61 protein-coding genes and 2 pseudogenes (1 of these 63 running past the window's edge) are annotated in these 56,942 nt (G+C 41.0%); 37 read left to right on the forward strand and 26 right to left on the reverse strand.

Features of this window, described 5'->3' with window-relative positions:
- Positions 1–41: 41 nt before the first annotated feature.
- From ICL16_RS23635 to ICL16_RS23645, 3 genes are all read right to left on the reverse strand, one after another.
- On the reverse strand, positions 42–1,505 hold the full coding sequence (locus tag ICL16_RS23635) for a tetratricopeptide repeat protein (RefSeq protein WP_190832752.1): 1,464 nt from the start codon (positions 1,503–1,505) through the stop codon (positions 42–44).
- A gap of 159 nt (positions 1,506–1,664) precedes the next feature.
- The gene (glgA, locus tag ICL16_RS23640; protein WP_190832754.1) at positions 1,665–3,137 is read right to left on the reverse strand and encodes a glycogen synthase GlgA; all 1,473 of its coding nucleotides are present in this window, start codon (positions 3,135–3,137) and stop codon (positions 1,665–1,667) included.
- A gap of 65 nt (positions 3,138–3,202) precedes the next feature.
- Complete coding sequence (locus tag ICL16_RS23645) at positions 3,203–3,340, reverse strand: hypothetical protein (protein ID WP_190832757.1); 138 nt, start codon at positions 3,338–3,340, stop codon at positions 3,203–3,205.
- Between the two features lie 77 nt (positions 3,341–3,417).
- On the opposite strand from ICL16_RS23645, the gene ICL16_RS23650 reads away from it, so the two are divergent.
- The 5 genes from ICL16_RS23650 (at position 3,418) to ICL16_RS23670 (ending at position 6,162) form a co-directional block, all read left to right on the forward strand.
- Positions 3,418–3,978, forward strand: a complete 561-nt coding sequence (locus ICL16_RS23650; protein WP_190832759.1) for a Uma2 family endonuclease — start codon at positions 3,418–3,420, stop codon at positions 3,976–3,978.
- Between the two features lie 80 nt (positions 3,979–4,058).
- Entirely contained in the window at positions 4,059–5,294 is a 1,236-nt protein-coding gene (locus ICL16_RS23655) for an LL-diaminopimelate aminotransferase (RefSeq protein ID WP_190832761.1), read from the forward strand.
- A gap of 129 nt (positions 5,295–5,423) precedes the next feature.
- The gene (locus ICL16_RS23660) at positions 5,424–5,600 is read left to right on the forward strand and encodes a DUF6888 family protein (RefSeq protein WP_190832764.1); all 177 of its coding nucleotides are present in this window, start codon (positions 5,424–5,426) and stop codon (positions 5,598–5,600) included.
- Complete coding sequence (locus tag ICL16_RS23665; RefSeq protein WP_190832766.1) at positions 5,601–5,798, forward strand: DUF6887 family protein; 198 nt, start codon at positions 5,601–5,603, stop codon at positions 5,796–5,798.
- Positions 5,799–5,907: 109 nt separating this feature from the next.
- Entirely contained in the window at positions 5,908–6,162 is a 255-nt protein-coding gene (locus ICL16_RS23670; protein ID WP_190832768.1) for a CopG family antitoxin, read from the forward strand.
- Between the two features lie 54 nt (positions 6,163–6,216).
- Here the strand turns inward: ICL16_RS23670 and ICL16_RS23675 are convergent.
- The 3 genes and pseudogenes from ICL16_RS23675 to ICL16_RS23685 all read right to left on the reverse strand — a co-directional run.
- A pseudogene (locus ICL16_RS23675) lies at positions 6,217–6,393 on the reverse strand (Uma2 family endonuclease); the annotation flags it as partial.
- Positions 6,394–6,461: 68 nt separating this feature from the next.
- A complete protein-coding gene (locus ICL16_RS23680; protein WP_420485297.1) occupies positions 6,462–6,734 on the reverse strand; it encodes a XisI protein in 273 nt (90 codons plus the stop codon).
- A 56-nt stretch (positions 6,735–6,790) separates the two neighbouring features.
- On the reverse strand, positions 6,791–7,201 hold the full coding sequence (locus ICL16_RS23685; protein ID WP_190832772.1) for a XisH family protein: 411 nt from the start codon (positions 7,199–7,201) through the stop codon (positions 6,791–6,793).
- 516 nt (positions 7,202–7,717) lie between these two features.
- Here ICL16_RS23685 and ICL16_RS23690 point away from each other — a divergent pair.
- The 4 genes from ICL16_RS23690 (at position 7,718) to ICL16_RS23700 (ending at position 12,819) form a co-directional block, all read left to right on the forward strand.
- Complete coding sequence (locus tag ICL16_RS23690) at positions 7,718–8,401, forward strand: sigma-70 family RNA polymerase sigma factor (protein ID WP_190832775.1); 684 nt, start codon at positions 7,718–7,720, stop codon at positions 8,399–8,401.
- Positions 8,402–8,447: 46 nt separating this feature from the next.
- Complete coding sequence (locus tag ICL16_RS23695) at positions 8,448–9,380, forward strand: DUF1822 family protein (protein ID WP_190832777.1); 933 nt, start codon at positions 8,448–8,450, stop codon at positions 9,378–9,380.
- 90 nt (positions 9,381–9,470) lie between these two features.
- The gene (locus ICL16_RS45900; RefSeq protein WP_238360925.1) at positions 9,471–10,466 is read left to right on the forward strand and encodes a CHAT domain-containing protein; all 996 of its coding nucleotides are present in this window, start codon (positions 9,471–9,473) and stop codon (positions 10,464–10,466) included.
- 64 nt (positions 10,467–10,530) lie between these two features.
- A complete protein-coding gene (locus ICL16_RS23700; protein ID WP_238360926.1) occupies positions 10,531–12,819 on the forward strand; it encodes an NACHT and WD repeat domain-containing protein in 2,289 nt (762 codons plus the stop codon).
- Here ICL16_RS23700 and ICL16_RS23705 read toward each other — a convergent pair.
- Genes ICL16_RS23705 through ICL16_RS23715 form a run of 3 tightly spaced genes read right to left on the reverse strand, consistent with a single transcriptional unit; the run spans position 12,809 to position 13,521 of the window.
- Entirely contained in the window at positions 12,809–13,015 is a 207-nt protein-coding gene (locus ICL16_RS23705; RefSeq protein WP_190832779.1) for a PIN domain-containing protein, read from the reverse strand. The genes ICL16_RS23700 and ICL16_RS23705 overlap by 11 nt on opposite strands.
- Positions 13,012–13,215: a UPF0175 family protein gene (locus ICL16_RS23710; protein WP_190832781.1), complete on the reverse strand. Its 204-nt coding sequence runs from the start codon at positions 13,213–13,215 to the stop codon at positions 13,012–13,014. The genes ICL16_RS23705 and ICL16_RS23710 overlap by 4 nt, the downstream gene beginning before the upstream one ends.
- 39 nt (positions 13,216–13,254) lie before the next feature.
- Positions 13,255–13,521 carry a hypothetical protein gene (locus ICL16_RS23715; protein ID WP_190832783.1) on the reverse strand — a complete coding sequence of 89 codons (267 nt, stop codon included), beginning with the start codon at positions 13,519–13,521 and terminating at the stop codon, positions 13,255–13,257.
- A gap of 120 nt (positions 13,522–13,641) precedes the next feature.
- Between ICL16_RS23715 and ICL16_RS23720 the strand changes: the two genes are divergently transcribed.
- The 7 genes from ICL16_RS23720 to ICL16_RS46890 all read left to right on the forward strand — a co-directional run bounded on the left by ICL16_RS23720 (position 13,642) and on the right by ICL16_RS46890 (position 17,998).
- On the forward strand, positions 13,642–13,926 hold the full coding sequence (locus tag ICL16_RS23720; RefSeq protein ID WP_190832785.1) for a DUF433 domain-containing protein: 285 nt from the start codon (positions 13,642–13,644) through the stop codon (positions 13,924–13,926).
- Between the two features lie 3 nt (positions 13,927–13,929).
- Positions 13,930–14,223, forward strand: coding sequence for a nucleotidyltransferase family protein (locus ICL16_RS23725; protein WP_190832787.1), 294 nt, complete (start codon positions 13,930–13,932; stop codon positions 14,221–14,223).
- Complete coding sequence (locus ICL16_RS23730) at positions 14,220–14,561, forward strand: HepT-like ribonuclease domain-containing protein (protein WP_190832789.1); 342 nt, start codon at positions 14,220–14,222, stop codon at positions 14,559–14,561. Before ICL16_RS23725 ends, ICL16_RS23730 begins: the two co-directional genes overlap by 4 nt.
- A 403-nt stretch (positions 14,562–14,964) precedes the next feature.
- Positions 14,965–15,837, forward strand: coding sequence for a GNAT family N-acetyltransferase (locus ICL16_RS23740; protein WP_190832792.1), 873 nt, complete (start codon positions 14,965–14,967; stop codon positions 15,835–15,837).
- Positions 15,838–16,067: 230 nt separating this feature from the next.
- Positions 16,068–16,871, forward strand: coding sequence for a M48 family metallopeptidase (locus ICL16_RS23745; RefSeq protein WP_190832795.1), 804 nt, complete (start codon positions 16,068–16,070; stop codon positions 16,869–16,871).
- A gap of 64 nt (positions 16,872–16,935) precedes the next feature.
- Positions 16,936–17,736, forward strand: a complete 801-nt coding sequence (locus ICL16_RS46885) for an IS630 family transposase (protein WP_202895693.1) — start codon at positions 16,936–16,938, stop codon at positions 17,734–17,736.
- Positions 17,708–17,998 (forward strand): transposase, encoded by a 291-nt coding sequence (locus ICL16_RS46890; RefSeq protein WP_202895694.1) that lies wholly within the window; start codon positions 17,708–17,710, stop codon positions 17,996–17,998. Before ICL16_RS46885 ends, ICL16_RS46890 begins: the two co-directional genes overlap by 29 nt.
- A gap of 259 nt (positions 17,999–18,257) precedes the next feature.
- Here the strand turns inward: ICL16_RS46890 and ICL16_RS23755 are convergent, their stop codons facing one another.
- Positions 18,258–18,458 (reverse strand): hypothetical protein, encoded by a 201-nt coding sequence (locus ICL16_RS23755; protein WP_190832799.1) that lies wholly within the window; start codon positions 18,456–18,458, stop codon positions 18,258–18,260.
- A gap of 429 nt (positions 18,459–18,887) precedes the next feature.
- Positions 18,888–19,412 (reverse strand): hypothetical protein, encoded by a 525-nt coding sequence (locus ICL16_RS23760; RefSeq protein ID WP_190832802.1) that lies wholly within the window; start codon positions 19,410–19,412, stop codon positions 18,888–18,890.
- A 187-nt stretch (positions 19,413–19,599) separates the two neighbouring features.
- On the opposite strand from ICL16_RS23760, the gene ICL16_RS23765 reads away from it, so the two are divergent.
- Both ICL16_RS23765 and ICL16_RS23770 read left to right on the forward strand, forming a co-directional pair.
- On the forward strand, positions 19,600–21,081 hold the full coding sequence (locus ICL16_RS23765; RefSeq protein WP_190832804.1) for a glycosyl hydrolase family 57: 1,482 nt from the start codon (positions 19,600–19,602) through the stop codon (positions 21,079–21,081).
- A gap of 34 nt (positions 21,082–21,115) precedes the next feature.
- Positions 21,116–21,763 carry a Uma2 family endonuclease gene (locus ICL16_RS23770; RefSeq protein ID WP_190832806.1) on the forward strand — a complete coding sequence of 216 codons (648 nt, stop codon included), beginning with the start codon at positions 21,116–21,118 and terminating at the stop codon, positions 21,761–21,763.
- Positions 21,764–21,880: 117 nt separating this feature from the next.
- Here ICL16_RS23770 and ICL16_RS23775 read toward each other — a convergent pair whose 3' ends face one another.
- The 5 genes from ICL16_RS23775 to ICL16_RS23795 form a co-directional block, all read right to left on the reverse strand.
- Positions 21,881–23,413: a SagB/ThcOx family dehydrogenase gene (locus ICL16_RS23775; protein ID WP_190832808.1), complete on the reverse strand. Its 1,533-nt coding sequence runs from the start codon at positions 23,411–23,413 to the stop codon at positions 21,881–21,883.
- A gap of 74 nt (positions 23,414–23,487) precedes the next feature.
- Complete coding sequence (locus ICL16_RS23780) at positions 23,488–24,294, reverse strand: DUF4349 domain-containing protein (RefSeq protein WP_420485296.1); 807 nt, start codon at positions 24,292–24,294, stop codon at positions 23,488–23,490.
- A gap of 61 nt (positions 24,295–24,355) precedes the next feature.
- Complete coding sequence (locus ICL16_RS23785; protein WP_190832986.1) at positions 24,356–24,544, reverse strand: hypothetical protein; 189 nt, start codon at positions 24,542–24,544, stop codon at positions 24,356–24,358.
- Between the two features lie 36 nt (positions 24,545–24,580).
- Complete coding sequence (locus tag ICL16_RS23790) at positions 24,581–26,002, reverse strand: helix-turn-helix domain-containing protein (protein WP_190832813.1); 1,422 nt, start codon at positions 26,000–26,002, stop codon at positions 24,581–24,583.
- A 100-nt stretch (positions 26,003–26,102) separates the two neighbouring features.
- Positions 26,103–27,440, reverse strand: a complete 1,338-nt coding sequence (locus ICL16_RS23795; RefSeq protein ID WP_190832815.1) for a hypothetical protein — start codon at positions 27,438–27,440, stop codon at positions 26,103–26,105.
- A 946-nt stretch (positions 27,441–28,386) separates the two neighbouring features.
- Between ICL16_RS23795 and ICL16_RS23800 the strand changes: the two genes are divergently transcribed.
- From ICL16_RS23800 to ICL16_RS23810, 3 genes are all read left to right on the forward strand, one after another.
- A complete protein-coding gene (locus ICL16_RS23800; protein ID WP_190832818.1) occupies positions 28,387–29,415 on the forward strand; it encodes a TrbL/VirB6 family protein in 1,029 nt (342 codons plus the stop codon).
- Positions 29,416–29,523: 108 nt separating this feature from the next.
- A complete protein-coding gene (locus tag ICL16_RS23805; RefSeq protein WP_190832820.1) occupies positions 29,524–30,129 on the forward strand; it encodes a hypothetical protein in 606 nt (201 codons plus the stop codon).
- 265 nt (positions 30,130–30,394) lie between these two features.
- Positions 30,395–30,556, forward strand: coding sequence for a hypothetical protein (locus tag ICL16_RS23810; RefSeq protein WP_190832823.1), 162 nt, complete (start codon positions 30,395–30,397; stop codon positions 30,554–30,556).
- Between the two features lie 445 nt (positions 30,557–31,001).
- On the opposite strand, the gene ICL16_RS23815 is transcribed toward ICL16_RS23810, so the two are convergent.
- Complete coding sequence (locus tag ICL16_RS23815) at positions 31,002–31,151, reverse strand: hypothetical protein (RefSeq protein ID WP_190832825.1); 150 nt, start codon at positions 31,149–31,151, stop codon at positions 31,002–31,004.
- A gap of 367 nt (positions 31,152–31,518) precedes the next feature.
- Between ICL16_RS23815 and ICL16_RS23820 the strand changes: the two genes are divergently transcribed.
- From ICL16_RS23820 to ICL16_RS23835, 4 genes are all read left to right on the forward strand, one after another.
- Positions 31,519–32,412, forward strand: a complete 894-nt coding sequence (locus tag ICL16_RS23820; RefSeq protein WP_190832829.1) for a DUF2382 domain-containing protein — start codon at positions 31,519–31,521, stop codon at positions 32,410–32,412.
- Between the two features lie 35 nt (positions 32,413–32,447).
- A complete protein-coding gene (locus ICL16_RS23825; protein ID WP_190832832.1) occupies positions 32,448–32,888 on the forward strand; it encodes a hypothetical protein in 441 nt (146 codons plus the stop codon).
- A 49-nt stretch (positions 32,889–32,937) separates the two neighbouring features.
- Positions 32,938–33,459, forward strand: coding sequence for a hypothetical protein (locus ICL16_RS23830; RefSeq protein WP_190832834.1), 522 nt, complete (start codon positions 32,938–32,940; stop codon positions 33,457–33,459).
- Between the two features lie 135 nt (positions 33,460–33,594).
- Positions 33,595–36,735, forward strand: a complete 3,141-nt coding sequence (locus ICL16_RS23835) for an MFS transporter (protein WP_190832837.1) — start codon at positions 33,595–33,597, stop codon at positions 36,733–36,735.
- A 219-nt stretch (positions 36,736–36,954) separates the two neighbouring features.
- On the opposite strand, the gene ICL16_RS23840 is transcribed toward ICL16_RS23835, so the two are convergent.
- On the reverse strand, positions 36,955–39,450 hold the full coding sequence (locus ICL16_RS23840) for an NB-ARC domain-containing protein (protein ID WP_190832840.1): 2,496 nt from the start codon (positions 39,448–39,450) through the stop codon (positions 36,955–36,957).
- Between the two features lie 9 nt (positions 39,451–39,459).
- Positions 39,460–40,170, reverse strand: a complete 711-nt coding sequence (locus tag ICL16_RS23845) for a CHAT domain-containing protein (protein WP_190832842.1) — start codon at positions 40,168–40,170, stop codon at positions 39,460–39,462.
- 181 nt (positions 40,171–40,351) lie between these two features.
- On the opposite strand from ICL16_RS23845, the gene ICL16_RS23850 reads away from it, so the two are divergent.
- Together ICL16_RS23850 and ilvC are read left to right on the forward strand one after the other, a co-directional pair.
- On the forward strand, positions 40,352–41,227 hold the full coding sequence (locus ICL16_RS23850; protein ID WP_190832845.1) for an aldo/keto reductase: 876 nt from the start codon (positions 40,352–40,354) through the stop codon (positions 41,225–41,227).
- A gap of 126 nt (positions 41,228–41,353) precedes the next feature.
- On the forward strand, positions 41,354–42,349 hold the full coding sequence (gene ilvC, locus ICL16_RS23855) for a ketol-acid reductoisomerase (protein ID WP_190832847.1): 996 nt from the start codon (positions 41,354–41,356) through the stop codon (positions 42,347–42,349).
- Here ilvC and ICL16_RS23860 read toward each other — a convergent pair.
- Positions 42,314–42,568 carry a hypothetical protein gene (locus ICL16_RS23860; RefSeq protein WP_190832850.1) on the reverse strand — a complete coding sequence of 85 codons (255 nt, stop codon included), beginning with the start codon at positions 42,566–42,568 and terminating at the stop codon, positions 42,314–42,316. The two genes, ilvC and ICL16_RS23860, sit on opposite strands and share 36 nt — an antisense overlap.
- Here ICL16_RS23860 and ICL16_RS23865 point away from each other — a divergent pair.
- Complete coding sequence (locus tag ICL16_RS23865; protein ID WP_190832853.1) at positions 42,550–43,377, forward strand: EndoU domain-containing protein; 828 nt, start codon at positions 42,550–42,552, stop codon at positions 43,375–43,377. The genes ICL16_RS23860 and ICL16_RS23865 overlap by 19 nt on opposite strands.
- A gap of 81 nt (positions 43,378–43,458) precedes the next feature.
- On the opposite strand, the gene ICL16_RS23870 is transcribed toward ICL16_RS23865, so the two are convergent.
- Together ICL16_RS23870 and ICL16_RS23875 are read right to left on the reverse strand one after the other, a co-directional pair.
- Entirely contained in the window at positions 43,459–43,902 is a 444-nt protein-coding gene (locus ICL16_RS23870) for a type II toxin-antitoxin system VapC family toxin (RefSeq protein ID WP_190832855.1), read from the reverse strand.
- 3 nt (positions 43,903–43,905) lie between these two features.
- The gene (locus ICL16_RS23875) at positions 43,906–44,259 is read right to left on the reverse strand and encodes a hypothetical protein (RefSeq protein ID WP_190832857.1); all 354 of its coding nucleotides are present in this window, start codon (positions 44,257–44,259) and stop codon (positions 43,906–43,908) included.
- Between the two features lie 399 nt (positions 44,260–44,658).
- Here ICL16_RS23875 and acs point away from each other — a divergent pair, with 399 nt between their 5' ends.
- The 3 genes from acs to ICL16_RS23890 all read left to right on the forward strand — a co-directional run bounded on the left by acs (position 44,659) and on the right by ICL16_RS23890 (position 48,170).
- Positions 44,659–46,629, forward strand: coding sequence for an acetate--CoA ligase (gene acs, locus ICL16_RS23880; RefSeq protein WP_190832860.1), 1,971 nt, complete (start codon positions 44,659–44,661; stop codon positions 46,627–46,629).
- 246 nt (positions 46,630–46,875) lie between these two features.
- Positions 46,876–47,475 (forward strand): tetratricopeptide repeat protein, encoded by a 600-nt coding sequence (locus ICL16_RS23885; RefSeq protein ID WP_238360927.1) that lies wholly within the window; start codon positions 46,876–46,878, stop codon positions 47,473–47,475.
- Positions 47,472–48,170, forward strand: a complete 699-nt coding sequence (locus tag ICL16_RS23890; protein WP_190832869.1) for a tetratricopeptide repeat protein — start codon at positions 47,472–47,474, stop codon at positions 48,168–48,170. The genes ICL16_RS23885 and ICL16_RS23890 overlap by 4 nt, the downstream gene beginning before the upstream one ends.
- Before the next feature lie 49 nt (positions 48,171–48,219).
- On the opposite strand, the gene ICL16_RS23895 is transcribed toward ICL16_RS23890, so the two are convergent.
- On the reverse strand, positions 48,220–49,803 hold the full coding sequence (locus tag ICL16_RS23895; protein WP_190832872.1) for a DHA2 family efflux MFS transporter permease subunit: 1,584 nt from the start codon (positions 49,801–49,803) through the stop codon (positions 48,220–48,222).
- A gap of 81 nt (positions 49,804–49,884) precedes the next feature.
- Here ICL16_RS23895 and ICL16_RS46895 point away from each other — a divergent pair, with 81 nt between their 5' ends.
- Both ICL16_RS46895 and ICL16_RS23900 read left to right on the forward strand, forming a co-directional pair.
- A complete protein-coding gene (locus ICL16_RS46895) occupies positions 49,885–50,019 on the forward strand; it encodes a hypothetical protein (RefSeq protein WP_273039353.1) in 135 nt (44 codons plus the stop codon).
- Between the two features lie 36 nt (positions 50,020–50,055).
- Positions 50,056–50,857: pseudogene (locus ICL16_RS23900) on the forward strand (Uma2 family endonuclease).
- Positions 50,858–51,045: 188 nt separating this feature from the next.
- Here the strand turns inward: ICL16_RS23900 and ICL16_RS23905 are convergent.
- The 3 genes from ICL16_RS23905 to ICL16_RS23915 all read right to left on the reverse strand — a co-directional run bounded on the left by ICL16_RS23905 (position 51,046) and on the right by ICL16_RS23915 (position 54,526).
- Entirely contained in the window at positions 51,046–52,323 is a 1,278-nt protein-coding gene (locus ICL16_RS23905; protein WP_190832873.1) for an MFS transporter, read from the reverse strand.
- Positions 52,324–52,412: 89 nt separating this feature from the next.
- Entirely contained in the window at positions 52,413–53,897 is a 1,485-nt protein-coding gene (locus ICL16_RS23910; RefSeq protein WP_190832874.1) for an HlyD family secretion protein, read from the reverse strand.
- 161 nt (positions 53,898–54,058) lie between these two features.
- Positions 54,059–54,526: a MarR family winged helix-turn-helix transcriptional regulator gene (locus tag ICL16_RS23915; RefSeq protein ID WP_190832875.1), complete on the reverse strand. Its 468-nt coding sequence runs from the start codon at positions 54,524–54,526 to the stop codon at positions 54,059–54,061.
- Positions 54,527–54,706: 180 nt separating this feature from the next.
- Here ICL16_RS23915 and ICL16_RS23920 point away from each other — a divergent pair, with 180 nt between their 5' ends.
- From ICL16_RS23920 to ICL16_RS23935, 4 genes are all read left to right on the forward strand, one after another.
- Positions 54,707–54,961 (forward strand): type II toxin-antitoxin system RelN family antitoxin, encoded by a 255-nt coding sequence (locus ICL16_RS23920; RefSeq protein ID WP_190832973.1) that lies wholly within the window; start codon positions 54,707–54,709, stop codon positions 54,959–54,961.
- A 145-nt stretch (positions 54,962–55,106) separates the two neighbouring features.
- On the forward strand, positions 55,107–55,760 hold the full coding sequence (locus ICL16_RS23925) for a class I SAM-dependent methyltransferase (RefSeq protein WP_190832876.1): 654 nt from the start codon (positions 55,107–55,109) through the stop codon (positions 55,758–55,760).
- Between the two features lie 114 nt (positions 55,761–55,874).
- Complete coding sequence (locus ICL16_RS23930) at positions 55,875–56,399, forward strand: hypothetical protein (protein WP_190832877.1); 525 nt, start codon at positions 55,875–55,877, stop codon at positions 56,397–56,399.
- 93 nt (positions 56,400–56,492) lie between these two features.
- On the forward strand, positions 56,493–56,942 hold the 5' portion of the coding sequence (locus ICL16_RS23935; protein WP_190832878.1) for a hypothetical protein. It continues 438 nt past the right edge of the window; the window shows 450 of its 888 coding nt (coding positions 1–450); it begins with the start codon at positions 56,493–56,495; its stop codon lies beyond the right edge, outside the window.

The raw sequence follows: 56,942 nt of genomic DNA on the forward strand, positions 1-56,942 counted from the left end.
GTACTGACACGTAATTTCTGCCTTTACACTTTTGCTCCCTTTTATCTAACTCCTGAAAAAATGGGCGAACCGGGAGTAATTAAGTGTATCTGTTGCCATTCACCTTGAAGCCACAGGCGAACATCTTCTCGTGGGAGTAATCCGGCTTCGCAGGCTGTGAGTGCGGCTTGGTTACGCATTTGATCCGAACCACTTTGACTCAGAGCAAAATCTCGCAGGGAAGCCAACATTTCTGGAGTCTTGGCAAAGCTAGCGAGATTAAATGCGAACTCTCGTGCTTGGTGATCGCCTCGATCTAATAGTATGGGAATAAGTTGGGCAACATGAGGATGCTCTGCTAAATAACGCTCTGTTGCTTTTGCAATCAGCTGCTCATCTTTAGTGGTATTTGATTTTAGCGCATTTGCCAACTCTTCTATGGTTTGCTTATTCATCCAGTTGCCCATATTGAAGGGCCAAGCCCCTTGACGTTGACCAATCGGAAGTTTAAGATCATCTAAATTCTCTCGCGCTAATTCAAATCCGGGCGACTGCTTCAGTGCTTGCTGCCATTGCGCCCTTGCTTGCGGAATTTGACCTAGACGAGCCATTGCTACTGCCACAAGATGATGGAAAACGGCACTTTCTCTTCCAGATTTGAGTTCTCCTGAAGCTTTTGCTTGCTCAAAAATCTCTAGAATAGAATTATAATCTCCTAGATAACTGAAAGCCTCGACTTTTTTAGTCCAAGCATCCCAAGCTTCTGCTTGACTTGCCTTGAGACGTTCTGCAAAAGGTTTTGCTTGCTCAACTTCACCCTTGAGGCAATAGAAGCGGGTAAGATTTGATAAGGCATGGATGTTATCTGGTTGGATGTCTAGTACTCTTTGAGCTGTGGCGATCGCTTCATCCAAATTTCCTTCAACAAAACTGATTAAACTGAGATTATTGTGAGCAGAAATCAGATCTGGTTTCTGTTTAATTAACTCAAGTTCAACCTGTCTTGCCTTTTTATATTCTCCCTGTTCTAAATACGCTTGCCCTCGCTCATACAAAATAGCGAGTTCCAAATTCTCCTCACCTGCCAAGTTGATTTCAGCCAATATATGCTCGATGTTGGCTTCCAATTCTACCACAAGTTTACGAGTTTCCGCCGCTTTCTCATGATTAGGCCAACGATTCAGGGCGTGACGAAAGGTTTGCAAAGCAAGCAGAGGGTGGTAAGTAGCGACGTAACCACCTGCCAATGCAAAGTGAGCATGTGAATTATTCGGATCTGCTTTAACAAGGCGTTCACAAGCTTGAATATAACTGGGAAAATCTTTAAGTTCGTAACAGACGTTTACTAAGTGAGAGAGGATTTCTACCTGTTGAGGATAACTTTGACTTAAATCTTGGAGAACCTCTCGTGCCTCAACCCATTTTTTCCGCACTATCAGTGCTTCTGCTTTGCTGATTTCTGTTGTTAGGTTTTTGACACCAAATCCTTGTGTCTTACGGTTTGTTGGCTTATTTTTGCTTGCCATGACTCCTAACTTCTTTATTAATAGGGGGCAACGATTAGGTTGGGGCTGTGAATCTAGCACCAAAATAGCACAAACAGCAGAACCCCCCAACCCCCCTTGGATAAGTGGGGCATCAAACCCCCCTTTTGAAGGGGGGCTTGGGGGGTTATCTTATCTGCCTTATCTATCTCTAATCAACTCGTAAATCTCCAGATATTCCTTTCCTGGGTAATTCCAAGAGTAGTCATACTCCATACCCTGAATAGTTAGTTGGCGATAGTCTTCTGATTGATTATACCACAAATCAATCGCCCTATCCATCGCTGACTCAAGGGCAAGATAGTCTGTGTCATAAAATACATAGCCATTGCGTTCTTCCGGTGGCTTCTCGTCGTAGTCTCTGTCAAACACCGTATTCACCAATCCACCTACTCCCCGGACAATTGGCACAGTACCATACTTTAACCCGATCATTTGGGTTAGTCCACAAGGTTCATAATTGCTAGGAACAACAATCATATCCGCCCCTGCATAGATAAGGTGAGATAATTCCTCGTTAAAACCCAGTTCTAAATGTACATCAGGGTTATCATTCAAGAAGTTTTTCTCATGACGGAAATGGGCATTGATTGCTGGTTCTGTTGCTGAACCTAGCAGCACAAATTGCCCTCCTTTTTGTAATGTGTGGTAAATGGCATGATGAACAAGATGAACACCTTTTTGCTGATCTAACCTGCCAATATAAGCAATAATTGGTTTATCAGCATGGTTGAGCAGCAGCCGTTCTCGTAAAGCTTTTTTGTTGAAAGCTTTTTCCTTCAAGTCATCCTTATTATAGTGATAGGGGATGTAACGATCTACTTCAGGGTTCCAAAAATCAAAATCAATTCCGTTCAAGACTCCCCTAAACTTATCTTGGTGCAGGTGTAGGGTATGACTTAAACCGCAACCAACGTCTGTATAGTGAGCTTCCCAAGCGTGGTGCGGTGACACCGTAGTGACAGCATTGGAGTAAACAATGCCGCCTTTCATGAAGTTAATGGCAAAAGGATTGAAGTTGTCACGCAGCTTATCGTATTGGAAGTAGTAAGGTGGTTGGTTTAAACCAGTAGCGCGGAGAACATCGACACCGCCCATGCCTTGGTGTTTAAAGTTGTGGATAGTGTAGCAAACCCGTTGGTTTGCCATGCCATGATATTTGTAAATCTCGTAAAGCATGACTGGAACCAAGCCTGTCTGCCAGTCATGACAATGAATGATATCAGGTCGTTTGTTACTTTTGAGCAGAAATTCTAAAGCGGCTTTGTTGAAGAAAGCAAACCGCATGTTGTCGTCATCGCCGCCGTAATAGTAACCGCGATTAAAGAAATTATCTTCAGAGTGAGGTTCGATAAAGAAACATAGCCGCCCATGTACCCAGCCGCAGTAAACAGAACAGTGAATTGCCGCATCATACCAGGGTACCCACAAGTTCATGTAGGCATCATGAAGTCCCCAAATATGGTCATAGCGCATACAATCGTACTTGGGCAGAATTAGTTCGACGCAATTCCCCCGAATTTCCAACTCCCGACTAAGTCCGTAAACGACATCGCCTAAACCTCCAGCTTTAATCACAGGAGCGCATTCTGAGGCTATCTGTACGATGTACATTCTCTACCCCTCGCTTGATAAAAATTTACTTTTATTATGTTCTCATTGAATACAAGAATATGTACTCATCCGCAAGTAGAGATAATGGCGATCGCTTCTCTACCTGCCTCGCCTGCCTCGCCTACCTCGTTCCCATGCAGAGCATGGGAATGCGACTTAGAGGGCTGCTGCCTCTCTCCTGTGGATACTGATGGGGATCGCAAGGAAAACAACCCCGACTTAATACAACTTCTAAAATAGAGAATAAAGCAACGCCCTAGCTTCTCTGGAGGCAACTTCTATGGTACAGACACCATCTCAACCACTAAGATTAGAAGAGTTTCTTAAGTTACCAGAAACGGAACCTGCAAGTGAGTATATTGACGGTCAAATTATTCAAAAGCCAATGCCACAAGGAAAGCACAGCATAATTCAAACGGAATTTTCGACAAATATTAACGTAGTACTGAAGCCCAAGCGTATAGCTCGTGCTTTTTCTGAACTGCGGTGTACCTTTGCAGGACGGTCAATAGTGCCAGATGAGTCAGTATTTACTTGGGATAGAATTCCCCGTGATGACAATGGCGAAATTGCCAACGTTTTCCTAGCAGCTCCTGATTGGATAATTGAGGTACTATCGCCCGATCAAAGTCAGACAAAAGTCACTAAAAAAATTCTGCGTTGCCTAAAATACGAGACGCAAATGGGTTGGCTAATCGATCCTGACGAGCAAACAGTGTTTGTTTACCAACCATTGCAGCTACCGGAAGTGTTTGATGAATCCGAGCAGCAGCTTCCTGTACCGTCTTTTGCCAGTGAGATTCGGCTCACGGTTGGTGACTTGTTCGGTTGGTTATATTGAGGAAAGCTGTTAGGTGAGTTATGGATAAGATAGACTGCTATGCACGGTAAACTGTCTAACAATGTTTATAGCAATCTATCATGGCAACGATTAACGACAATTATCTCAAGCTGAAGGCGGGGTATCTTTTTCCAGAAATTGCCCGTCGGGTAAATGCTTTTGCACAAGCAAACCCCGATGCTAAGATTATAAGACTGGGGATTGGTGATGTGACAGAACCATTGCCACAAGCTTGCCGCACTGCAATGATTCAAGCAACGGAAGAAATGGGCGAGCGCACTACGTTTAAGGGGTACGGTCCCGAACAAGGGTATCTTTGGCTACGTGAAAAGATTGCGGCACATGATTTCCACGCCCGTGGTTGTGAGGTAGATGCTGAGGAAATATTCATTTCTGATGGTTCTAAATGTGACACAGGTAATATTTTAGAGATTTTCGGTAAGAACAATACTATCGCTGTGACAGATCCAGTATATCCAGTATATGTGGATACTAATGTGATGGCTGGAAATACAGGTGAAGCAAATGAAGCGGGTGAGTTTGCAGGTTTAGTGTATCTACCGATTACTGCGGAAAATAACTTCACAGCACAGATTCCATCGCAGAAGGTAGATTTGATTTACCTGTGTTTCCCCAATAACCCCACAGGTGCGGTAGCAACTAAAGAACATTTGAAAGCATGGGTAGATTACGCACTTGCACATGGCTCAATTATCTTCTTTGATGCAGCTTACGAGGCGTTTATTTCCGATGCAGAGATTCCCCACTCGATTTATGAAATTGAAGGGGCGCGAGATTGTGCGATCGAGTTTCGTTCTTTCTCTAAGAATGCAGGCTTTACTGGCACTCGTTGTGCATTGACGGTAGTACCTAAGACATTGACAGCTAAAGCATCTGATGGTTCAGATGTAGAGTTGTGGAAACTTTGGAACCGTCGCCAATCTACCAAGTTTAATGGAGTTTCCTACATTGTGCAGCGCGGTGCGGAAGCTGTTTATTCTCCACAAGGGCAAGTGCAAACCAAGCAGTTGGTAAGTTTCTACATGGAAAATGCCAAAATCATTCGGGAAAAACTGACGGCTGCTGGTTTTCATGTGTATGGCGGTGTAAATGCACCTTATGTTTGGGTGAAAACACCAACTGGATTATCTAGCTGGGATTTCTTTGATAAACTACTGCATACAGTCAATGTAGTTGTTACACCCGGTTCTGGTTTTGGTGCTGCAGGTGAAGGTTACTTCCGCATTTCCGCGTTTAATAGCCGTGAGAATGTAGAAGAAGCTATGCGCCGGATTACCGAGAAGTTTAAGGTGTAGGGGGATTTGCGTAAGCATTCCATTAAACGCACTGCGTTAAGTATTACCGTTGTTTGTGGGAAAATGCTGACTACAATAGCGTCCTTACCACACTCAGCGGTTTAATGGTTATACTAAGGAAAGAATGAAATGCCAACTGACGAGCAGTTAAGGTGTTTGTACAGAATTGGTTATCAATTAAGCTATCTTATGTTTCAACCGATTCACCTAATTTGTATTGACGATCGCACTCAAAATCTATTCATCTTGGCAGGTCATAATGAAGAAATAGAATTTGAAGTGACAACAGATGGGGAGGTACTTTGAATGAGCCAAATTGATTATGCAAAAATGGACGATCGGCAGTTGAAGCAATACTTTCTTGAGCATCGCAATGATGAGGCTGCACTCAAAGCTTACTTAAATCGCCGCCGTCAGCGTTCAACTTCAGTTATCACAACACTCAACGATCCCGACTTTGATGCCAAGATCCAAGCTGCGATTAAACAGCAAATAGGCACGTAGTAGCGCTTTAGCGCTCTTAGACTATCAAGAGCGCTAAAGCGCTACTACTAACCTATCTTTTACTTATAAGTAACTAACAATACGTCACTGATTCTGTGCAAAAGGTATTATGAGCGACAAGCATCAGCAAATTGAGCCAATACCGGATGAATTTGCCAGCTTAGAACAAGCAGCAGAATTTTGGGATACCCACGACACAACCGATTATTTAGATAGCTTTGAAACTGTTATCCTAGAAAATGTAGAGTTAAAGCAGCGGCACTTTGAAGTTGAAGTTGATGTGGATTTGATGAAAGTGCTGTATGAGCAAGCACAACATAAAGGTGTGGGTGTCAGTCAATTAGTCAATGAAATGCTCCCTTGAAAAACTTGGTTACGTTGCCTAGTGAATTGTTAAAAGTCCCGCCGGAGGCGATCGCTATGACATGATATCATCAAGTTTAAGCTCTAAATTCGGAAACAAATAAGAATAAATAGCATCTCCCAAGCGATATTGTTGCTGCTGATACACACCATTAACTAATTGACATACAGTAAAAGTAGGTTGTTTGGGATTCCCGATAAATTGCAAACCACCCAAACCACGAAAATCAACGGACACTTGCTTCAAGCCAGGAAACCCGTCCAACGCAGTGTCCTCTACATATTAACTTACAATATTTTTCAAGTTCCAAACTCAGTAAACTGACGCACATAAGGTTCGTGAAATGCCAAAATAATATCTTGTTTTGGTACTCCCATTTCAACCAATCGATTAGCAATTCCTTCTTCCGTACCATCATGTTGAATCCAAATTTTTCCATCTTTAATATCAAGATGTAAAATACAGCCAAAATCGCGTTTATTTCCCCGCCAACCAACATAAAGTAATTGATAGTGGTCTTGCTGTTCGTCGAAAATTGTTTGCACCTCATACTCTTCGTAATTTCGTGACATCGAAGCTCGCTTTTGCCGTTCGGAAAGAAGATGTTGAATATATTGCCGATATTGTTCTACAGCCATTGACGAATAACCTCCTCTTGTACATCGTAAATTATCAATCGTAATTGATATTTGGTAACTGCAAACGCAATAAATTTACGTTGAAAAAAACTTTCATAAATTGGGACGCGAACAGCTAAATAAAGTAAGCGTTCTGGTTCAATTTTATCTAATGCATCCCGATAATTTAAAAATTGTCCTAAAGCAGTATGAAATTCTGAAACATTCGATGGACTAATAAAACTTTTAATTTCCACCGCTATTTTTTGTCCCTCTCGCTCTGCTCCTAAAAGTTGCTCCGCTGCTAAATCAATCTCAAAATCTACATCATCTACATTGATTTCATAAGGGTCAGCCGTAATCTTCCAGCCGTCTTTTTCTAATGCATTTCTGACAATATTATGAAATCTATCTTTTGCCATATGAGTTCAGTATACTAAAAATTAAACTGGTTAAAGGTAGATAATACACAATATTCGCAATATTCCTATTTTAACTTAGGGGTTTGTAGTAAGTGCTTTAGCGCTGTAGACGCGTTCGCGAAGCGTCACGAAGTGAAGCGGCTTCTCGAAGAGTAGCGCTTACTACGAGCCAAAGAGATGAACTTTACTTTTCTTTACATAGTTCTGTTTATTCGCGCCGACTTACTTAACGCCATTAGATGTGCAGAGCGATACCTACGGCACACTTCGTGAACGCTTGTAACTGTGTAGCCTGATAATACAGAACTAATTGTCAGAATCTTCAGAAAACCTGCGTAAAAACTCCTCACCTCGTTCGTAGAAGGATTTAAAGAGGTAGGGGAGAAAGCATGATGCATTGAAAAGCTCCATCAAGACATTTTATAAATTTGTATCAATTTTGCTTTGCGTACTGTACTTTATGTATCTATGGTTACAACAAATTGCCAAAAATCCGGGATTAAGCAGGAGATTTCGATGGGTGATGTTTTAGATGATCAACTGCGTCGGCTAGTTAGCGAAGCACAACAACATCCGCCAAACAGTACTCAACAACGGAGGGCATTGAATAGGTTAATTAAAAAAATTCAGGAATCAGGGAAATTAAACCGTTTTGTGAGATGGCAGAATCTTCCTGATTTTGAAGATATTTATCACGAAGCACAAGCAAAAACCTTTACGGAAATTTGCAAAAAGATTCACAAATACGAGCCAGAGTATAAAGTAATGGCTTGGGTAAATCAAATATTAGAATGGCGTTTTCTAGATGTTTTAAGACAAATCATAAATCGACCGCGAACGTTCTCTCTAGATGAATTAAATAGTATTAATAATGATGCAGACAGCCATGCTAGTAAAGAATCTTCTCGAGTCCAGAAAGAAATACTGGAAAAAGGTGTCTCTGAAAATCATCAAAAAACTGAAGATGAATTGTTAAGAGAATTTATCAATTCTGACCCTAAAGGTATTTTGCAAAATACTTTTATTGGAGAAGATAAAAATGCAAATTTACAAAAAGTGTTGTTGATGAGACTTAATGAAGAGAAATGGTCAGATATTTCTAAAAAATTAGGTCATCCCATACCAAGACTTTCGGAACTGTATCAACGCAGTCTACAAAAGCGTAACATCATCGATTATTTTCGTAAATATTTACAGTAAGTCACAATCATTCACTCCTGCACAATAATATCAAGGATAATTCATCATGAACGCCGAGCAAACATCTTTTAAAGTCCCCCTGAGTTTTGAAGCACACCATCAAGCTGAAAAACGAAGACAAGGAATTTCAAATACTGAAAATGCTAAAAAAATCTATCTCAATACTTTAGCTGTTTATGCAGTCAATTATTATCTTGACTGTATGGGCTTTGAAACTAATTTTTCAGATGCCGATCGCAGCAATCCTTGGATGCTAAGTTTAATAGATGTGGCTGATTTAGAGGTGAAAAATATTGGGACAATAGAGTGTCGTCCCGTGTTACCAGATGCAGAATATTTAGAAATTCCCACAGAGGTGAGTGCAGATAGAATTGGCTATGTAGCCGTGCAGTTAAGCGAATCTTTAAAATCAGCAACAATTTTAGGTTTTACAAAAGCAGCAGCTAAAATTTCTCTTAGCTATTTGCAATCTGTAGATGATTTACTTGACTATTTAACACAGAAAGAACAAGCAGTAAAAGTTAGTCTTCACCAATGGATAAAAGGAGTCATTACAGAAGGCTGGCAGACAATAGATGAACTTTTAAATCCGCAACAAATCGAATGGATGGGGTGTAGAAGTTTCAGTATCACACGCGGTAAAAAAATTGATTTGGGCTTGGAGTTAAATGGCGAATCTGTTGCTTTAATTGTGACGCTTGCACCGGAAAATCAGTCAGCAATTAAAAATCAAGACGAAGTTAACATTTTGATACAAGTCTCTCTCCCTAAAGAAGAGTATATACCAGGGAAAAATGTGTACATACCTGAAAAATTAAAAGTGGCTGTGATTGACGATAAGGGAGATGAAGTTTTATATACTACTTCTCGGCAGAATGATAATTGGATTGAAGTCGAATTTAGCGCCCAATTTGGCGAGAAATTTAGTGTTGATGTCATTTTAGGAGAGTCAAAAGTAACACAACAGTTCGTTGTATGATAAGTATATTGCTTCGGGGCGATCGCTCATAGCGTTCCTGCTTTCTGATAACCGTTTGTCCCTACGAACAAAAAATAATTTACATTGCTTATGAAAAAGTTAGTTATCCTCAAGTTTGATGGTAATATTGATTCAGAACTTCATGTAACTTTAGAAATTGGTAATGACGGAGAAAGACCTTATCAAACAATCACGGGTAAGTTACCAGGAAATAATACTATTACCCCATTATTAAATACATGGCACAATACCTATCGCAGTCGGTATGGTCAATATAGAATTAAAAATCCAAAGATTACAAACGTAAATATCGAAGCTCTTAACGAAGCTTGTCAGCAGCAATCACAACAATTACTTGAAAGTTTTAACACCTGGTTTCAATCAAAATCTTTTAGTCCTATCATAAGTTGTCTAGAACAATTAAAGCCAGAAGATGAAATCCGGGTGATTATTTGCACTGAGTGTCAAGAACTGCGTAAACTTCCCTGGCATTTGTGGGATGTATTAACTAATTATCAAGGCGCGGAAATTGCTTTAAGTTCGCCACATGCTGAACGCGGAAACCGCCCTTACAGAGAAAAGATTAGAATTTTAATTATTCTGGGTGACAGCACGGGAATTAAGGTTGAGGCTGATAAACAAGAGCTGGAAACATATTGCGGTGAGGCGGAAATTGTCTTACTCAAAGAACCATCAAGGGAGAAATTAAATCAGCACTTGCAAGATAATATTGGTTGGGATATTCTGTTTTTCTCTGGGCATTCTCTTTCTCAGGGTACACAAGGACGAATCTTTCTTAACCGTCATGAGAGTTTGACAATGGCTGAATTGAGAGATGCTTTACAAATAGCCATTCAGCGACGATTGCTCTTAGCATTTTTCAATTCTTGCGATGGTTTGGGTATTGCTTATGAATTAGAACAACTGAATATTCCTCAAGTGATTGTGATGCGCCTCCCCGTACCAGATAAGGTAGCGCAGGAGTTTTTGAAGTATTTTCTCCAACAGTTTACAGGTGGCAAGTCTCTGTATATTTCTGTGAGGAATGCGCGAGAACAATTACGCTCACTTGAGGAGACACATTAAGAGTGCAAGTTGGTTGCCTGTAATTGTCCAAAATCAAACTTAAACTCCACCAACTTGGCAAAGTTTGGGCATAATTTCTTTTTGTCCCTATCAAGGATTAGCGGCTTTTAGGGAAGCGAATGCCGAGTATTTTTTTGGTAGAGAGAAAGCGACTTCCCAGCTAGTTTCAGCAGTTAACAGCAAGCGATTAGTTGCTGTAGTTGGTGCTTCTGGAAGCGGAAAGTCATCTGTGGTGTTTGCTGGTTTAATTCCCCAGTTGCGTCGGGATACTGTTAATAATTGGCTGATTCTCTCGTTTCGTCCTTTGAAAAATCCTTTTGAGTCGTTAGCTAAGGCGTTGGCAGCAGCGTTTAACTTAAAGGATGACGATCGCTACTTACTTGAAGGTAAACTAGAACTCCAACTGCGACAAGATACATCCACTCTGCAAACGACTATCGAACGCATCCAAACCCTATCTCCTGACTCCCAGTGCCGACTCTTGCTTGTTGGCGATCAATTTGAAGAAATTTATACCCTTTGCGCGGATGCATCGGAACGCAAAATATTCTTAGATGGATTGCTGCAAGCGGTGAAAAATGCATCGTTATTTACTCTAGTGCTTACCTTGCGGGCGGACTTTTTTAGCAAAGCGCTTGATGATTACGAACCATTTGGCAAAGCTTTGCAGAATTATCAACCGGAACTACTTGTGCGGATGAGTCGGGAGGAGTTGGAGCGAGCGATCGTACTCCCTGCAACTAGGTTGGGCTTTCAGCTAGAATTCGGTTTAAGCAACACAATAATTAATGATATCCAAGATGGAGATGGACGTTTACCAATGCTTGAGTTTACCCTGACTCAGTTGTGGAAGCAACAGCATTCAGGGTGGTTGACGCATCATGCGTATGAGAAGATAGAAGGAGTTGAAAAAGCACTCGCTAATTATGCTGAAGCGGTTTATGCACAGTTGAGTGAGGAACAACGAGAAAAAGCGCAACGGGTGTTTATTCAGTTGGTGCACCCAGGAGAAGGAACAGAAGATACCCGGAAGTTAGCGACTCGTGATGAGGTGGGGGATAACTGGGATTTGGTAACACACTTAGCGGATGAGCGTTTAGTAGTGACGAACCGCAACGAGTTGACAAATGAAGAAACTGTGGAAGTCGTCCATGAGGCGTTGATTCGCCATTGGGGACGGTTGCGGGGATGGATGCAGGAGAACCGCAAGTTTCGTGTTTGGCAGGAAGGATTGAAGGTAGCGTTGCAGCAATGGGAGGAAAGTAAAAAAGATGATGGGGCTTTGTTGCGGGGTGCGCCTTTGGCGGTGGCGGAGGATTGGTTAAAGCAACGGGGTGGGGAAGTTCGTCAGGCGCAGCGATGGTTTATTGAGAAGGGTGTGAGGTTGCGGGAGAGGGAGAGGAAGCAGAAACAGAGGTTGCGACTGAGTGTGATTGCTGGGTTGGTTTGTGCTTTGCTAGTAATTTCGGGATTTGCGGCGCTGAGTGAAATTCGCAGAATTAATTCACAAGTGAGTCAATTAAGTTTAAGTTCAGAAAAATATTTTCAACAAAATGACCAAGAGGAGGCGTTAACAGAAGTTATCAAAGCCGGAAAACTACTCAAAAGTTTTTGGAACCCTTGGATGACACCAGAAAATCGAATGCATGCTATATCTACATTGGAGGAGGTAGTATATGGGGTTAAATTTAAAACCTTTACTGTCACATCCGGTCTTACGGTGATACACTCGGGTATCAACAGTGATAGAAAAATTAAAACCCTTAGTGGGCATACATCCTCTGTTACAAGCGTCAGCTTTAGCCCAGATGGCAAAACTCTTGCTTTTGCATCTGATAACAATACGGTGAAACTATGGGATATCAATAGTGGTAGAGAAATTACAACACTTATTGGGCATACATTCCTTATTAACAGCGTCAGCTTTAGCTTAGATGGCAAAACTCTTGCTTCTGCATCTGATGACTATACGGTGAAACTATGGGATATCAATAGTGGTAGAGAAATTACAACACTTATTGGGCATACATTCCCTGTTAACAGCGTCAGCTTTAGCCCAGATGGCAAAACCCTTGCTTCTGCATCTAAAGACAAAACGGTGAAACTGTGGGATATCAACAGTGGTAGAGAAATTAAAACCCTTAAGGGGCATACATCCTTTGTTAACAGCGTCAGCTTTAGCCCAGATGGCAAAACTCTTGCTTCCGCATCTACTGACGGTACAACAATTTTGTGGAATTTTGATTTAGATAATTTGCTGGTGCGGGGGTGTGGCTTGCTACCAGGCTCCTGGCAAAATATCCCCGATGTCAGCGCAGAATATAGGCGTTTGTGTGATGATATCAAGCGTTGAGGTCATTCACCTCCCCTACCATGTGCAAAATACGAGTATACAGAACATCTGCAACTCTGAACCCTGCTGTTGCAATCAACCCATCCATCACAGGTTTGACAGCGACAATAAACCCTTTTTGTTTCGCTTCAAGCAAAACGCCTAATAACCCAGTAATTCGTAATCCTAACCTATCAGCTTCCGCAATAACAATCACAACCTACCCAACTCCCGCAAATTTTTCAAATCGAGTTCAAAATCTTCTATTTCATAAGAATACAGAGGAATTTTACGTTTTTGAAGCAATTGAAACTGTATTTTATCCATTTCTGCCAACTTGCTCGCATATCCAAGGGGAAGTTTTCCCGATGCAAACAGCAACAGAGCAACTTCTTGTTTAAATTCGGCTTCTGTCATTCCACGCTTCACGCAAAGTATCATCTGATATGACGACGCTCATTTTTCCTCTCTTGCTAAAAATTTCAGTGGATTAAATACGGACTGCGATCGCACTACAATTACTAATGACGCGGTAGGCTGGCGATCGCCTGTCTGTGGGATAAGCAGAGAGTGCGACGTGCTTAGCGTAGGTATCGCTTGTATTTTATCCTTATTTTTCCGCAACTCCTGCTGGATTGAGAAAAATTTCAAAAATGCTTTAGCCCACCCAGATGGCAAAATCCTTGCTTCTGCATCTAAGGCTTGATCCGAGGCTACCTGCAAAATCACCCCGATGTCAGTGCAGAAGATAAGCGTTTGTGTGATAACATCAAGCGTTGAGGGTCAATAGCGATGTTAATTCAATTAAAATCAAAATAAACTTTATATGCCATACCCCAGATAATGACAGACCAGCAATTACTAGAACGTATAGTCCTCAATCCAAAAGTGCTAGCAGGAAAGCCTGTAATTAGAGGAACCCGTTTGAGTGTTGAGTATATTCTTAACCTCCTTGCTCATGGCGCAAATTTCGCAGAAATTCTCGAAGAGTACGAAGGGCTGAGTCCCGAAGATATTAAAGCTTGTATTCTGTTTGCGAGTAAATCGCTATCGAATACAACTTTTATGCCGCAAAAGAGTGGAAAATACTTAAATAAACTGTTTAGATATAATAACATAAATAAGTAAAAAATGAAACTAAAAGAACTACTTCAAGAAAAAAAAGAGGAAATCATCCAAATCGCAGCTAAACACGGAGCTTACAATCTCCGAATATTTGGTAGTGTAGCCAGAGGGGAAGAAACAGAAACCAGTGACATTGATTTTTTGATTGATTATGACTTGAATAAAATTACAGCTTGGTTTCCTGGCGGACTAATTCAAGATTTAGAAACTTTGTTAAATCGTAAGGTTGATATAGTAACGGCAAATTCTTTACACTTTTTTATTAAAGAAAAAGTATTTAAGGAAGCTATAAATTTATGAAAGATAGTCTAGTATACCTGATTCATATTCGAGATTGTATTAATAGAATTAAACAATATACACGGGAAGGAAAAGAAGTATTTTTTAACGATATTAAAACTCAAGATGCAGTTTTACGAAATGTTCAGGTGATGTGTGAGTCTGTACAAAAATTACCAAGCGATTGGAAAAATGCATACCCTGAAACAGAATGGAGTAATATTGCTGGTTTTCGCAATCGATTAACTCATGAATATCTAAGTGTAGACCTCGATATAGTTTGGAATGTAATTGAGAACTATTTGCCAGATTTAGAAAAAACGATTGAAGCAATGGCGGCAGAATTTTGGAATGTTTAGGTAATTAGCCTAAAAATCTCTTATCGCGCAGTATCTAATTGAATATCAACAAGAATTTACCATATGAAACCATCAAATTTACGTACAAAGCTTTTATCAGAAATCAATCTCATTCCCGAAGAAAAGCTGGAATAATTATATAATTTTATTCATTATTTTCGAGTCGGTGTAGAGGCATCTAAAGGTAAGCCTGAAAAAATTATACAGTTCGCTGGTTGCTGGGATGATATGTCAGATGAAACATTTGCTGACTTAAATGAAGAAATAATTGCACGTCGCCAGCAGGCTTTTTTGGGTAGGAGAAGCGATGAAACCAGCCTTGGTTGATACTAACATTTTATCCTTATTTTTCCGCTCCACAATAATATGGAAGTAGAAAGATGTTCATAGCACGATATCACCAATGACAATCGACAATTTCACCGTTCGACAAATGTTGAGGTCGGAATTAGATTTGATAATTGATTGGGCAGCAGTTGAAGGCTGGAATCCTGGAATTTATGATGCTGAATGTTTTTACCAAGCCGATCGATGCGGTTTTTTCGTGGGCGAGTTGAACAATGAACTTGTGGCAAGTATGGACGCTGTTGCTTACTCTGTGTACTTTGCCGTTATTGGCTTTTATATTGTCAAACCCCAGTTTCGTGGGCGGGGTTTTGGCATGAAAATGTGGAGGGCAGCAATGGCATATCTTGGTACTGAGCGTAACATTAGTTTAGATGGAGTGCTTGCCCAACAGGAGAACTACCAGAAATCAGGTTTTAAAATCGCCTACCGTCATATTCGTTATGAGGCAAAGGGCAAGGGCGTTGTGCCGGATGGCATTGTAGAACTCAAAACTGTGCCTTTTGAGAAGTTAGTTGCTTACGATCTTGAGCTTTTTCCGGAGTCGCGATGTCTGGCGACAAGCCGCTTCGCGTCTACGCAGTTCCTACGACTTTGGATCAACCAGCCAAACAGTACTGCCTTAGGGGTTGTTAGAGATGGGCATATTGTTGGTTATGGAGTCATCCGCCCTAGTTATACAGGTTTACGGATTGGACCGTTGAATGCTGACGATGAACAGATTGCTGAGCAACTCTTACTCGCCTTGCTTGCTTTTGGAACTGAAGCGAGGGTGTTTCTTGATGTGCCAGATGCTAATCCAGAAGCGATTAAGCTGGCTCAACGTTACGGGATGAAGCCAGTCTCTGAAGTCGCTCGGATGTACAATAAAGAAATTCCTAACTTGCCTATAAATCGTGTATTTGCTGTGACAAGCATAGAAGTTGGTTAGGGAAATATCATTCGCCAATCAGTCATGCCTTCAAAGGGTTGGTGCGTGATTTGCGATCGGTGTGTGATGAACCAAGAAACCCCTGACGTATAAGCGATCGCAATTTTGTCAGGGGTATGATTGTGAAAAATCTTAAAAGAAGCGTAATTGCACGTAAATAAATTCGTATCTCCTGATGAAGGGGTTCAAACAATCGAACTCACATCAAAAACAATACCTCATTTACCATAATGAAAACCTCACACATCCGCAAAATCATCTTTACCACATTAGGTCTTAGCAGCAGCGTTTTACTAAACCTCAATACACCAGGGTTCGCGCAAGCAGTAATTCCATTACAATCACTTTCAACTACTACAAATTCATCAACTTCCACCCCACGAGTACAACCCAAAAATCATCACCAACAATGGGTTTACAGCGTAGCGGAAAGAGTGATTCGAGCCAATGGACTTGACGAGCATCCTTGGCGCTTTCAAATCAGTGATGAATATGATATCAATGCCTACGCTGGAGAATTCAACAAAATAGTTATTTATAAAGGCTTCTTAGACCAAATACATGGTGATGATGCAGCTTTAGCTTTTATTATCAGTCATGAATTAGCCCATCATACACACCGCCATACGGCACAGCAAGAAGAAGCAGAAGCTAGTTTAAAAGACAAATTACTCAAAGAAGCAGAGGCAGAATATAACAATTGGATTGTACAAGAACGGAGAAAATCTAAAACTCCCATATCACCCGCTACAAAAGATGTCATTAAACAACGAATTATTATCCAGAAAAAACAAGAGTTTGATAGAACCATACAAGCATTAAGTCGCCAGCATGAATTTCAAGCCGATGAAATCGGTTACACCTATATGATTAAAGCTGGTTACGATCCAAATGGAGGTTTGCGAGTGTTTAACCTGCTTTCGCGTTTACCTTCAGATTACACAGAAAATAGCAGCCATCCACCGACACAACAAAGAATTAATGCACTTAACCAAGTGATGAATAAATATTTGTTGTTTCCTTTACGGATATAGCAATCCTACTTGAGTTACAAACACACAGTATGTATATACTATAAGAGGTGTGTGAGGTGATACAATGAAAAACTTTTTATTAGAACTTCAAGAAAAGGCAGAAAAAATTAGCATTTTAACAGCATTCATTGAAAGTAATCCTTCGGGGCGAGAACTGCAAAGAGCATTGGCGGTGAAAATGGCGCTACAAGGTACACCCTACGCGAAGATTACCGAATTATTAGGAATGCATAAGTCTTGTATCACGATTTGGAAACGAAAATTTGAATTGCGAGGATTAGATGGTATTAAGCTAGGTTATCAAGGGGCAAAAAGTTACTTAACGTCCTCTCAAAGAGAAGAAGTTATTGCATGGTTGTCAAGCAGAGATTACTGGAACATAGAAGAATTAGTGACTTACTTAGATGAAAATTTTGGTGTGGTTTACCAATCAAAACAGAGCTATTATGAGCTCTTATCATCAGCCGGAATTAGTTGGAAAAAATCACAGAAGGTCAACCCAAAATCTGACCCAGAATTAGTAAAAAAAAAGCGCGAAGAAATTCAAGACTTCATAGCTCGAAATCAAGCAGAGATTGAGGCTGGGCACTTAATTGTGCTGTTTGTAGATGAATGTCATTTACTTTGGGGGGATGTTTGTGGATATGTCTGGGGGAAGACAGATATACGAATTGAAATTCCTCTGTCTAATGAAAAAGAGAGGCAAAGTTATTATGGGGCTTTAAATTATCAAACTAGAGAATTTATTATCGGCGAATATTCCTGTGGCAATGGGGAGAACACTGTAGAGTTTATGAAGTATTTACGCTCCTCAGTTTCCCGGAAAAAGAATTGTTTTGATTTGGGATGGTGCATCTTATCATAAGTCGGCAGAAGTCAAAGATTTTTTAGCAACAGTGAATCATGGTTATGAGTCTTCACAGTGGCGATTTACTTGTATTGTATTTGCTCCCAATGCCCCAGAACAAAACCCGGTAGAAGATGTTTGGTTACAAGCTAAGAATTTCCTCCGCAAGTTTTGGCATTTGTGTAAATCATTCCCGGTTGTCAAGTGGTTATTTAGATTCGCAACCAATCATCAAAAATTTAATTTTCCCAAAGTAGCACAATATGTACCATGTTTGTAACTCAAGTAGGATTGCTATAGATGGCAATGAGCGATTAAAAAATAATCCTCAACCACTAAAATTAGATTTATCAGAGGATGGAGTATCTTTGCGAATCAACTCCAGATTTATCTCTCGATAATTCCTCTATTATCATCAGTTAACCCATGAACCTTTAATCGATCGCCTTCGTAGTAGTGGCTCTGATTATTTAACCATAAATCTGCGTGCAGGTCAGCAATATGGTATCCTTGGCGTGTGCGACGGAGACTGTGGAGATTTAGACATCACACTTTATGATCAGCGTGGTAATGTCATCATGGCTGATACCGGAGATGATGACATTCCGACTGTCAGCGTAACTCCAGTCAGAAGTGGAACTTACAGAGTTAAAGTTGATATGCCTCATTGCCAAACCGGGATGTGCTACTACGGGGTTGGCATTTTCGGTAAGTAGGAAAATATTTTGACGCAAAGACACAAAGTCTAACTAGTTGGTTGTCAAAACCAAGCCTGCTCTGGCAGGCTTTGTAATTGTAGCTGCACACTAATAGGGTGTAGCGCTAAAAACGATAGACTATACTCTATAGAAACTATAAGGTTTATTAAATTTGGGTTCAAAACAAAAAGTTTCTTGTTACCATATTGCCAGAGATTATTCAACAACTAAAACTATAAGTAAGCCAAATACCTGTGAATTGTAATGAAGTATCACAGCATTCAATAACTCCTCTACAATAATCAGGCTTGGGTTGCCCAAAAACTAGCTCTCGATCCGACTTACTTTAAGGTACGAGCTGGGTGATCCTTTTCATATAGTGTGCGCCATATTCCTAATGTAGAGACTTTACATGTAACGTCTCTACACAGGATAGATGGGTTTAAGGTACGGTAAGATCACAGCGTATTATCAATTACTAGCTTCTTTCTCAACACTTTCGCGCATCTCAAGATATTGCTTACCAAACTTAGAGACTTTTACATGTTCACAAAGGTTATTACCTTGAAAGGGAATATCTCGAATTCTCTCTACCTCTATATAGCCAGTGTCTCGTAGGTGATAAAGTTCTCTTTCTAAGCCGTCTCTCATTTCATAAGCACCAAAATTACCAGAATTAAGTTTTTTGAGATTTTTATACATAGCATCAGACATTGACAACAAAAACATTTTGTCAAGTTTGTCAATTTTTGACTTGTTTGTCGCCACTTTTTTGCTAATAGCACCTATTTTTGATTCTAGCTTTCCTCTTTCCAAAGTTAAGGAAATAACATCATCAAGACGAGGAATTAAAAACAACAGACAGGCGATCGCAATAATTGCGACTATAATTAATTCAGAAGTTTGCCCAGAAACAAGTAGTATGAGCAACACAGCTTCAATAAAAGCTATACATGAAAACGCTGCCCACCATTTAGTCGAGTATTCTTGATTCACACTTTTACTCCTGATAACTATCAGTAGAAAATAGTTTAATGAATGAAGTTAATTATAATTGCTCTGCAAAAATGGGTTATAGCCTATTACACAATTTCTATTAATAGATCCCCGACTTCGTAAAAGTTGTCGGGGATCTGAAGTACAATTAAATACAAGTGCGAAAAAAGTATCAAGGAAACTAGAAATGCCTGCACAAGCCGAATCCTCCAACTTACCTGCATTAACAGAATTAAAGTCAGGATTGCCAAATATTTGCGGTTGGGAAGCGGAAATTAATTCAGTGGTAAACCACCATCAACCAGTATCACCGACAACAAATATCCCCAGGGAAGATATGACAGCAGGATTTGCTTGCGCCCTACACATGCATCAACCCACCATCCCCGCAGGAGCAAACGGTGAACTAATTAGCAACCTCCAGTATATGTTTGAACATCCCTATGAAGGGGATAATCACGATGCACAACCTTTTGCCTGGTGCTACAGCCGGATGGGAGATTTTATTCCCCAACTTGTAAATGAGGGTTGCAATCCTCGGATTATGCTTGACTATTCAGGTAATTTGTTGTGGGGATTGCGGCAAATGGGACGTGATGACATTATCAACAATCTTAAGCGTATTACCTGCGACTCTCAATATCAACCGTATGTAGAATGGCTGGGAACGATGTGGAGTCATGCAGTTGTTCCTTCCACCCCCATTCCCGACATTAAACTTCACATTCAAGCATGGCAACATCACTTTGCCAGTATTTTTGGCTACGAAGCCCTAAAGCGAGTCAAGGGGTTTTCTCCCCCAGAAATGCACCTACCCAATCACCCAGATACTCTATATGAATACATCAAAGCTTTGAAAGAATGCGGGTATCGCTGGTTGATGGTACAAGAACATTCAGTAGAACGTCTTGATGGTTCAGGTTTACACCATGATGATAAATATATCCCGAATCGGTTGGTTGCCCGTAATTCCCAAGGAGAAACTATTAGTATCACAGCATTAATTAAAACTCAAGGTTCCGATACCAAATTAGTAGCGCAGATGCAACCTTATTTTGAGGCAAAAGGAAGAAGTAGGCAGCCTATTGGCAATGTAACAGTACCTTCGTTAGTAACTCAAATTGCTGATGGGGAAAATGGCGGTGTCATGATGAACGAATATCCCCGCGATTTATTCAGAGTATGGCATGAAATCAGCACACAATCTCAAGTAGTTGGACTTAATGGTACTGAATACCTGGAACTAATTGAGCAGATGGGTGCTAATCCTGAAGATTATCCGACTTGTCAAGCTGTACAGCAACACAAAATTTGGCAGCGCGTTGAGCCAGGTAATGCCACACAAGAAGCAGTAGAAAAGGCAATACAAGAATTAAAAGCAACAGATCATCAATTTCACATTGATGGTGCTTCTTGGACAAATGATTTAAGTTGGATCAAAGGTTATGAAAATGTCTTAGAACCAATGAATAAACTTAGTGCATTGTTTCATTTAAAATACGATCGCCTAGTACAACAAGATCCGGAAGTGACAAAGCGCCCCGACTACCAAGAAGCATTGCTATACAACTTGTTATTACAAACTAGTTGTTTCCGGTACTGGGGACAAGGAACTTGGACTGATTATGCCCGTGAACTTTATCGCCGTGGTGAAGCATTGTTAAACTAAGATTAATAGCAAACACAGTTTTTGGTAAATAATTATGGTTAATCTTCCCCCAATTACAGAAACTATCCCTATTAATACCTGGGTAGAAGCAACCTGGGAAGATTTTCTTACCTTTGCAGATGAACCCACCTTGAAAGGTGCTAAATTGTACTATGATGACGGCTACATGAGAATTGAGATCTCCCCACTTAGTTCAGTATATGCTCAAGATAACACTATTGTTTCAAATGTTATTGTATTATACGCTGCTATTAAAAACATTCCAATTAAAAGATTAACAAATACTTTCTTCAAAAAAGTTGAAGTTCATGAACTTCAGCCTGATATTGCTTTTTATATTGGCAAAAAGCCACTTCCTCCTCAAAACAATTCCTCGGTAAATCTTAATGAGTCAAATCCACCTACATTGATTGTTGAGATTGCCTCTTCCTCTCTAGAAGACGATACTGAGCGCAAACAAAAACTCTACCAACGCTTAGGAGTTCAAGAGTATTGGGTGGTTGATGTCAATGCATGCAAGGTAATTGCAAATTTATTGTCGGCAACACAAAACACTCTTATTCGTGAATCTCAAGTACTCCCAGGATTGGAAATTGCCTTGGTTGAAGAAGCTCTGAAACGCTCTCTAACTGACGATGATGGAGCTATTACTCGTTGGTTACTAGCTAAGTTTAATCAGTAGTTACTTTCACAATTGCACAATCAATGGATTATTCTTGTGGGATGGGCATCCTGCCTGCCCTCTAAATTTTAAAGGACGGGCAAGATGCCCATCCCACAAAAAGGCACACTGTACTAGCTACCTGGGTCTTCCTATTGTAGTAATATAAAGCACTGCCTCATCAGCAGGAATACCAATAACTTCATTTACTTTATCATCAAAGAAGCCACCAATGCCACTCACACCTAAATGCAGGCGGATTGCAGCTAAATTGAGTCTTTGTCCTAAATGTCCGGCATCCATGTGTAAGTAACGGTAAACGCGATCGCCATACTGAGCTACAGCAGCTTTCAAATCTGCGGTATGAAACATTACTGCGGCTGCATCTCGACCTAACTCTTGCCCCAAGCAAAGAAAGTGTAACTCTCGGCGAAAGTTTTTAAAACGAATTTGTCTTAATTCTTGGGCTAATGGTGCGTAGTAGTAACAGCCAGATTCTAAACCTTCCACCCCAGAAACAGCGATAAATGTTTCTATTAAATTTAAGTCAAAGTAATCAGTTAAATTATCTAGACCTTGATCGAAGTAATTTTGCTGTTGATAGGTAAAATCGAGTAAAGTTTTCAGTTCATCTAAGGTTAAATCATCACCACTATAAGCGCGGGTAGAACGTCGCTTGAGAATGGTAATTTCTAAATCTTCTAGCTTTTCTCCCCAGTAAATGGAGTTAGTTGCTGTAGAAATTTTTTGACAGAAGGGAAAGTTATATTTATCTTCCAAAGATTTTTCTTGTTTGACTTCAGGTAAATTGAGTTTGCCAGTTGTGCCTGGTAGAATCTGCGTGCTTTTATGCATGTACATTAACAGTTCGCCATCGGGAATTTGCGGATAGTTTGTTTCTGTGGCGGAAGGTAAGGCGGTTCTTCCCTTGGGCAAGTTTTGTTTGATATCTAATAAGTCGGCTAAAGCAAGTACGGCGAGCGCACCTTCATGTTGGGGATCGATATATAGCAATTCGTTTACCGCTTCATCGACAAAGCCACCAATTAAGTGGGGGCGATAGTCGGTAATTGCACTAGCTAACTCGATATTGCCCAAAAGGTGTCCCGTGTCCAGAAAAATTCGTCGGTAAGCTCGATCTTCATAGCGCCACTGAGAACGATAGAAAACCGCAGTAATGGCGATCGCTAACTGGGTGCTATCTAACGCAGGATGCCATAAACATGCGGATTGCAACTTTTGCCAAACATCACTTTCCCAGTAATGCATGAGGGAATGAGTTCTAAACTGGTAATTATAAAGCCCTGGTGGTAATAACGGCGTGCCACGAGAAACTAGATACACCTCTGCTGGATATAAACCACCTGCACTAGGTGCGGATCTGAGAAACACTGTATTTCCCATCGAAGGAATTTTTGCTGTTAATCCATAGCTACAAAACAGTAGCCGTGACAACCTTTGCCACCATAGAGTTTCTGGGTTAGAGGCATATACTTCTGGCTTTTGTTGGATGTATGGTTTTAAGTCAAAAGCCGAGCCAATTTTGTACTCTTTGAACGGCACAGGCTGCTTTGACCATTCTAACTGCCTATTTTTGGCGGCGATCGTCTGGGGGTCGTACTTAGTGCGTTCGTGGTAGTGCTGGGCGATTGATTGGCGTAATTCAGGCATAAGAATTTCAATACGCTTCTCCTACTTATCTTGGCATTACCAAGCCCAATTATTCGTCAAAATTCGTACAATCCTCACAATTGAGTTGTCCTCGCACCGATATCCTCATCTGAATCTAGCATCTTTGGTGTTGGTGTTGTGGGACGTGTTGAGTACTGCCATCGTCTAAAACCATAGCCAGCAGCAGCTAAAATCAACAAGTAAGGGCTGTAAACCACAATCCAAATACTTAATTTGAGTAAGCCAACAGTAAATTTACCAAAGGAGTTGGTTGATTTGTGCCAAGTTTCGTAAATTTGTGAACCGAGAGAAAATTGTGGACTGCTGCTAGAAACGGTGGCTTCTAGGTTGACTGTAATGGTGGAATAAGCAACTTGATTTTGTAAGTTTTTTAGTTGAGCATTAATTTGCTCTATTGTCTGTCGCACCTCGCTCAGTTCTCTGGCAACATCTAGCACATCTCTTACAGAACCAGAGCGATCCATAATTTTTTGTAAGTTGCTTTCGGTTTTGCGCAAATTACTTAATCTCGCTTGAAAATCAACTAATTGCGCACCAACATCTTCGGCTGTGATACTACGATTTTTTAATGTTCCTAGAGTTGCTATTTCTTCTAAGGTTTGTTCTAGCAGGTTCTGTGGCACTCGCAGTTGTATTGAGGCGGTATGACGGGCGTACTCGTTTTTTGGCTGTTGTTCCGTGAGCTTAATTAAGTCACCTTGTTGTTTCTCAATAATTTGCAGCACGATATCGATACTTTTATCTACCGAGTTCACCAGCACAGATATATTGGCTTTTTTCACCAATTGAGGACGCGAAGGCACTACTTGTGCCGTTAGTGCGTTCTGAGCTACACTCTCAGTTGCTGCTAGTTTAGCCATTTGATGATCTGCTCTCATTTCAGGCAATGCCTGATTTGAACTTGAAGGAACAGAAGCGCAGCTAGTTATGATTACGCTTCCCAGTAAAAAACTTAAAAGCCCAACCGACTTGTGTATTAATTCCGTCGCACCGTTCATAATCTACCCCCGGACAGAAGAATTTATTACCAGTATGGCTGAGCAAAAAATAGATACCGGGATTGTTGCAGAATATGTAACGTACTCGACCAAAAATGTAGAGACGTTCCATCGAGCGTCTCTACAAGGATTGTATGTTAGCTGTAATTTATAGTTCCAGTATGTTGAACAACTTGGGCAAGTCCTTTTGGGAAACCTTTCGATGGCCAGTCTCAACTGCATCGACCCATGAAACGCTTTTCCCCATTATTGTAGCAAAAAATTCCCTAGACCAGCTCTTAGCTTTTCTTGCCTCTCTAATGACATTGCCTGGTGGAGGCTGAATATTGTTGACGCTTGGTTGAGTTGTTCGCAGGGTTAAGCGTTCTTGTACTTCAGTTGGTAAAATAAAATGCCATCTCGTATTTAGTAGCTCATCCCAAAAGCCTATTGGTCTTTTTTTGTGAGCGCTATCTATTAGCCAAGCAGGTCCTGTTTCAAGCTCTGCAAGCCATCCCACTTCTTGAAGTACTTTCAAATCTGTTTCAAAATCGTCAGCCAATTGTCGCCTTAACTGTCTGTCAGCTTGAGCTATTGCCACTCTATCTGCACCGTAAGCAATCTCTATCAGCGTTTTGCCTGTTACATAATCCTGAATTCCAGGTTTAATTTGGAAGGTTAACCAAATTAGCATTCTGGCTGCACCAGCATTTTGTTTGCCGATACTGAATAGTTTCTGTACGGTTTTCTTGGTGATAATTCCCGTGTGGCAATAGTATTTAGATTTGTTGAGAAAGTATTTTGTCCATACTCCTGGCTGACCGATTACTTTTAAGCCCACCAGCTTGTTATTGCCAGCTTTATCTGTTTTAAAATTTCTTACTATAGTGATTTCCCAAATTTTTAAATCGGCAACAGTAAAAGCTCCTACTTCACCTTGTTGAGGCCATGTAATACAGGCAAGTACTTGAGCTGGTTGCCGTAATAAATGATATAAAATGCTTAGTTGTTCATGTTTACATAAGTCCCTGCGTCTCACCAGCCCTGTATATTCAAGTAGTTGACTGTGATTAATCACAAAATTGCCTTCCCAAGGTTTGTCTAGGCTAGCTGCTAGGGCGCAGTAAATCAGATGAATAGCACATGCTCTGGGATCAAATTGGTCGATCGCAGCTAGTGCTGCTTCTTGAGCTAAAGTTTCTGGTTGCGGAGGTTCTGAATTATCTGTTACATAGTAAAATATTTTTCCTTGTCCGCCTTCAACTTCTTGCTCGTAGCTAAGAGTACCATTTACTTCAGCTTTCCATGATAGATCCATTTTTTGAGATAATACTTCAGCAACGCCACGCAAAACTAGAGACAAAGCAGCAATATTAGTCTTGCCGTCAGAAAATAAGGAAGCATTTTTAAATTGACGAGGTTTTGCTGGATGCTGTTGATAATTTAATTGTAACTTCTCGGCAAATTTTTTAATACCTATAAAAGGAACTTGCTTTTCTAATTGAGCAGTCCTATCTGACTGGAATTCTTCTTTAATATTAGTGACAAGCTGATTTGAATTATGAGCAATACTATTTTTTAATCTTAACATAAATAAATGCCATTTCTTGGGCAATATTTTGGCAAACTGTTTCATATATAAATATCTTTAATAGGTATCTTACTAAAAATAATTTATTTTAGAGCAGCTTTTATCTACAATCTTGACCACATCTATCAACTTTTGCCCAAGTTGTAGCAGTTTGAATGAAACGGTTAGGTTTTACGAATTCTATTTTAATAATTTTGAGCTTCTCATTCTGTTTAATCACAGCTAAAGCTTTTTGTTCTTGATAATTATAATTAGGCTCTTTTGGTCTATTCGCCCTCAATGTCAAGCCGGGTGTAGCGGTAACAGTGACGATCGCTCCTACTGATGGAACAACAGGTGAATTTGTAGATTGTGAACCTTCAATTAGAGGATTTCCCTCTTGCATCGTAGTTGACACATTATTCACATTCCCTAGAAAAATCCAGCCATCTGCTGATATTTCCGCTCTTTTTTCAACTGTTGGAGCGACCATATTAGATGACAGTGTTTTTGTTTTTAACAGTTTTTTTGAATTAAATCCCCAAGTTACACCTATCGACGTTAAAATAGCTGAACCTACAATCAGAATTCCAGCCAATTGTGCAATTTTTATAGTTGGTAGCTGAATTCTTTGTTGCTGGGGCTGTTGAATAGTTTCTGGTTGAATTGGCTGAAATTCTTCAAGTCGAAGTTGAACATGTTTATCCTCATCCATAACAGATGTTGATACTTCTGTTGTTGGTTGTGCGATCGCCTCTTCTACAGCAATAACAGATGGCGTCTCCTCAACAGTATCTGTGTGTACCCCTACATCTTGAGCAGAGTCGTCAACACTCTGATTAACATCCGAAGCTGTAGTGAGATTGGATAAAGACAGCTTGACTTCTTCGATAGTATTTTTTGCCACTTCCACCACATCTATAAAAGATACTTTAACCGTATCTACCGTATCTTTTGCCGTTGCTACTGCATCTATTACAGAGGGTGTAACCGCCTCTACTGTATCTTTTACTGTATTCCCTACATCTTTAATACTGTGATTAACGCCTTCACCTACACTTGTAGCTGCACTTACTACACTGACAATTGATGGTTTAACTGCCTCTACAGTGTCTTTTGCCGCTTCTACTGCACTGACAACTGACGGTTTGACTTCCTCAAGTGTATCTTTTAATGTATTTCCCACACTATTTACATTATGGTTAACGTTATTAGCTACACTTTTAGCTGTGTCCATTAAACATTCTACCGTGCTGTTAACACGCTCAGCCGTACCCTTACCAATAAAAGCGCCAGCTACTACGCCCACTACAGCACCACTAACTCCTCCTACTCGACGACCTAGTAAACCTCCAATCGCCGCACCAACCAACCCTCCTCCTATGGCTATACCTGCTTTTTTCTTATTAGTAAGGTTTGCTTTTGTTTCATGCTGATCAATATCTTGTTTATTATTCATAGCTTTTTTAGATAAAATGAATTGATTTTCTTTTATAGTAAGTATTACCAAGTACTACTTTTGATATATTCGGGTTGGTAATACTTTTCTTCTCATTCATAGTTTCACATAATTTCATTTGATTTTATCTATCTTAAGTCATAGAACACATAGGATTACTATTTGATTTTTGAAATACACGTAGGATAGGCATTGTCTACCAAATACCAGATGTGGTGGGCGTCCACCATACATATACGTAGATTTGTGCAAAAAACAAACCAGATTCCTATAGTTGGTACAGTAAATAGAACAGTATTTAACCAAAAAGAACTCTTTAACTGGGAGAAAACTGAGAATTTTTTGGTTTAAGTCACCATTACTTCTTTTAATGGTCTTTATCTTATCATGGTTTGAATATTCGATTAAATTTATTACTCTAATAATCGATTTTTTCTTTTAATTTATTGCTAGAAGCAGGTCACAAATGTAATGCGTAATGTCAAATTTAAAAATACTAGAAATAGGTCACAAATGTAAGGTGTACAGCTATTTCAAATACAACTTTTGGGAGATTGTTTATGAGCAAACTTACTTTAGTCTTAAAAAGACAACTCACACATTGACATTTGGTTAAGTAGTTTATACTTAATTAACCAAATTTTTTCTTCAAAGCTTCTTGCCATAGCAACCCGGTTTATCCAAAAACAAACCGGGCTTTTGGGTTTGTATTTACATTTATACTGTCAATTATCTGATCTTCAATAATGTCACACTTGGTGTCAATTCCACAAGAACTAATCTATATAACTAACTAAAAACAATAACTTAACTGTGGAAATACAGAATATTTAAATATGTCTACCTTTAGAGCAATTAAGTAGTTATTTATAATCGTTAAATTAGCATTAGTAAGCACTTCACATCAGATAAACTTTCAGGGAATTGAGTAAAGGAGACTATTGATATGGTTCAGAGCAGACAGATTTCGGATACACAGGGTGAAAATGCCAACCGCGTGAACATTGATCAACCATTAACAGACTATATAGACACTAACGTACCTACACGGGTGTCAAGACCAGAAGATGCTAATCGGGCCGCCTCTCAACCTTATGTAACAGCAGGCACAAATACACCAACAACAGACGCAAATGTTCCCGGAAATACGTCTCAAACTGGTACAACAAATGTTCCCAGAAATACGTCTCAAACTAGTACAACAGAAAAACAAAAGAATGATGCCTTAAGTAGGGCGATCATCGGTGGACTTATTGGTGCTAGTTTAGGCTCACTTGCTGGTGCTTTAGCTGGAAAAAGAATTGGTGTGGGCTTTAACATTGCGGCAAAAGGTTTAGGAGAAGCAGCAAAAACTATAGGCGACGGTCTTGCTCAAACAGGAAAAGGAGTAGGAGACGCGCTTAAGAGTGTTGCAGAAGGCGCTACCGAAGCTGTGATTGGTGGTGCAGTTGACACAGTTAAAGGTGCTACTTCTGGAGCATTGGAAGCAGTACAGAGTACAGCAGAAGGAGTTTCCTCTGCTGTGCAAGCTGGCGCTGAGGTAGTACAAAATACTGCCTCCAGTGTTGCTGATGTTGCCAAGCAAACCGTAGCAAGTACAGCTTCTGGAGTTTCCTCGGCTGTACAAGCTGGTGCTAACGCAATACAAGATACAGCTCAGGGTGTTGCTGATGTCACCAAGAAAACGGCAGCAGGTACAGCAGACGCGGTACAAAATACTGCCGATAATGTAAGTTCTGCCGTGCAATCTGGTGCTGGCGCTGTTAAAGATACTGCTCAAAATGCTAGCTCTGCGGTGCAATCTAGTGCTTACGCTGTGAAGGATTCAGCTGATAGCACATTTGAAAATCCAGCAATTAGCAAGCCAGTTGATACAACAGTCTACATTTCAGCCCCAAGGCAAACAGAGTTACAAGATGCTTCTAATCAAGGGGACTTGTTAGAAGAAATAAATCGAATTGAAAGAATTGACTAGACGGTTCACTTTTTAATTAATGCCAAGTTGCATTCTGTGCAACTTGGTATTAAATTATCACTTTTTCCTTATTTCATACTAAATGTGGTAAGACGGGAGACAATTATTATGAACGAGAACCAGCAAATTCTGGAGCAAGATGACGACGATGTAGTGATCAATCGACTTGATGCTATTGATCTCTCGACAGTTCAATATGATGATACAGAACGTCAAGAAACAAAGAACGAGATATATAAAGTCTTCGTTGGTGGACTGATTGGTGCTACTTTAGGCGGCATCGCTGGAGCTTTATTAATTAAAGGAACGGCGGAAAAGATCAACCAGACTGTCAAAAATGTTGGAGATAAAGTCAAGGGTGCATCTGAGAATTTTAGCCAAACTGTCAAAGGTGTAGGTGATGCTGTCCAGACGGTAGCTAATGGTGTGAATGAAACTGTAAAAGATGTTGGAAATACTGTCAACAATACAGCTACGGATGTGAACGAAACTGTAAAAAGTACAGCGGATACTGTCAAAGGTTCAGCGAATGGTATGTCCACAACTGTAAAAAATACAGTGGATACTGTTAAAAGTGCTGTAACTGATGTTCGTCAAAGTGTTACAAGTACTGCTAAGAGTGGTGCAACAGAAGTCTCGCCGGAGCACCAAATTATCAAATTACCGAATAATCAGGCATACATGTTGGTTCCAGTGGATAATCACAAAAAGTAAACTGTTGACTTATTGATTCCTTTAAAGTATTAGGGTGGTAGTATCAAAAAAAATTGATGCTTTCACCCTTTTAACACTTTAAATTCGCGAGTACACAATTGCAGTTGGCAACGTTATCTATAACAAGCTTAAACTGGGAGCTTCCACACATAATTACATTAATTATTTAGAGAATTCACCTATTGACATGGGGACTAGATAATGATGTCCTTTCCTTGTGCCGCTAGCTATTTTTTTAAACATGACTGGCTTAAGGATAAAGATCATGTCTATGCCATCTAACCCCCAAATTAAGGTGGAAAATCGGCTGCTGCTAGCCCTACCCACAGAGGAATACGAAGCGCAGTATTTGCTCTACAGTATTGAAACCTGTTTGTTTAATATTTGTAGTCAACCAACTCCCCCAAACAAGAGCTGTCTCTCTTGAAGATTGCCTATAAAATAAAATAACCTTGCTTGTTTTAGCATCAATACACTATTGCAGACATTTTTTATTGTCAGCATTTTAATAATAGGTATTGCTCCAAATCAGGTAAATTTAATGCAATTTTTGTCATATCACTCAACTTATACAATGCCTCTGAAAATCTAGATTTTGCTTTTGTTAAAGCTGACTAATGTTCTAGATTTACCTTTCATTAGTGGTATTTTATTAACTTATTACCAATGTGCAGGGTAGGTTTTCATCTCTGGTTAAGTTGGAAAAAATGCAATTTATTCTTTTATAAATTCATACTAATTGGTGTTTTTATAATGATAAAAACACCAATTTTTTATATATAAAAAATATTTGATATCTAAACTTTTAACTTGAGTTCATTATATCATTAGTAGTATAAAATATCATCAAAATACACTTAATATCTATAGTTCTACAGTTCAAGCACAAGACAGGATTTCGGTGGACTTATTGGTGCTAGTTTAGGATCGCTTGCTGGTGCTTTAGTTGGTAAAAGAGTTAGTTTGGGCTTTAACATTGTGGCAAACAGTTTAGGACAAGCAGCAAAAACTATAGGCGACATCAAATTATCAACTTACCTAATAATCAGGCATACATGTTGGTTCCAATGGATAATCACAAAAAGTAAACTGTTGACTTATTTGGAGGGTAGTATCAAAAAAACTGATGCTTTCACCCTTTTAATCGTTTCTATCCTTTATAATTATTGCTAGAAACTAGTCACAAAAAATGCTAGAAACTAGTCACGTTTTTTTTAAGCTATAGATAGCAAAAATTTTATAAATCTTAACAAATGAGGAAAAATTTAATAATTGAAAATATCTAAATCTTTCTCATGGTTAAGTAAAGTCATTCTTTAGAAAGACGGTTTAGAATAAATAGCTTTTTAAGATAAAAAATAAGCAATTATTAAATGGAGTAACAAAATTATGCCACTACATAAGATTAGTGAATTCGATCCCGATTACAGCAATACGATTCAAGGTAAAGATATTAAGGGAATGGGTGTTTATTCTCAAACTACAAACGAGAAAATAGGCACTGTTAGTGATGTTTTAGTAGACGATCAAGGTGCTTTTCGTTATTTAATAGTAGAATTGGGCTTCTGGATTTTTGGTAAGAAAGTATTACTACCATTAGGTCGTAGCCGAATTGATAGTGGCGCAGAGCGTGTTTATGTAAGCATGACAAAAGAGCAAGCGGAAGGCTTACCTGAATATAGAGAGGGCATGGCAGTTGATTACGACTATGAAGAGCAGGTTCGTGGAGGATATCGCACACAACCGCTAGAAACATCTGCACCTCTGGATGCAACCAAAGCGGCTACAGTAGCACAACCAACAGTTGGACGCAATACTTCTACTTATGATCGCAACTCCTATACATACAACCAAGAGCCGGATTTGTACGATGTCAGCGCTCATGAAGATCAAACCTTCAAACTTTACGAAGAACGGTTGATTGCAAGCAAACAGCGTCGTAAAGCTGGAGAAGTAACAATTGGTAAGCACGTTGAAACAGAAACTGCAAAAGTTGCCGTTCCAGTAGAAAAAGAAAGAGTAATTGTTGAGCGAGTAACTCCTGACGATGCAGGTAGAGCAGTTGCACCAGGTGAAGCTAACTTCCGTGAAGGTGAAGTTACTCGCATGGAAATTTACGAAGAAACTCCTGACATCCGCAAAGAAGCTGTTGTGCGCGAAGAAGTTAGAGTGCGCAAAATTGTCGATCAAGAAACTGTTCAGGCTCAAGAGACAGTTCGTCGCGAAGAGTTAGATATTGACAATCAGGGACGTTCCATTGTCGATAGAACTGATCGTGTTTAGAGATTAAAGTAATCAGTCGATATAAGGAGGGAAAATTGAATACATTTGCAAAGTTTCGCCAAATTTTGATGACATTTGTCTTGATTTTAGTACTAACGACAACTGTCGCCTGTAGTGCAGGAGTTCAAGCAAAACAACCAACTCAATTGCCACCAGGAATTAGTCGCAGTGGGGAGTATGCCCTCTTAGAACGTGGTAACAGTGTACAGGGTCAAGATTTTGGTAATTGGGTTGTGAGAACAGCTAAGGGAATCGTTCAAGACGCTTATGTACGTGATAACAATAAGTTAGGTGTTGTGATTACGCCTCAAGTACGTCCGAATGAAGTTAAACCATTAGCAAAATCGCTAATTCAAGGTTTTCATCACAATTTCCCCAATCAAGACTTAACAGTTTTAGTATATGCGCCTGACAAACAACTGATTTTGACTGCTCAGTATGATCAGCAATCAAATCAAATTGAGTATAAATCATAGCTCAATTTGACAGTTAACAGTTAACAAATTAAATCAGGAGATCGATAAAATGTCCAGCAGCGATCAATATAGACGCCAAATCATGAACGATTTGGCTCATGGTAATACAGAATCCCTTGATGATGTTCCATCTGATCCAACCAAAGAATACCAAAACTTTGACGATTTTGCAGGACGTTCTTCCCATGAAGAACGCAGACAGTTGTTTCGTCGTTCTTTAAATCACGACAACATCTCTCCCAGCCAGATGGAGCCAGAACTTCAAAAGGCGATCGCCCAGATTCAGCCTAATCATCGTGATGATGTAGCACGGGCATTCTTTAAGCACTTAAAGCATAGAGGTTTGGACGAACGTCATCTAGAGCAACAATTGGGACTTTCCAGCCATCACCCCAATCGCATGAGTGCTGATGATGTCAGCAAACTTGCATCCTTCACTTACCATAACCATCCTGACGTTTTTCAAGAAGTGATGGCTGAGCAACCAGCAATTTTTAAGTTTCTCAGCAACCCGATGGTAGGAGCTGCATTGGGAGCGATCGCCTCTAAATGGTTCGGCGGTCATAAGTAAGCGCTTAGATATAGGCGTGAAAAACATGTAGAGACGTTCGATGAAACGTCTCTACATTGATTGCACACAACGCCCAATTAAATTCTGTCGATATCTTTTTATTGTCCTGAATATTTATTTATAGAGGAAAATATAATGCTTGCAATTGCAGATTTTGCATTGTTTAGATTAGCACCAATGACAATCGCTCAGGAGTTTGTAACTCCAGAAGAAGCATCACTAATATTTTCTGGACCTCAATTTTTAGTAGCATTGGTAGCTGGTGTATTGATGGCATTTGCCTTCCAGTTACTACTAACAAACTTTTCAGTAGCTGTGGGAATTTCATCATTAGGAACAAGCTCAGGTTCTGATGATTCATCAGATCTAGGTAGTTCGATTCGTAAAGTTGAAACAGCTGTAGGTCTTTGGGCGCTGGTTACGGCAACCATTGCATTATTCAGTGCTAGCTTTCTCGCAGTAAAATTAAGCTTAATTGACAGTGCGCAAATCGGTGCGATCATTGGTGTAGTTATCTGGTCTACCTACTTCTCGCTGATTATCTGGTTTGGTTCAAGAGCAGTAGGTTCCTTGATTGGTTCTGTTGTTAGCACTGCTACTTCAGGCTTGCAAGTACTGACAGGTACAGCAACTGCGGCGGTAGGTGCTAATGCTGCTAAAAATCAAATGGTTTCTACCGCTGAGGAAATTACCGCCGCAGTTCGCCGTGAATTAACCTCAGGCATCAATCCTGATAGTATCAAAAATACGCTACAAAGTTCTCTATCTTCTCTGCAATTACCCCAAATTGATGCTAAAGAAATTCGCTCTCAATTTGACAAGTTGCTTAAAGATGCCGATTTGCAATCAATTGCTGACAATGACTTACTGAAAAACGTCAATCGCCAAACTTTCATCGATTTAATCAGCAGTCGCACAGACTTTTCCAAGGAAGACATCAATCGCATTGCCGATCAATTGCAAGGTGCTTGGAACCAAGTTGTTCAAAGGCAAGATCCTACCGAGCAAGTAATTAATTTACTTCAACAAGCTACACCAGAACAACTGAATTCTGAGCAATTAGGTCAAACAATTCAGCAACTAGCAACAGTCGGTGTTGGAAATGCCTTGCCTGGTGGTGGTGTAGTAAGACAAGCTGTTGAAATTGGCTTGGGCGCAGCTTTACCTGCGGTGTTGAAGCAGGTAGATTTTTCGCAACTGGATGTAGAAAAAGTTACTCAACAACTACAGCAATTGAAAGGAAAAGTTCAAGGAGTTGATGTTGAGAAAATTACACAACAGTTGCAACAAATTAAAGATCAAGCAACCCAGCAAGCAAGTAAGCTTGGTAGTTCAATAGCCCAACGATTACCTGCACCACCAAATAATACTATTAAATCAGATGTAGAAGAGTACATCTTGAATTCTTTCCCTTGGCATTTCAACCAGCTCACAATCCAAGATGAATTCAAAGATGTCATCTATGACCCAAATGCTAACCCAGGAACTGTAAGACGGCAATTGGAGGAACTGAACTCAGAATATTTCGTCAACTTGCTCAAGCAACGGGGAGACTTGAGCGAAGAGAAAGTTAAGGAAATTTCCGAGCAGATAGAAAGCATTCGCACAGAAGTTTTAGAAACTGTGCAACAGGCGGACAAAACAGAAAAATCCCAAGATCTTCGCACCCGCCTAGAAGACTACCTGCGTTCAACGGGCAAAGCAGAACTCAACCCAGAAGGGATTGAGCGAGATGTGACAAAACTGTTGGAAGATCCTGAAGCGGGTTTAGAAGATTTGAGTCAGCGATTGGACGAAATTGATCGCGATACCTTGGTGAAGTTGCTAGCTGAACGCGAAGATATTAACGAAGAGGAAGCTAATAATATTGTCGGTCAACTCGAACGTACCCGTGACATCGTTTTAGGTAGGGCAAAAGAACTGCAAGAACAAGCGTCAGCCAAAGCTGAAGAATTGCGGCAAAGGGTAGAAGAATATTTGCGCAATACCAACAAAGAAGAACTAAATCCCGAAGGTATTAAGCGTGATTTTGGCAAGCTACTAGAAGACCCACAAGCAGGACTCTCTGCTTTAAGAGCAAGATTATCACAATTTGACCGCGATACTTTAGTAAAATTACTGAGTCAGCGGCAAGATTTGAGCGAAGAACAGGTTAACCAAACCATTGACTCATTGCTCTCAGTCCGGGATAATGTTTTACTTGCACCGCAGAAAGTAGCGGATAAAGCGAAAGAGCAGTACGAGAAAACGACAAGTGCTATTGCTGAATATCTCCGCAATACCAACTTAGAGGAACTCAATCCCGAAGGTGTTCAAAAAGACTTGCAAAAGTTACTAGCCGATCCAAAAGTTGGTGCTAGTGCGTTACGCGATCGCCTCGGACAAGTAGATCGCGAAACCTTAGTCAAACTCCTAACTCAACGGGGAGACTTGAGTGAAGAGCAAGTAAACCGCACCATCGACTCTTTGCAACAAGGAATTGATCGGATTGTTAAAGCGCCACAACGCTTGGCAAATCGTGCAACGCAAAGAGTTTCGGAGTTTGAAGCGAATCTGGAAAACTACTTGAAAAACACGAACAAAGAGGAACTAAACCCAGAAGGGATCAAGCGAGATCTACAGTTATTACTGTCTTCTCCTCGTGCAGGCGTATCTTCTTTAACAGAACGTGCCTCTAAATTCGACCGTTCTACAATTGTTGCTTTGTTATCTCAACGGGAGGATATCTCAGAAGAAGAAGCTAACCAGATTGTAGATCAAATCGAGTCTGCACGTAACTCAGTGGTAGAACAATATCAGCTTCTTCAGCAAAGAGTACAGTCAGTTATAGATAGGGCTTTTGGTTCAATTCGTAACTACCTCAACTCGTTAAATCGTCCTGAACTCAACTATGAAAGTATTCAGCAAGATTTTGCCAAAGTGTTTGACGATCCGCAAGCGGGTTTTGAGGCTTTACGCACTCGGTTGAGTCAATTTGATCGTGGTACAATAGTAGCAATTCTTAGCTCTCGTGAGGATATTTCCGAAGCACAAGCTAACAAAATTATTGACCAAATTGAAGCTGCACGGGATAGCGTGCTGCAACGAGGCGAATTAATCCAGAAAGAAACGCAAAAACGTCTTTCTGCAATTAAAGAACAAACACAGAAGCAAGCTGTTGAAACGAAAAAAGCTGTTGCCGGAGCTGCTTGGTGGCTATTTAATACAGCTACTGTTTCTCTAGCGGCTTCAGCCATAGCTGGTGCAATAGCAGTTAGTTATAGCTTTTTTGGTTAAGTGTTCTACGAGTTCATAGTTAAGCCTCTCTAGTCGAGAGGCTTTCTTGTTGGGATGCCAAGATCCCCGACTTCTTTAAGAAGTCGGGGATCTATAATTTCGGGGATGATTGCAGAATATGTAATGTGCGATCGCCAATTTATTTGACTTTTGAAGAAGGATGTTTCAGCGCAGGAGTAACAAGATTCGGACGAATAAATGACGAAATCGGACGATAATTTAATGTGGAGAAAGATCTCGTTTAGGATGATTAATTTTCAATGTTGTCTGTGGGGTGGTATCCTGATTATAAGAGGCTTGAATTTCTACAAGCTCAATGAGTTTACCGACTTGATCATACCTCTGGATATCGACTGGGAAAGTCTGTGTAGTTTCCCCTACATTTACCTTAACAGTTGGCTGCACTTGTGCATTTTTGCTGTCAATTTTGACCTCAATGTCCCCGTCAGAAGCTGGAGCATTCAGAGTTATCCTTCCGTACACATTTATAGTCCTTTCATTACTCCAAGTAATACTGTCGATTTTAGTCCCATTTTCATCCTCAAACTGTACAGAGCGAAGTCGAGAGGAAGTATAAATAGTAAGTTTTTGTGTTATCAAAGACACTCCCCCTTCTAAAGAGGCTGTAATTTCGATATTAGTACCAGTCGGATAGTCGCCGCCATCAGGAGGAGTTGAGAAATAAAAAATTTCCCGCTTTTGCCCTGATGGAATCGTGATGGTTTTTGGTAGATCATCGGCAAGAGGCTCATCATTACTTTTAAGATTGACAACCACGCCACCATCAGGTGCTTCTGTTTTCAAACGCACAATTCCCTGCACCCGTTGATCCCAAGTTACACGACTGGGTGTCAAATCTAGAGAAAGAAGTTCTGGAGTCGGAGTTGGGGATGGAGTTTCAGTTGGAGTTACAGTCGGAGTTGGGGGTGGAGTTTCAGTTGGAGTTACAGTCGGAGTTGGGGGTGGAGTTTTAGTTGGAGTTACAATCGGAGTTGGGAGTGAAGTTTCAGTTGGAGTTAGGGGTGGAGTTTCAGTTGGAGTTTGAGGTTTAGAAAGCCATATACTTATAACAATTCCTCCTATAATTAAGAGCAAAACCGCAATGCCCCCTTTCAATAGTAATGGAATCTCTCTTGTGAAAGGATTAACTGGTCGAGGTTGCGGTTGAGGCTGAGGTGGTGGAGGTGGCTGCAAAAGAAATTTCAGATTATGGCGAGTTATTTCCGCCCCAAGTTGATCATTGAGCGATTCTCTAATGTTAAGAGCTTGTGTCAAATAATCCTGAGCTTGCATTACCTCATCTAAGCAGAGGGAACGAGTACCTAATTGATGTAATGCAAAAGCTTCAACTGCTTGATCTCCAATTGTACGTGCAGCCTGAAGTATCCATTGCAGCATCATGTTCCAAGCACCCCATTGTCCATTGAGAGCCAGTACACCTTCCACGGCTCTCCCTAAACAAAGCACATCATGCCAGCGATTAACTCCAACAGCCCACTCCAAAATTTGGAAGATGGCTTCAGATTCTTCTAATAAACTTTCTGGGATTCCTTGATGCTGTTGAACCCAAGTGGTAAAGTAACTAGCAGCTCGCTCCAAGTATGGTGTCAAATTCGATTGTTGTAAAAAATACTCAACTAAAGTACTACTTAACCTGTAATGAGAACCCTCAACTTCCACTAAGTTACGCCTGATTAACATTTCTACCATAAGCTTAACTTGCGGGATTTGTGTTACACTCGCCAGCAATTCTGCTCCCACAGCTACACCGCCAAAAGCCGCTAGCACCGTTAAAACTAATCTTTGCGGTTTGAGCAACGAAGTTAGGAGTTGTTCAGCCCAGCCTTGAGTTGAAGTAATAGGTTGTATTCGCGCTTGCACCATTGCTAAAGAAAGGTTTTCCTCCCTAACTAGTGCTACTGTTTGTAGAATCCGCAATGGATGCCCTTCTAAGGTGGTGCAAAGTTTTTCAGCTACGAGGCGTTCCTCTGAGTCAAGAGTACGTCCTAGTTCTCGTGCTACCAGAGACACAGCATCATTGAGCGATAACCCGCGTAATCCGACGGAATGTCCTTCACCCCAAAATTGGCGTTCATTAGAAGCGAAAAGAAAAGTACAGCTAGGTAAGTTGTTGATTAGACTTTCTACTTCCTCTCGTTTGAGATTTACCCCATCTAACAGAATGAGAAATCTTTTGTTTTCGAGAGCATGACGAATTTGAATATCTGTAGGTTTAAAAGGAACACTACTTTCGTAGAAAGCGTTGAAGAGAATTTGCAGTAAGTCAGAAAGGGACTGGTAACGAGTTAATCGGTGATAAACAATTCCGTCGCCGAAGGCAGGAGTAATTGAGGGATGATGAGCCAGATATCTCAGTAAAACTGTCTTGCCTATCCCTGAGGAACCATAGAATTCTACTGGTTGATCATATGGTAAAGCATCGACTGCAACTTTAACTTCTTCTCGACGACCTAACAATAAGGGAAATGTTCGAGGCGCTAAAAGCACAGGAAGGGGACGGGGTTGTGGAGATTGCTGTTTTTCAAGATGGGAGATGTTGACTACGCTGCCTGTGAGAGAACCCATTTGAACTTGGAGAATGCCATTACCAGTTGCTTGCTGATTTCTGTTGTCAATAGATAAAGATTCTATTTGCCCAATATACCCAAATTGGATAGCGTCATCTCCCGCTGACTGCGAAATACTACTAGTCATAATTTTATTTTATCGCTGAAAGTTCAAATTCCCAGCTTGTCCAATATGTCCAATCTGAATAGCGTGATCACCAGCATTTTGGTTAATATTTGGTAAATCTGGGGCGTGCTGATTTTCTTGTGTAGGTTGAATAGTGTTATCCAATTTTGACGTAGGAAGCGCTACGTGCCTACCCTTGAATATTGGGGTATCTGACTCAGGAATACCCTGTAGATCAATAGCATTGCAGCCAAATTTGTAAGCTTGTTCGTAAGATTCGCCCGCGAACAGTGCGTCATAAAACCCTTTCGCAAAATTAATTGCTGTGCGATCGCCTACTGCTTGGTTCATGCCAACTATATAGTTTATGTGTTGGTGAATTGCCTCAGCTTGCGTTTCTGAATAACAAGCGTTTAAAACGATACACTCAACATTGTCCTTGAACAACTCAAATAAATCCGTTAGGGATTTTGTACTTACCAATTGCACTTGCCCAAAATTATTTTCCAAGGCGATGCCATCACTGCCTGCCCCATGCCCGCAAAAGTGAACAATTTGAGGTTGGTGATATAATAAGGAGTCATGCAGGTCATCAACCTTTACCGCCAATTCACTGACAATTTCAAACTGATTTCGATTTCTAGCTCGTTTCAGCCCCTGTTGTATTTCCCGCACCTCCTCATCCAGTCGCAACCTATTTGTATTCCAGGGATTAGCTGATAAAATGAGGATTTTTTTCATGCTATCATCTCCTCTTTAATGCCAACTTTTAATTTAAGATACAATCAGCTACTGCATTATTCCGGTAAAGGAAATAGACATAGGGCAGAAAAATTTAGATAAGCCTTAAGTGGGATGAATTGTCAAAAATGCTCATCCCAGTTAGTAAATAGATCATGTGCCAAAAATTTAAGCTAGAAACATGGAAACAAAACAGCTAGGAAAAACGGGTGTCTTTGTAAGTACGCTCGGCATGGGTGGGATGCCAATGTCTTTGAGTAATCGTCCAGAAGAATCGCAGTCCCTCAACGTCATCCATCGCGCTTTGGATTTAGGCGTCACATTTATAGACACCGCCGACTCTTACTGTAAAGATGAATCTGACAAACACCACAACGAGCGCTTGATTCACAAAGCTTTGCAAAGTTACAATGGTGATGTTAGTAAAGTCATTGTAGCAACCAAAGGCGGGTTGATGCGTCCCAATGGCAACTGGACACGCAACGGCAATCCACAACATTTACGTGAAACTATCCGTGTCAGCTTTGAAGCTTTAGGCGGCAATAAACCGATTGATGTTTGGCAGTACCATGCCCCCGATCCAAATTACACCATTGAGGAATCCCTAGCTCCTGCTAAAGAAGCAGTGGATGAAGGTATAATTAGATTCGTAGGAGTTTCTAACTTTTCCGTAGAACAAATCAAGCGGGCGCAAGATGTAGTTGATATTGTCTCAGTGCAAAATCAGTACAACCCTTGGCAAAGGCAGCCAGAATTTGATGGCGTGCTAGAGTATTGTGAAAAAGAAGAGTTGACATTTCTACCGTGGAGTCCTTTTGGTGGTAGCCGTCGTCACCAGGGCTTACAAGATTTTCCCACCATATCCAAACTGGCTCAGGAAAAAGGCGTCTCAGTATATTCAATTGTCCTAGCATGGTTGCGTTCTAAATCACCTTGTATTTTGCCCATCCCAGGAGCAAGTAAAGTTTCCAGCATTGAAGACTCAGTGCGTGCAGCCGATGTAAAATTATCCAATGACGAAGTACAAAGAATAGATCGAGAAACAGCGTCATCCTAAATTTTTACCCACAGATAAACACACATAAATCATCATCTGTGTTCATCTGTGGTTCTTAGATCAGATTTTGCGGTAGAATCATATACTTGCAATCAATCACTACGCTTGCTGACAGGAGACGCTCCTATGGCCCGGATGTACTACGACGAAGATGCAAATTTAGACCTTTTAGCACAGAAAACCGTTGCTATAATCGGTTACGGCTCTCAAGGTCACGCTCACGCCCTGAATCTCAAAGATAGTGGCATAAATGTCATTGTTGGGTTATATCCGGGTAGTAAGTCAGTAGCAAAGGCAGAAGCTGCTGGATTAAATGTCAAGAATGTGGCTGATGCGGCTAAGGCTGCTGACTTAATTATGATTCTGTTACCTGATGAGGTGCAAAAAACTGTTTACAAAAATGAGATAGAACCTAATTTGCAAGAAGGAAATATCTTAGCTTTTGCCCACGGTTTTAATATCCATTTTGCTCAAGTTGTACCACCAGCTAACGTGGATGTAGTGATGGTAGCACCGAAAGGACCTGGACATTTGGTCAGAAGGACTTATGAACAAGGGCAAGGTGTACCTTGTCTATTTGCAGTGTACCAGGATGCCACAGGTCAAGCACGCGATCGCGCTATGGCATACGCAAAAGGTATCGGCGGTACCCGCGCTGGTGTGTTAGAAACCACTTTCCGCGAAGAAACCGAAACCGATTTGTTTGGTGAACAAACAGTACTGTGCGGCGGTTTGAGTGCTTTAATCAAAGCAGGATTTGAAACCTTGGTAGAAGCAGGCTATCAACCAGAGTTAGCTTATTTTGAATGCCTCCATGAAGTCAAATTGATCGTTGACTTAGTTGTAGAAGGCGGCTTAGCCAAGATGCGCGACAGCATTTCTAACACTGCTGAATACGGTGATTATACCCGTGGACCTCGCATTGTTACCGAACAAACCAAATCAGAAATGCGCAAAATTCTCCAAGAAATTCAATCTGGGCAATTTGCACGAGAATTCGTTTTAGAAAACCAAGCAGGAAAACCAGGTTTTACCTCCATGAGACGTCAAGAAGCCGAACATCCTATTGAGGAAGTAGGCAAAGATTTACGCGCCATGTTTAGTTGGATGAAGAAAGATTAATTCTCCACACTCGCCCACTCGTGCCACTCGTTCCCAGGTTCTATCTGGGAATGCATTACCAAGTGGCTCTGCCACTTGATTATCTGGAGGCAGCAGCCCACCAAACTGCATTCCCATGCTCAGCATGGGAACGAGGAAAAAAGGCGATCGCATGGGAACGAGAAAAACATCATAAATATTTAAATTTCTAACATAAATACATGCAATTAAATCTAACAAAAAAATTAGCTACGTTGATAAAAACAGGATTCGCTTTCCTACTGTTAGCATCGCCACTTTGGTTACACAATCCCATTTATCCCCAAGATACTAAACTTCTGCCCTTTTTTGATAACGAAGATAACCCAGTTCCTGTAGGATTTCCCGCCGGACAACAATTGGACATCTCACCGCCACCACCCCAACTAAATGCTTTTGACAAAAAGGTACTTCAAACCTGCGGTTCTATTGGTACAAAAGTCAGTCCCAACAAATTTAAACAGCTTTTATCCTATTACCCAGATGTAGTACAAAAACTTCAGCAAGTGACTAATGGCGAACTGCGTTCTGGTCGTAAAAATCAGGCAGAATTTATAGAAGATTTAACAAATATTTGGTTTAAAAATAAAGGATTTGAACACATATTTTGTGGAGAAATATATAACGCAAATGACATCGGCGGATTGCATTTTTACGGAAGATATTTAGAGTTACAAAATCAGGGAATTGCGGGGCGCTTACCGAATAACAATCAACGCCAGGAAGTAGTTCCTGGCGTTATTTATACAATGGGTGTAGTGATTAAACAAGGCAACCAAGTAGTCAGGGATGTTATTAAAGGCTATGGCTATCTCAGTAATGCCGAAGAAATGCTTCTCGATGCGACAAAAATTTTTAAACTCCAAGGAAATACTGAAGGAGCATGTATATATAATGTACGAGATGGAAATACAGGAAAATCCTTTCCCGCAGTTTTCGTGAGGAAAGATAAAGCGATAATTACCTTCTACCCTGATGCTACTCCTCAAGGAACAAAGTGTAATAATTGACCAGAAATTGGAGAAACTATTAAATAAAAATTATAATTAGAGGACGGCTTATAGCATGAGTTGAGGTTAAGTGCTAAAAGATTAAAGCCAAGATTCTAGGGGGAATGCCTCTACCTGCTGGATGCGAGCAAAATCGTTATCGGCTGAGATAACGGTGAGACTGTAGTACACTGCCGTAGATGCGATCCAGATGTCGTTGTCATTAAAGCCTAAATTTTGAACTGTGAAATTTCTGCGCTTAGCTTTATCCTTTGGTCCAAAATTTTCGATGATTTTTCCTTTGATACTGCCATAGATATCAGCAACGGCTCCATTAATCGGATAAAGATTAATGGTTTGTAAAAATGCTCTGACTGGCTGAAGGTTTGCCATTTGTTGTTCAGACTTGTGCACCATATATAGCAATTCGCCACGTACAATAACGCTCGTACCTACTTGTGCACTACTATTTTCTTGCAACTGGCGAATTAAGTTGCTGTCTCCAAAGATAATACGGCTACAGTGATTGGTGTCTAAAAGATACATGTCTCAGAACTTTGTCTTGGAACGGGTGTCATAAACAAGTTGTAGGCACTCCTCAAAGTCATCACCAAGCCATGTCCCCGCAAATTTCAGTAAATCTCCTGCAGTAGAACCTCGAATAATCGGGGTTTCTTCTTTCGTTGGAAATTTAATCTCTTGGGGAGATTCAACAGGGGTAGTTGAGTTACTTTTGGACGGTGAGTCAGATTCTAAGTTTATTTGCCTATCTGTACTAGCTGTATGAGTTTCTGATTGTTTTTGGAACTTAGTTTTCAAGAACTGCAAAAAGTCCAAAGTTTCTGCGATTAAAGACTCCGGAGCTGATTCAATCTCTTGAAGAAGCAGTTCTTTTTTAGTCATAGTAGGATACTCCTTTACTCAATGGGAAACCAAAAATTGCTACATTTTTGTTAATTACTACCTTATCTTAGTTAATTTTGGAATCTCCTGCACTAATATGCTTTACCGCTACTTTTTACAAAGTTAGCTGAAGCAGCGAATTATATTGCTCTATGTTAAAATTAGGCGATCGCTTACTACGAACTAATTCCCTCAAGTAGAGACGTTCCATGGAACGTCTCTACATTATTTTTTGGAGATGTCTAATGAAGGTTTTCATCAACGGCAGTGTGGGGAGAATACCTGTTCAATAGCACCTTTTCACAATAATTTGCCTATTTCTTCATGAAAATCAACAGTATTCAGGTAAGTTAACATACACAATAGTTTTGAGTTACAACACAAACTACAGAAATAATTATGTCCCAAGTGACGATAGAATCAATTCTGCAGGAAAAGCGTCTCTTCCACCCCAGCGCTGAATTCTCACAAAACGCACAGATCAAAAGTCTGGAAGACTACCAGCGTCTTTATCAGAAAGCTTCATCAGATCCTCAGGCATTTTGGGCAGAATTAGCAGAAACTGAGTTGCACTGGTTCCAAAAGTGGGACAACGTGCTAGACTGGCAACCACCTTTTGTGAAATGGTTTGTTAACGGTAAAACTAATATTTCCTACAACTGTCTAGATAGACACCTTACCACTTGGCGCAAAAATAAAGCAGCTATTATTTGGGAAGGGGAACCAGGAGACTCGCGCACTCTTACCTACGCCCAACTGCACAGAGAAGTTTGCCAGTTTGCTAATGTACTCAAGCAACTGGGAGTGCAAAAAGGCGATCGCGTGGGCATCTACATGCCGATGATTCCCGAAGCTGCTATTGCTATGCTAGCTTGTGCTAGAATAGGCGCACCCCATAGCGTTGTATTTGGTGGTTTTAGTGCCGAAGCTTTGCGCGATCGCCTGATTGATGCCCAAGCTAAGGTAGTAGTCACTGCTGATGGTGGTTGGCGTAAAGATGCGATCGTACCGCTCAAAGAGCAAGTAGACAAAGCCTTAGCTGAGGGTGCTGTTCCCACAGTTAAAGATGTTCTGGTAGTCCAGCGTACCAGTCAACAAATACACATGGAACCAGGGCGCGATCACTGGTGGCACGATCTACAGCAAGGTGTATCAGCCGATTGTCCCGCCGAACCGATGGACAGTGAAGATATGCTGTTCATCCTCTACACTTCTGGCAGTACTGGCAAGCCGAAAGGCGTCGTTCATACAACTGGTGGTTATAACTTATACACTCATATGACCACTAAATGGATTTTCGACCTCCAAGATACTGATGTATACTGGTGTACAGCAGATATCGGTTGGATTACAGGACACAGCTACATCGTCTACGGTCCCCTTTCCAACGGTGCGACAACGATTATGTATGAAGGTGCGCCTCGTGCTTCTAACCCAGGTTGTACGTGGGACATTATTGAGAAATATGGCGTCACAGTATTTTATACCGCACCAACTGCCATTCGTGCTTTTATCAAAATGGGTGAACACTTGCCTAAAGCACGCAACTTATCTTCCCTACGCTTACTTGGAACCGTAGGTGAACCAATTAACCCAGAAGCTTGGATGTGGTACTATCGAGTGATTGGTGGGGAACGCTGTCCAATTGTTGATACTTGGTGGCAAACAGAAACTGGCGGTATCATGATTACAGCGTTACCAGGAGCAATTCCTACCAAACCTGGTTCGGCAACTCGTCCCTTCCCCGGAATTTTAGCAGATGTGGTGGATTTAGAAGGCAACCGTGTAGGTGACAATGAAGGCGGTTATTTAGTAGTTCGTCATCCTTGGCCTGGTATGATGCGGACAGTATACGGCGATCCAGAACGATTCCGTCGCACTTACTGGGAACATATCCCTCCTAAAGATGGAAAATATGTCTACTTTGCAGGCGATGGTGCAAGACAAGATGAAGACGGCTATTTCTGGGTGATGGGAAGAGTTGACGATGTGATTAATGTATCTGGACATCGTTTGGGTACAATGGAAATTGAATCGGCTCTAGTCTCCCATCCATCGGTAGCAGAAGCTGCTGTGGTAGGTAAACCAGATGAACTCAAAGGCGAAGAGATAGTTGCTTTTGTGACTTTAGAAGGTGGTAAGAATCCTAGTGAGGAACTGAGTAAAGAACTCAAGAAACATGTTGTGCAGGAAATAGGAGCAATCGCACGTCCCGGAGAAATTCGCTTCACCGACGCTTTGCCCAAAACTCGCAGTGGTAAAATTATGCGGCGGCTACTGCGCAATCTGGCAGCAGGGCAAGAAGTCTCCGGTGATACTTCTACCTTAGAAGATCGCAGCGTCTTGGATAAACTGCGCGAGGGTGCTTGATTTAGGATTATCTCACGCAAAGGCGAGGACAGTACGTCCGAGGGTTTCCCTCCGAAAGAATCTGTCCGTCGCTAAGACGCTAAGAAACTCTTTGCGTCTTTTCTTGCTCTCAAACTGAGCGATCGCTCAACAGGAACATTATATTATCTGTAAATGTCTGGTATGAAAGTCGCAAAAGCGCACGATCAGACGTAACATTACATTTGGGTGTGTAATGAAATGAAGCTCGAACAACGGAAAAGCCAGATGAAATCAGCATTTATTCATCTTTTTAGCGGCATGATAGTTGGCATCCTGACGGTAACAGGGACATCGCCTGTGTTAGCACAGTTCGGAGACACAGAGCAACCGTCGCAAGAGCGAACGCAACTCGTTCAAAAAGCTAATGCTTTATATAATGAGGGCAATTTCCCAGAAGCAGAGAAAAGTATACGCTCCTTACTGAAGAAGTATCCTAAAGATGCTTTTGGGCATTATCAACTAGGAAACATACTTTTTCGTCAAGGCAAACCAGAAGAAGCAATTACCTCATACCAAAAAGCTATTAGCCTAAATTCTAGCTATGCACTGGCTCACAATGCATTGGGTGTTGTGCTGGCAGAAAAAGGTCAAAGAGAAGAAGCAATCTCTGAGTATCAAAAAGCACTAAAAATTAATCCAGATTATGGTGATGCGCTGACCAATTTAGCACAAACACTATGGCAGCAGGGGAAAAAAACTGAAGCGATCGCATCAATGGAAAAAGCTTTAAACGTGTTCAAACAACAACAAAGACGTGATAAAGCTTACAGAGTTGAGCAATTTTTGCGTCAAATGAAAACTCAAGATGACCCAAGTGTATCATGAAGCGCATCGCCAAAGCAAAGGTAACAAATGGGATTGTTGCTGGTTTATTTTTAACTTTTGCCTTTGGCACTCCATCATTTGGTGCAGCTAAGGCTGGTGACTATCGCCAATTAGGTTTATCGTACCGTCAACAAGGCAGGTATACTGAAGCAATAGCGGCAATGCAAAAATCCGTAGAACTCGAACCGGAAAATGTTCAGGGACGAGTTAATCTAGGTTGGACACAGCATTTAGCAGGTAAAGAGAAAGAAGCGGCACAGTCTTTATGGCAAGCAATATATCTTAAGCCGTTTTCTGTGCCTTCATACAACGCTTTGGGAATTGTCTATTTAGTTGATGGTAATTTACCAGCAGCAGTGCTAGTTCACACTTGGGCAGCAATTCTCAAACCAAATAATGAAATTGCTTATTTCAACTTAAGTTTGGCATTGCATCAACTCAAAGTCTATAAGTTAGCGATCCTTGCAGCCAACCGTGCTGCTATTCTAGAACCAAACAATCCTCATCCGTTAGTTGCTAGTGCGATCGCTTACTGGGATAGTGGTGACAAAAAGACAGCCAAACAAGTTTATACCAAAGCCATTAACTTAGATTCCAGGTATAGCGATCGGACTTTTTTAAATCATCTTAAGCAAGCGGCATTTAGTTCAAGTCAAATACAGATAGTTGATAATATTCGCAGTTCATCGAATTAATAATCTCACGCAAAGGCGCAAAGGCGCAAAAATGTAGAGGCGCGAAACCTTAATGCCCTACAGCAGCCCCCGTTGCCTTAACTTTCTTCAAGAATAAAATAGCAATCCCACTGACTAACAAAGCAATGCCTATAAAGTAGAAACAATCGTTGAAAGCTTGAACAAATGCTTCGCGACGCACAGTTTGATCGATAGCTGCGATTGCCTGGTTTTGCGCTGTGTTCAAATCAACACCACCGCGACTGCCAAAATACTGTGTCAATTGATCAATTCGCTGTTGCGTTGCTGAGTTATATATAGATACTGATTCTCCTAATCTATTGGAATGAAATTGTTCTCTGTTAGTTAATAAAGTTGCTAAACAGGCAATACCGATAGAACCGCCCATATTACGCATCATATTAAATAAACCACTTGCTGAACCCGCATCTTTTGGATTTAAACCAGCAGTGGCAATAGAAGTAAGGGGTACCATAATCAAAGGTTGTCCCATTGCACGAACCAGTTGTGACCATATTAATTGGTCATGTCCCGTTTGAAAAGTCATCCGCGAGTTCATAAACGCACTTATGGAAAACAAAGCCACTCCTAAGGCAACCATAAAGCGAACATCAATGCGTTGCATCACTCTGGGGATGAAAGGAATAATAAATAATTGAGGCACCCCCGCCCAAATTAACACTTCACCAATTTGCAGCGCATTATATCTTTGAATTTGCGCTAGATACAAAGGTAAGATATAAATTGAGCCATACAATCCCACCCCTAATGACACGTTGACAATACTTGCTAAACCAAAGTTACGGTTACGTAAAAGTCGTAGATTAATAAATGGTTGCTTGCGAGTTAATTCTATAAAGAAAAATAGTGCTATAAAAATTGCAGCTATGATACTCAAGCGGACAATAAACGCTGAACCAAACCAATCTTTGCGGCTACCTTCTTCTAACACAACTTGCAGGGAACCTAAACCAATCGCCATTGAAATAATTCCCCACCAATCTCCTTGCTTGAGTAAATTTAATTGAGGTATATCTTGCTTAATTCCGTACCAAACTCCAGCCAGCATCAATATGCCTGGAACTACATTTATGTAAAAACTATACTCCCAACTATAGTTTTCTGTTAACCAACCTCCTAATGTTGGTCCAATTGAAGGTGCAAAAACTGCCGTAATCGCAAACGCAGCTAGCCCTATAGGTTGCTTGGAGGGTGGTAAAGTTGTAAGTACAACAGTCATGGCGATAGGAATAAGAACCCCTCCTGTAAAGCCTTGTAAAGCGCGGAAAACAATCATCGAATTTAAGTCCCACGCCCAAGCACAGCATATAGAAAAGAAGATAAATAAAGCGGTATTAACTAAGAGATACCGTCTTAGGGAAAATACCCGCGATAACCATCCAGTTAAAGGAATTACCACAATTTCCGCTACCAGGTAAGCGGTAGAAATCCAAGAACCTTCTTCTAGCGTCGCCCCCAAAGATGCCTGAATATCTTGTAGGGAAGCGTTGGTGATTTGAATATCAAGAACCGCCATGAATGCGCCAAGCATACTAGCTAAAACACCAATCCACGTTCTCAAGGGGATTCGATTGGAAGAAGCCTGTTTATCTACAGCATTTGTGTTAGCCACATCAATACTCCAAAGCCATATTGAAATAGGAGGATATTTATATTGTCAATCTTAATAGGCAAGAAAGAATGTATCTAAAGAATGGCTAAATTTTTCCAACAAATCTTCGCCTATCATAATCATAAAAGTGGCACTCAAGATCGCAATACCCTAGAAGGGTATCGCTATATGTACAAAGCCTGCCTCCGCAAGCTAAGAAAGATCGCCCTTGCTTAGAATAGTACTAACGACACACAATCTTATCACTTGCTTATGTCCCAGACGCTTAATATATTACCACCTCCGTTCCCAGACCATACCCAACTACCTGAGTCTGACGGCACCTTCGTGAAAAATTTCCAACAACATCCACAGAGTATATTATTAACAGATTCTATCACCCCTGTTTTGGAAAGACTACACCCAGATGGGCAGTATGCTATAGGGCAAGACTGCGGCATTTACTGGCGGGAAACAGATCCTCCTGAGAAAGGGGCAGAAGCTCCTGATTGGTTCTATGTACCTGGAGTTCCCCCAAGATTGGATGGGCAGATTCGTCGCTCTTACGTACTGTGGCGCGAATTCATCACGCCTGTAATTGCTTTGGAATTCGCCTCCGATGACGGTAGCGAAGAACGCGATCAAACTCCTTTATCTCGTGCAGCTGGTAAACAAAGCAATCATACCGGGAAAATTTTGGGTATATTCGCAAATTATGCGCATTCCCTACTATGGGATTTATGAAGTCGTTAACGAAAAATTAGAAGTTTATCACTTGGTATACACAACTTATCAAAAAATGCAACCAAATGAACGGGGACACTATCCAATTCTACCTATGCAGGTTGAGTTGGGGTTGTGGCGAGGTAGCTATCAGAATCAGCCGGAGGAACTTTGGTTGCGCTGGTGGGATTTGGACGGACATTTGCTACTAATTGGACATGAACAAGCAGAGTTAGAACGTCAACGAGCAGAGCAGGAACGCCAAAAGCGACAGCGGTTGGCGCAAAAATTGCGATCGCTCAGCCCCGATCAGTTGAGTGAATTGGGGATTTCACTTACGGATTTGGAGTAATATCAAACCACAGATGGACACAGATAAACACAGATAAAAGCCATCGGGGCATGTCAGTTTTGCACAAATAGTTTCTTGTTTTGTAAATTACATTGACATGCAATCAAAGCCATCTGTGTGCATCTGTGTTTATCTGTGGTTATTTTTCATAATTCCTTCTGCCCTCTGCCTTATCACTTCTGCCTTCTTTATGATTTCGCACCTGTTAAAATACCTTTTTGGATAAAAATCGGGCGTACCATTTCCCTTAAAGCAGGCAACTGTCTGATAAAATACAAAGACCCTAAAATACAAATAATTCCAGCAATAATTATTGTATAGGTGGAACCGATGTAATTTGCTAAATTACCACCTAATAAATTACCAAATGGTGTCATACCTAAAAATGACATTGTGTACAAACTCATGACTCTTCCGCGCTTGTCTTCATCAATAATTGTTTGTAAAACTGTGTTGCCAGAGGCAATTTGCAGAATTGTTCCTAAGCCGATAAACAACATTGAGAACAAAGAAAGTGGTAGGAAGCGTGACAAGGCAAAACCAATCAACCCAACTCCTAAAATTGCTGGAGCTATGGCAATTAATTTACCAAGTCCGACTACTGTCTGCCTTGTAGCCAAATAAATTCCACCTGATAACGCTCCTACTCCCGACGCCGCCATCAAAAACCCTAGAGTTTCTGCACCTCCTCCAAGGATTTTGTCGGCAAAAATTGGTACGAGAATTGTGTATTGCATTCCGAAGCAGCTAACTAATGCTGATAGTAATAAGATGGCACGAATGGGGGGAAAGCCAAAGGCATACTCAAATCCCTCTTTAATTCTTTGCAAGGGATTGGTGTTAGTTACGGGAATTTTTCTCGGCTTAATTTTCATCGCTAATAAAGCGATAATTACAGCAATGTACGATAAACCATCAATTAGAAAACAGTAAGGCGCACCAATTCTAGCTAATATTAAACCACCGATCGCCGGACCAATTAACCTGGCTCCATTAAACATTGTTGAGTTTAGAGCGATCGCATTAGCCAAATCTTCTGGGCGCTCTACCAATTCTGGCACAAATGCTTGACGGGCTGGTGCATCAAAGGCATTGATAAATCCTTGAAATAAGCTTAAGGCGATGATCTGCCAAATGTGAATCACACCAGTAAGCGCTAACGCCGCCAGCGCTAAAGATTGAATCATCGCCAGGATTTGTGTTCCAATTAAAATACGATGGCGGGAGAAGCGATCTACAAACACTCCACCAAAAGGAGAAAGAAAGAAGCTGGGAATCTGACTGGTAAATCCTACAACCCCTAATAATACAGGAGAGTTAGTTAAATGATAAACCAACCAAACGGTTGCAAGTTGCGTCATCCACGTACCAATCAGAGAAATCCCTTGCCCAGCAAAAAACAGACGGTAGTTTCTCGACTTCAAAGCTGGTGGTAACAGCTTTGTTTTGCTTCCTGGTGTGTTCATGTAAAGCTTGCTTAATATTGATATCTTTTCATATAGATATCATTTGACTTGATCCTTAACGCCTCTCCACAGGCTGAGAGTGCTAGTTACTACTTGACTTCTACCGCTACTTCTGCAGACATCCCTGGTGTAACCCGTGATTCGTATCCTTTGATACTATCAGCGTCAAAAACAACTTTGACAGGAACGCGCTGTACAATTTTGGTAAAGTTACCAGTAGCGTTATCCGGTGGTAAGAGGGCAAATTGAGCGCCAGAAGCAGGTGAAAGACTATCAACATGACCTTTAAAGGTATGATGGGGGAAGGCATCCAGCTTGATTTCAACGGATTGTCCTGGCTTCATATCTTCTAACTGGGTTTCTTTAAAGTTAGCCACTACCCAGTAATCATTATTTACTATCGCCATTAACGGTGTTCCTGCTTGCACTCTGTTACCAACTTCAGCGTTTTTCTTACCCACCCTTCCGGTCGCAGGGGCGGTAATGTTGGTGTAGGATAATTGCAACTGTGCGTCTTTGAGGGATGCTTCTGCTTGGTTAATAGCTGCTTGTGCTGCTTGGTATTGACTGCGATTCACTGCTGTTTGTTGCCCCCCAGCGGTAGCTTGTTGCAATCCTCCTTTAGATGCTGCAAGTTTCGCTTGAGCTGTGGCTACACCCTGTTGAGCTTGTGCCAGTAGAGACTGCGCTCTTGCTACCCCAACTTTTGCCGCTGCTAGTCGTGCTTGTGCTTGTTGTACTCCTTGTACAGCACCATTTTTCTGTGCCACAGCCACGTCATAAGCAGCTTTTGCAGTATCTAATTGCTGACGGGGAATTGCACCTTGGTTAAACAAGGTTTGATAACGGTTGTAATCTGCTTGCGCTCTTTGCAAATTGGCATCAGCTTGTGCTACCTGCGCTTGAGCTACAGGAACTCCTGCTTGGGCTTGCTTGACTTCAGCTTCTGCTGCTGGGATGCCTGCTTGTGCTTCTTCCACTGCGGCTTGGGCTGTGGAAATACCCGCAACAGCGGCATTAACATCACCTTGTGCAGTAGCTGTCTTAGCTGTGGTAGTTTGGGAAGCTAAGTTAATATTTGCCTGTGCTGCATTTGCTTGGCGTTGTGCAGTTTGTAGTGCTGCTTGCGCTTGTCTTACTTTATTTTCATAGTCCTGTGGATCTAACTTTACCAGCAACTTTCCCTGTTGTACTTGCTGGTTATCATTCACTAGTACTTGGCTTATAGTTCCAGGAATACGGCTACTTACTTGGTGAATGTGCCCCGCAACTGTGGCGTTGTCGGTTTCTTGGTGAGTAGAAGCGTATTGCCACCAGCGATAACCAAAACCACCTGCCACTGTTGCACCTACACCCAATGCTGCCAAAATTAAAGCTAGTGGTTTCTTACCTTTTGGTTTTTCTGGTGTCTGCGGTTTTACCTCTTCTGGTAGTTGCGCTACCTCTTGCGGTGTTTCTACTGGTGCAGAGGTACGTGCTTCTAGTGTCTCCATATCTGTAATCAATTCTTTGTCCAATACTGCAGTTTTATGACCGTTGCGTCCGTTTAAATTGGTAGTTTTGGTGCTTTCCATAATTTTTCACTCTTTTGGTAGATGTATTAGTTAGTAGTCAATTATTTAGGATGCGTAATTTTTATCTACAAGTATTTATCGGTAAATTAGTTAGTATACGTAATATATTAGAAAGAAAATTTTAGCGGATCTTCACCCATTCGGGCGATCGCAGCTTTCACTTATGATAGATTAGCGATCGCCCGATCCAAAATTTGCGAAAATTGTTTGCGCTCGCTAGGGGAAACGCCACGCCATGTTTCCTCACGCATATCCACTATTATTGGTGGTAAAACTTGTGCTAACTCCTTACCTGCGTCAGTTAGCCAAATCCGCCAAATACGACGATCCCTTGTATCGCGCTCTCGACGAATTAAACAGCGTTCTTCCATCCGATCCAAAACACCTGTTAAAGTACCGCCCACTTGTTGGAGTTTTTCGCCAATGCTGCAAGTAGGTAGACCATCATCTTCCCATAAACAGCACAGTACCACCCAGTGGAAGGGAGTAAGCCCATAAGGTTCCAGGCGCTCACTTAACTTGCGGTAGAGCAGTTGTGACAGCAGTTTGATTCTGTAACCCATGTTATAAGGGGCAAGAACATGCTGCCACGATTCCAAAGTTTGGAATTTGTCTGAGGTAGAAACCATTGCGGCAGTTATTTAGGGTACGTAATATTAGTATAACTTTTTTTTGGCTCTAGTCAACACTGAATCGAGTTTCATCATGCGGCGATATGATATCGCTACCAACTGCTTGACAAAATTTACAATTGGGAAAGGGAACTTGCACGCCCATGTGTGAAGACGATGGTTATGGAAACTGAAAAAATGAAAGCGCTTGAAGTTACTGGTATCATTGACTCTGAAGGCAACCTGATTTTGGATGAGCCAATTAGAGGAGAAATTTCTCCTCGTCGTGTACGGGTGATTTTGTTGTTTACTGAAGAAGCAGAATCACTTGTTGACCCTGATGATACGCCAATTGAGGATGTTAAAGCTAGTTTGAGGAGAGCATTGCAGCAAGCTTCATCAGGGCAAACTAGACCGATTAGTGAGCTTTGGAGTGGAATCGATGCCGAGTGAACAAAAAGGAACAATTTTGTTTATAAAGTGAGAATTCGTAACAGTAATATCCAAAAAAGTAAAAGTGCTGAGTTTAAGCGTGAATAAAGGCGATCGCACTGATTGAAGTATATTCGTAAATGTTCCACCCATAGAATACTTTTTCATGCCGCTCAAACCAAATCAACGCACTAAGCTGGATGATAGCAATGACTTACAGTTTTATGAGTATCCCCGTTTCGTCACCCATGTAGACGAAGGATTCATCCAACAGCTAACCGATTTGTACCGCCAGCGCCTTAAACCTAACACGCGCATTTTTGATATGATGAGCAGTTGGGTATCGCATCTACCGGAAGATATAGATTTTGCTCATGTAGAGGGACATGGGCTGAATGCTGAGGAATTGGAACGCAATCGGCGCTTAAATCATTACTTTGTGCAAAACCTGAACGACAATCCTCGGCTACCTTTGAGCGATCAAGATTTTGATGCTGTGCTTAACTGCGTTTCCGTGCAGTATTTGCAATATCCAGAGGCTGTATTTACAGAAATACATCGTATCCTAAAACCAGGCGGTGTAGCAATCATCAGCTTTTCTAACCGCATGTTCCATCAAAAAGCGATTCAAGCGTGGCGGGATGGTTCCGAAGAGAGTAGAGTGGAATTAGTCAAAAGCTACTTCGCGAATGTACCGGGATTTACCTCCCCAGAAGCGATCGCCCATCGCTCAAAAGTTCCTAATTTATTACAGTGGTTAGGTGCAACGGGCAGCGATCCGTTCTACGCTGTAATAGCATACCGCACAACAAACAGCTAATCAATGGCAGTGAGTACTCATTGCCACTGTGTTTAACAAAATCTAAATGAATGCGGGTTACATCAAAAAAAGGCAGATAATTGCCACCATATTCAGCATAAGGAGGAGTCAAGCATGTTTTTCCCCCGCGCCCGTAGAATATTAGCAGCTTTGCTGTTATGTTTGTTATTATTTACCACTGCCTGTCAGCCTAAAACTCCAGGACGTTTTGACCAAGCACAAAAAGAAAGTACGCAACAAAAAAGTGGTCAAGCTGTCGCAAAGGAATCAACCCAAGGTAGTGAATTTAATAAATTCTTCCCTCAACCTCAAGATGGTTATCAGCGAGTTTATACCCAAGAAAAGAAAGGCTTTGCTGAAGCAAAGTTGAAGCAAGGTGGTAAAGACTTAGCGGTGATTTCCATTTCCGATACACAAGCAGTAAAAGGTTCCGCCAACCCAGCCGCTAAATTTGTAAACGCTACCAAGAAGATAGCAGGATACCCAGCCGTTGACCAAGGCGCTACCGGCACGGCTATATTAGTCGGTAATCGCTACCAAGTGAAAGTTCAATCCCGTGACTCGTCATTTACAACAAGCGATCGCGAAGCTTGGATACAGAAATTTAACCTTGATGGTTTGGCGGCATTGAAAGGGTAAGCGTGTTAATTGTTAATTGCTAATTGCTAATTGCTATTAACGATTAACTATTAGCTATTAACTATTAGCCATTAGCTAATTAAGGAGGTTATTGTGAGCAAATCAATATTTGAGTTGGTTGACGAATTACCAACCAGCAACTTGACAGTTTCTGCATTGCGATCGCTCGATTTTGTTGCTCCCGGAGAGTGGCAAAATGTGGTAGGTTTTGTCAACACAATTAAAGCGGTAACTGGCGAAACAGACGAAGACTTAATTCAGCAAATTGGTGAAAGAGCAGTTTTCCTCTACAATGATCGTTCCCAAGGCTATCAACGCGCTATGTGGCTCTACCAAACTGTAGATAGCACAGATAAAGCTTTGGGTGCAGCAGCCTTAGCTAATAAAGTAGGCGAGAAAATTCCCTTATTAGGTTTTCTCAATCGCGTTACGCCTAAAGCAGATAAAGCACAAACCATCGACTTAACCTTAAAATTAGTCGCTGAGTTAGTAGCCTTCTGCCAAATTAACGGTATTCCCGGAGACAGCATTGGCGATTTTGTT

It is taken from the genome of Iningainema tapete BLCC-T55 (assembly GCF_014698965.1).
In the GTDB taxonomy this organism is placed as follows: domain Bacteria; phylum Cyanobacteriota; class Cyanobacteriia; order Cyanobacteriales; family Nostocaceae; genus Iningainema; species Iningainema tapete.

Excerpts from the sequence above, each read along its gene's own strand:
- ICL16_RS23920 (WP_190832973.1), top strand. The coding sequence starts at position 54,707 with ATGAAAGCGCTTGAAGTTACTGGTATCATTGACTCTGAAGGCAACCTG.
- ICL16_RS23890 (WP_190832869.1), top strand. The coding sequence starts at position 47,472 with ATGAAGCGCATCGCCAAAGCAAAGGTAACAAATGGGATTGTTGCTGGT.
- ICL16_RS23830 (WP_190832834.1), top strand. The coding sequence starts at position 32,938 with ATGTCCAGCAGCGATCAATATAGACGCCAAATCATGAACGATTTGGCT.
- ICL16_RS23915 (WP_190832875.1), bottom strand. The coding sequence starts at position 54,526 with ATGGTTTCTACCTCAGACAAATTCCAAACTTTGGAATCGTGGCAGCAT.
- ICL16_RS23815 (WP_190832825.1), bottom strand. The coding sequence starts at position 31,151 with ATGTCGCCTATAGTTTTTGCTGCTTGTCCTAAACTGTTTGCCACAATG.
- ICL16_RS23665 (WP_190832766.1), top strand. The coding sequence starts at position 5,601 with ATGAGCCAAATTGATTATGCAAAAATGGACGATCGGCAGTTGAAGCAA.
- ICL16_RS23820 (WP_190832829.1), top strand. The coding sequence starts at position 31,519 with ATGCCACTACATAAGATTAGTGAATTCGATCCCGATTACAGCAATACG.
- ICL16_RS23695 (WP_190832777.1), top strand. The coding sequence starts at position 8,448 with ATGAACGCCGAGCAAACATCTTTTAAAGTCCCCCTGAGTTTTGAAGCA.
- ilvC (WP_190832847.1), top strand. The coding sequence starts at position 41,354 with ATGGCCCGGATGTACTACGACGAAGATGCAAATTTAGACCTTTTAGCA.
- ICL16_RS23670 (WP_190832768.1), top strand. The coding sequence starts at position 5,908 with ATGAGCGACAAGCATCAGCAAATTGAGCCAATACCGGATGAATTTGCC.
- ICL16_RS23835 (WP_190832837.1), top strand. The coding sequence starts at position 33,595 with ATGCTTGCAATTGCAGATTTTGCATTGTTTAGATTAGCACCAATGACA.
- ICL16_RS23635 (WP_190832752.1), bottom strand. The coding sequence starts at position 1,505 with ATGGCAAGCAAAAATAAGCCAACAAACCGTAAGACACAAGGATTTGGT.
- ICL16_RS23765 (WP_190832804.1), top strand. The coding sequence starts at position 19,600 with ATGCCTGCACAAGCCGAATCCTCCAACTTACCTGCATTAACAGAATTA.
- ICL16_RS23800 (WP_190832818.1), top strand. The coding sequence starts at position 28,387 with ATGGTTCAGAGCAGACAGATTTCGGATACACAGGGTGAAAATGCCAAC.
- ICL16_RS23865 (WP_190832853.1), top strand. The coding sequence starts at position 42,550 with ATGCAATTAAATCTAACAAAAAAATTAGCTACGTTGATAAAAACAGGA.
- ICL16_RS23905 (WP_190832873.1), bottom strand. The coding sequence starts at position 52,323 with ATGAACACACCAGGAAGCAAAACAAAGCTGTTACCACCAGCTTTGAAG.
- ICL16_RS23740 (WP_190832792.1), top strand. The coding sequence starts at position 14,965 with ATGACAATCGACAATTTCACCGTTCGACAAATGTTGAGGTCGGAATTA.
- ICL16_RS23910 (WP_190832874.1), bottom strand. The coding sequence starts at position 53,897 with ATGGAAAGCACCAAAACTACCAATTTAAACGGACGCAACGGTCATAAA.
- ICL16_RS23840 (WP_190832840.1), bottom strand. The coding sequence starts at position 39,450 with ATGACTAGTAGTATTTCGCAGTCAGCGGGAGATGACGCTATCCAATTT.
- ICL16_RS23770 (WP_190832806.1), top strand. The coding sequence starts at position 21,116 with ATGGTTAATCTTCCCCCAATTACAGAAACTATCCCTATTAATACCTGG.
- ICL16_RS23680 (WP_420485297.1), bottom strand. The coding sequence starts at position 6,734 with ATGTCACGAAATTACGAAGAGTATGAGGTGCAAACAATTTTCGACGAA.
- ICL16_RS45900 (WP_238360925.1), top strand. The coding sequence starts at position 9,471 with ATGAAAAAGTTAGTTATCCTCAAGTTTGATGGTAATATTGATTCAGAA.
- ICL16_RS23885 (WP_238360927.1), top strand. The coding sequence starts at position 46,876 with ATGAAATCAGCATTTATTCATCTTTTTAGCGGCATGATAGTTGGCATC.
- ICL16_RS23785 (WP_190832986.1), bottom strand. The coding sequence starts at position 24,544 with ATGGAACGTCTCTACATTTTTGGTCGAGTACGTTACATATTCTGCAAC.
- glgA (WP_190832754.1), bottom strand. The coding sequence starts at position 3,137 with ATGTACATCGTACAGATAGCCTCAGAATGCGCTCCTGTGATTAAAGCT.
- ICL16_RS23875 (WP_190832857.1), bottom strand. The coding sequence starts at position 44,259 with ATGACTAAAAAAGAACTGCTTCTTCAAGAGATTGAATCAGCTCCGGAG.
- ICL16_RS23870 (WP_190832855.1), bottom strand. The coding sequence starts at position 43,902 with ATGTATCTTTTAGACACCAATCACTGTAGCCGTATTATCTTTGGAGAC.
- ICL16_RS23805 (WP_190832820.1), top strand. The coding sequence starts at position 29,524 with ATGAACGAGAACCAGCAAATTCTGGAGCAAGATGACGACGATGTAGTG.
- ICL16_RS23745 (WP_190832795.1), top strand. The coding sequence starts at position 16,068 with ATGAAAACCTCACACATCCGCAAAATCATCTTTACCACATTAGGTCTT.
- ICL16_RS23730 (WP_190832789.1), top strand. The coding sequence starts at position 14,220 with ATGAAAGATAGTCTAGTATACCTGATTCATATTCGAGATTGTATTAAT.
- ICL16_RS23790 (WP_190832813.1), bottom strand. The coding sequence starts at position 26,002 with ATGTTAAGATTAAAAAATAGTATTGCTCATAATTCAAATCAGCTTGTC.
- ICL16_RS23650 (WP_190832759.1), top strand. The coding sequence starts at position 3,418 with ATGGTACAGACACCATCTCAACCACTAAGATTAGAAGAGTTTCTTAAG.
- ICL16_RS46895 (WP_273039353.1), top strand. The coding sequence starts at position 49,885 with ATGGCTAAATTTTTCCAACAAATCTTCGCCTATCATAATCATAAAAGT.
- ICL16_RS23660 (WP_190832764.1), top strand. The coding sequence starts at position 5,424 with ATGCCAACTGACGAGCAGTTAAGGTGTTTGTACAGAATTGGTTATCAA.
- ICL16_RS23925 (WP_190832876.1), top strand. The coding sequence starts at position 55,107 with ATGCCGCTCAAACCAAATCAACGCACTAAGCTGGATGATAGCAATGAC.
- ICL16_RS46885 (WP_202895693.1), top strand. The coding sequence starts at position 16,936 with ATGAAAAACTTTTTATTAGAACTTCAAGAAAAGGCAGAAAAAATTAGC.
- ICL16_RS23810 (WP_190832823.1), top strand. The coding sequence starts at position 30,395 with ATGTCTATGCCATCTAACCCCCAAATTAAGGTGGAAAATCGGCTGCTG.
- ICL16_RS23930 (WP_190832877.1), top strand. The coding sequence starts at position 55,875 with ATGTTTTTCCCCCGCGCCCGTAGAATATTAGCAGCTTTGCTGTTATGT.
- ICL16_RS23780 (WP_420485296.1), bottom strand. The coding sequence starts at position 24,294 with ATGGCTAAACTAGCAGCAACTGAGAGTGTAGCTCAGAACGCACTAACG.
- ICL16_RS23720 (WP_190832785.1), top strand. The coding sequence starts at position 13,642 with ATGACAGACCAGCAATTACTAGAACGTATAGTCCTCAATCCAAAAGTG.
- ICL16_RS23775 (WP_190832808.1), bottom strand. The coding sequence starts at position 23,413 with ATGCCTGAATTACGCCAATCAATCGCCCAGCACTACCACGAACGCACT.
- acs (WP_190832860.1), top strand. The coding sequence starts at position 44,659 with ATGTCCCAAGTGACGATAGAATCAATTCTGCAGGAAAAGCGTCTCTTC.
- ICL16_RS23685 (WP_190832772.1), bottom strand. The coding sequence starts at position 7,201 with ATGGCAAAAGATAGATTTCATAATATTGTCAGAAATGCATTAGAAAAA.
- ICL16_RS23850 (WP_190832845.1), top strand. The coding sequence starts at position 40,352 with ATGGAAACAAAACAGCTAGGAAAAACGGGTGTCTTTGTAAGTACGCTC.
- ICL16_RS23690 (WP_190832775.1), top strand. The coding sequence starts at position 7,718 with ATGGGTGATGTTTTAGATGATCAACTGCGTCGGCTAGTTAGCGAAGCA.
- ICL16_RS23725 (WP_190832787.1), top strand. The coding sequence starts at position 13,930 with ATGAAACTAAAAGAACTACTTCAAGAAAAAAAAGAGGAAATCATCCAA.
- ICL16_RS23845 (WP_190832842.1), bottom strand. The coding sequence starts at position 40,170 with ATGAAAAAAATCCTCATTTTATCAGCTAATCCCTGGAATACAAATAGG.
- ICL16_RS23655 (WP_190832761.1), top strand. The coding sequence starts at position 4,059 with ATGGCAACGATTAACGACAATTATCTCAAGCTGAAGGCGGGGTATCTT.
- ICL16_RS23710 (WP_190832781.1), bottom strand. The coding sequence starts at position 13,215 with ATGACAGAAGCCGAATTTAAACAAGAAGTTGCTCTGTTGCTGTTTGCA.
- ICL16_RS23795 (WP_190832815.1), bottom strand. The coding sequence starts at position 27,440 with ATGAATAATAAACAAGATATTGATCAGCATGAAACAAAAGCAAACCTT.